Raw genomic sequence first — 57,671 nt, 5'->3', positions numbered from 1 at the left:
GTACTGAGGAGGCCATTCTTCAATTGAGAGCTTCGATTTCTTTGCCAGTTCAATGAAGGTTTGCATCAGCTCTTTTGACGCACCACCCTCGTAGACCATGCGAATAGTTCCGGCAAGAAAATCTGCGAGCTGTACTAGTACATTGCTGTCGCTTTTAACGTGTTCAACCGTGCATGACTTGAAAAGGTCTGGAATGTGATTTTTTGAAATGTACTCTCGAAAGCCCCGCATGAACTCCTCTCGGCCGTATTCATCTGCGCTTATAGCAATGTCCTGATAAGAAGCTACCAACCCCTTGTAGAGTATTCCGTGTAGAAACTTCACGAAGCTTTTCTTGTGAGGGAACCCACCGGTCTTTTGGAGTTCGTCCTTATTTACAGCGAGCGCTATGAACTTGAAATCAATCGCTCGAAGCTCTTCGATTACTCGGATTCGGCGTTCAGCTTTCGTCCTACTTGATTTTATTTCGCCCTCCCCGTAGTGTTTCTTTCTTAGTGTTTCCACAAAATTAGTCAGGCGTTGTAACTGATGTTCTTTGCAAATGATCGCGTTGACGACGTAGTACTTAGACACGCCTTCTTTTGAAGTATCTAGGTCGTGATTTCCGGACTCATCGATAAATCCTAAATATTTTGGCATGCTGCTACCTTTCCAGATATAAAACTCGGCTTTTCGACGGTCTGAGACTTAAGTAAAAGCAAGTTCACTAGGCTTGCTCATTGCTCTAGTATCTCTCATGAATAGCTGCGGTGTATGCATCTTTATTCTCTCAGATGAGAGATTCTCTGGCTGCTCAGAACGTTATCATGATGAAAAGGTTTATATATTTTGGCAATAAAGACGTGCATCTTAAACAGTTGCGTTATCGTGGAAAATGAATTTGTTTCCTATGTTCGTTTCCTTTGTTTAAGAAGATTAAGCGTCTATATTTTGGCCAAGATTGAACTCTAAGTAAAGCATCAGAGGTATCATCCAGGGCGCAACTCCGAGCCAGCCAACAACGGGGAATGCGGAGAGGAGAAGTGCGGTAATCCTCAAGATATTCCGTTGTCTACTAGTTTTAGAATTATACCAACTTGCTAATGTTTTCAATTGTTTCATGCTAACTCCTGTTTTTGATTTATCTTTCACGCCTCAATTCATCGGCGTTTGGGGCGGTGCCTATTTTGCGGCAGCAAAATAGGGTGGCAGGATAAACGTCCGGTGCAATGATTTGTTAGCTCTCAACGCTCTCCAGTAACATCTTTCGGATCGTCAGATTTTCCAACTTCGCCACAATTGGGCTGCTGTTATCTACATGCTCCCTGATGTGCATGCCCTCGTTGTAAATAACCCCCAAGAGATAGATGACATCGTCAAGTGACAAGCCACTAGACTCGGCCAGCTTCAGCTTTTTTCTTGTACCGTTTTCAGCTAAGAAAGCTGACTGAGTAGCAGGATCAGGCAGCTTGTTATAGACCCGCTCTTCTATTTTTACTCTTACATAGCAGCAAATCGCAAAAGGATCATAATCATCTTGATTTGCGAGATACTTATTCCATTCGAACTTAAGGTGCTTGTGAAATATGGTTGAGTCTCCCCACGTTTCCTTGAGACCTAGGGCCTTAAATTCATTTCGCAGATTAACAGAGGAAGGCTCGAAGTGCAGGTGGTGATGGTCTACACTCAGCTTGATAGACGGGTCAGAGCGCTCTACAATTAACTTTTTGAAATGAGGGTTTATCGAAGGTTGATACTTCTTGAGAAAGTATACTTTTTGGTCCTTAAACGTGAAGTTTCTGAAGTAGAGTGGGTTCAAGTGCGTCAGGATTAGGGGGTAAACGCGACCGGATGTTGCCTTTTTTTCTTTAATTAAATTAGAAATGTAGTATTGAACTGCCACCAAATTCGCGTCGTCTAAATAATCAAAAACCTCATCAATAATTATTATGCAGTCGCGGGATGCAGTAGAAGCTGCTACTTTTTGAAGCCAGGCGGCAAAGCTCAATGAGTCGCGCTGACCGTTGGAAATATCTATTGCCAATGGAAAGTCGACCACAAGTTTTCCTTTGTACTCCTTCGGCTTGATGCCTTTCCATGTCGTGTCAAATGATCTGATGATTGATTCGTGACTATATTTTTCCGCGAGATAGCTGCTGTACTTGCATGAGTTTATAAACTGAGTTCTATCTTTTGCGTGCAGTTGAAATAATTGAAATGCGCCTAATAGTTTGTCTAAGCGCGTCGGCAGGCTTTCATTAAACTTGGCCAGCGCGTCAGCGACAAGTGCGATTGGCTGAATTGACTCCAAATCGGCTTCTGCGTGAGCGGCAGACCAATGTAAAATCTGTTCCGTGTTGCCGATTTGCGCATTAATCTTGCCTACCGCATCCGACAGCGCTTTATGGTTGCGAACGCCGGAAAGTTTTTTGATTTCTGGTTCGAGCTTCAAAAGGTTGTCAGCAATGCTGTGCTCGACTAAAACTGCTTGGATACTCTTTAGAATCTTCCCATTCTTTCCGAATTCTTTTCGGCACTCTGCAAGGCTATACCCAAACTGAACCTTTTGAGGAATCCGATCGACTAAGATAACCTGATCGATTTCCAGCGATGCCGACACCGAAGTGAATCCACCCATATTTCGTTTTGTGGCTTTAGCTCTTAGACGGCTACTCAGAACCCCCCTCTGTCAGGATTGATGTCGCGTCCCTTGTTACACTCTCTTAAACATTCAGGGGCGTTTGGAGATCTGTATGCCTCGCTATTCCGATGAGCGACGTCAGGCCGCTGTGGCCAAGCTGTTACCGCCTTATAACCAAAGCGTAGAAGAGGTCGCCCGGCAGGAGGGTATCTCGCCAGCCACTGTTTACAAGTGGCGCAAAGAAGCTCGTGCTGAGGGACGCTGCTTGCCCGATGCAAGTGACCAGGGTACGTCCGGCTGGTCGTCCCGAGACAAGTTTGCAGCGGTGGTTGAGACCGCAGCGATGAACACCGAAGACGTTGCTGCCTATTGTCGTCAACGGGGACTGTATCCCGAGCAGCTGCAACGCTGGCGTCATGACTGCGAACAAGCCGCCAGCCTGTCCTATGAGGACCGCCGTCGAGAAGCGGATGAAGCCAAGCAGCAGCGCAAGCGGATCAAAGAGCTGGAACGAGAGCTACATCGCAAGAACACAGCACTCGCGGAGACAGCAGCACTGCTGACGCTGTCAAAAAAAGCACGGGCGATCTGGGGGGACGAGGAGTCATGATCAGCATCGAGGATCGCCAACGTGCCGTAGAGCTGATTGCTGTCGCCTGCAACGAGGGCGCCACCTTGACGGCTGCCTGTGAAGTCGTCGGGATTTCTATCCGGACTCACCAACGCTGGATGCAGGCGGGAAAGCTAACAGGCGATAAACGCCCTGTAGCCGAACGCCCAGCCCCTGCTAATGCGCTGACCCCAGAAGAAGAGGCTGAGATCTTGAGGCAATGCCACCGTGACGAGTTTGCTGCTTTACCGCCGGATCAGATTGTTATTCGGCTGATGGATGAAGAGCAGCGTTACATTGCCTCCGTATCGAGCTTTTATCGAGTACTGCGTAAACATGGCCAGCTGGCACACCGGGGACGCGCCAAAGCCCGCAAATCACAGCCAGCGCCGACTACACATACAGCAATCGCCCCCAACCAGGTATGGTCCTGGGACTGCACCTGGCTTCCTGGGCCAGCCAAGGGTACCTACTACTATCTGGTGATGATCCTCGACATCTTCAGCCGTAAAGTCGTGGGCTGGGAAGCCTTTCTGGGGGAGTCTGCAGCTAACTCACGCCGTGTCATTGAACGAGCCGTGCTGGCCGAAAACATGGTAGGCCAGCCTCTGGTGCTGCACGCTGATAACGGCAGCCCCTTCAAAGGCGTCACCTTGCTTGAGAAGCTGAGAGATCTGCAGATCCAGCCTTCGTTCAGTCGACCGCGTGTGAGCAACGATAACGCCTTCTCCGAGGCTCTGTTCCGCACCTGCAAGTATGTGCCGAACTACCCCGTCAGTGGCTTCGCTGACCTATCAGCTGCCCAGCGTTGGGTGCACGGCTTCGTCCAGTGGTACAACTATGAGCACCGCCACAGTGCTATCCGCTTCGTGACGCCGATGCAGCGCCACACAGGAGAAGACAAAGCCATATTAGCCAAGAGACATGCGCTCAACCTTGCAGCCAGAGCTGCGCATCCTGAGCGCTGGAGTGGTGACACCCGCAACTGGCATCCTGTGACATTAGTATCGCTAAACCCAGAGCGCCGAGTAGTTAGGGAGGTAGAGAAAATAGCTGCATAAAAATCAAACAGGGCGACAGATACCTTGACAGTTACCGGAACGTGGATATCAAATTTTGCCGAAATCTCATTTATGTTCTCATCAGCAACTAGTTCTATCGCTATTCCGGCTGTTTCTACCGACATAGTTAACTTCGGCTTGTTGTCCTCCATTTTTCGATGGAGATTCTCTGCGGGTAACTTGAGTCGTGCTGCATTAAGGGAGGCGAACGCGGTAGCGAACGAGCTTTTTCCAAAGCCATTGGGAGCAACCAAGAGAGATGGCTTATTGGGAATGATATCGAGATCAAACCGCTGATGAGCAATTCCCTTAACGTTCTCGATTGTTATTGTTTTTAGTGTCAAGGCAATCCCCCAATATTTCTTTGATGGCAAATAGCGATTAGACCGAATGCGTTATCGACATGCAGTTTAATATCCTGGTTTCGAGCTTGAACGTATTTATGAAGTTCAGCCTATTGGGTGCCCGTTTAAGACTGTTCAGCACATTAAACCGAACGCGGTATATCGCTGTTATGACCGACCTAGTCGAGCACACCACACAGCAAGCCATCATGCGGAGGAGAGGAGCCTGAAAAAGAAAAGCAGGGCATCCATGCCAGCAAAGAGGGGACTGCGTGTGAGCAGTTACTGGCATAGTGCTACGGTTTGCTAGGAAGTTGCAACGATCTTGTTTGCGACTTTATGGGAAGGGCAAAGCAACCGGGGCAGGGCGCCCCGGCTTTAGTACGATATAGCTTAGGCCCGCCGACGAAACAACGGCAACGGCTGATCAGTAGCCGCCTGATAAACCTCGGAGAAGTCCTTGAGGCTTTCCAGCGCTTCCTCAGCATTGCGGTCTTCGCGGATCACGAAGGCATCAAAGCCACAACGCTTCATCAGAAACAGCTGGTCGCGCAGCACATCGCCAATGGCGCGGACTTCACCCTTGTAGCCGTAGCGGTCACGCAGCAGGCGGGCGTTGGAGTAGCTGCGGCCGTCGCTGAATACCGGGAAGTTCAGGGCAATGACCTGAAAGTGTTCCAGGTCATCGGCGATGGCTTCCACTTCTTCGTCGCTGTTCAGCCATACACCCAGGCCGCCGTCGCGTGCTTTCAGGGCGTGGGAATGATCCAGCCAGAGGTTGAGCGGAACGATCAGGTCGTCGCTGTTGCTCAGGCCTTCGAGCGTGGTCTCGGCTGGCAGCACGTGCCAGGTTTCCTTGATCAGCGCGTCGCCTTTAATGAGTTGCTGCATATACACGCTCCTTGAAGGGGTCCATGCCGATACGCTCGAAGGTGTCGATAAAATCTTCTTCTGGTGTGCGGCGTTCCAGGTAGACGTCGACCACCTTGGTCACTACCGCGGGCATCTCTTCGGCGGCGAAGGACGGGCCGAGGATCTTGCCAATAGCGGCGTTACGGCCACTGTTGCCACCCAGGGAAACCTGGTAGAACTCGGCGCCTTTCTTGTCTACACCCAGTACGCCGATATGGCCGACGTGGTGGTGACCACAGGCGTTCATGCAGCCGGAGATGTTCAGGTCCAGGTTGCCGATATCGTGCAGGTAATCCAGATCATCGAAGGTGCGCTGCAGGGCTTCGGCAATCGGGATGGATTTGGCGTTGGCCAGAGAGCAGAAATCGCCACCGGGGCAGCAGATTATGTCGGTCAGCAGGCCGATGTTCGGCGTGGCAAAACCTTGCTCCTTGGCTGCTTCCCACAGGGCGTACAGGTCGGCCTGGCGCACATCGGCCAGCACCAGGTTCTGCTGGTGGGTCACGCGCAGTTCACCGAAGCTGAAACGGTCGGCCAGTTCGGCGGCGGCGTCCATCTGTTTGTCAGTCGCATCGCCGGGGGCAACGGCAGTCGGCTTCAGTGACAGGGTGACGGCAGCGTAGCCGGGTACCTTGTGCGCCTGGATATTGCGCATGGCCCAGTTGTTGAAGCCTTTCTCGGCTTCACGCTTGGCCAGGTAGTCAGCATCATCACCGCTGAACTGCTGGTAGGCAGGGGCGCTGAAGTGTTTGGCTACGCGGTGCAGCTCTTCTTCAGTCAGGGTAGCGGGACCATCTTTGGTGTGCGCCCATTCAGCGTTGACCTTTTCGGCGAACACTTCAGGCGTCAGCGCCTTGACCAGAATCTTGATCCGCGCCTTGTACTTGTTGTCCCGGCGGCCATAGCGGTTATATACACGCAGAATGGCGTCCAGATAGGTCAGCAGGTGCTCCCAGGGCAGGAAGGCGTTGATCTCGCTGCCGACCATGGGCGTGCGGCCCAGGCCGCCGCCGACCAATACACGGAAGCCAACTTCGCCGGCGTCGTTCTTGACCACGTTCAGGCCGATGTCGTGCACGCCGATGGCTGCACGGTCTTCGGTCGCGCCGTTGACGGCGATCTTGAACTTGCGTGGCAGGAAGGCGAATTCCGGGTGGAAGGTCGACCACTGGCGGATGATTTCACACCAGGGACGCGGATCGACCAGCTCGTCTGCGGCGACGCCAGCGAATTGGTCGGTCGTGGTGTTACGGATGCAGTTGCCGCTGGTCTGGATGGCGTGCATCTGCACTTCAGCCAGGTGAGCGAGAATGTCCGGCACATCTTCCAGCGCGGGCCAGTTGAACTGTACGTTCTGACGGGTGCTGAAGTGTGCATAGCCCTTGTCGTATTCACGGGCAATAAACGCCAGCTTGCGCATCTGCTTGGACGATACCAGGCCATAGGGAATGGCCACGCGCAACATGGGCGCATAGCGCTGAACGTAGAGACCGTTCTGCAGACGCAGGGGCAGGAATTCGGGATCGCTCAGTTCGCCAGCCAGGTAGCGGCGGGTCTGGTCGCGGAACTGCTTGACGCGTTCCTCGACGATCCGTTGATCATACTCGTCATAAATATACATTCAGACAACCTGTTGAATGGTGATCAGGCGGCGCGCGTTGAATTCAGCGTCGGCCAGCCGATTGGGCAAGTAGGTAAGGGCGGAAAGATAGCAAATTTTCAATATGCACAAAAGGAATGTTTATCTATATGTTTATATTCAAATTACACATTACCGGCTGTGCATATCACTCATTCCTATAAAAGCGCATTTCGGGGTTTGACAGGCGGGCACAGGCAGGCTTAACGTTAGTGTGTCTGTGCCCATAACAATTAAAAGGATCGCCATGATGAACGAACACGACCTGCAGGAAACGTCCAACACTGACAGTCACCTTGATGCCTTTGCTGCCGTCGCCCTGATTTTGATCGCGGTGATTACTGCGGTGATCTGGGTCAGCAATAGCTGATAGTCACGTTCGATATCACGTTTTACTGATGTAGCGTTTCAACACCGTTCAAAACCCAAGTTTTCACCTTCCGGCCAGCCTGTCTTTGCGCTGGCCGGATGCGTTTCAGATACCCGCCAGATGCAGCACGCCTTTCACCACGCCAAAAATGATCAGTATGAACAGCAGCGTGAAAAGCACGCCGGCAATGATGAAGTGCGAGGGCTTACCCTTGGTAAAATCCCGCTCGCGTGCCTTGTTACTATGCACCCCCAGAGCTGCCCAGAGCACACTGGAAAGGGTTTCCCTTAGAGTCATGCCTTCCGGCTTTTCTTGCTTGTGCGGGTCGCTCATCATTGCCTCTTTGTTAAGCCAGCCTATGCGCATCATGGCACAGGCTAGCGGTCGGTCAAGTCAGCGGATCAATTGTCGTAGGACAGGTTCGGCGACAACCAGCGCTCGGTGATACTCAGTTCCTGCCCTTTGCGCTCGTTATACGACTCGACCTGATCCTTGGTGATCTTACCCACGGCAAAATATTTCGACTCCGGGTGCGAGAAGTACCAGCCGCTGACGGCTGCGGTCGGGAACATGGCGAAACTTTCGGTCAGGGTCACGCCGCAGTTCTGCTCGGGATCCAGCAGGCTGAACAGCGTGGCCTTCTCGGTATGATCCGGGCAGGCCGGGTAGCCTGGGGCAGGGCGGATGCCCTGGTATTTTTCCTTGATCAGTTGGTCGTTATCCAACTGCTCGTCACCAGCATACCCCCAATAACGGGTGCGTACCTCACGGTGCAACCATTCGGCGCAGGCTTCGGCCAGACGGTCGGCCAGAGCCTTGACCATGATCGCGTTGTAATCGTCGTTCTTGGCTTCGTATTCCTTGGCCAACTCTTCGGCACCGATACCGGCGGTAGTAATAAAGCCGCCGACGTAATCGGTTTTGCCCGAGGCCTTGGGCGCGACGTAATCGGCCAGCGACTGGCTGGGCTTGTTGTCCGGCTTGATGCCCTGTTGGCGCAGGTGGTGCAGGGTGGCAATGTCTTTACCCTGTTCATCGAACAGGGCGATATCATCGTCATCGACCTGATTAGCCGGCCAGAAACCGAGCACCGCCTTGGCGCGGATCAGCTTCTCGTCGATCATCCGCTTGAGCATCGCCTGGGCGTCGGAGAAGAGGCTGCGCGCGGCTTCGCCGACTACTTCATCCTCAAGGATGCGCGGGTATTTGCCGGCCAGATCCCAGGAGATGAAGAACGGAGTCCAGTCGATAAATTCAACCAGTTGCGCCAGGTCGATATCGTCCAGTGTCTTGATGCCGGTAAAGGTCGGCACCGGTGGCTGGTAGTTATCCCAGTCCAGTTGCAGTTTGTTGGCCTTGGCCTGCTCGTAGCTCAGGTACTGGGTGCGGGCGCTACGGTTAGCGGTGCGTTCACGTACCACTTCGTAATCCGCACGGATCTTGGCGATATAGTCCGGCTTGATTTCCTTGGACAGCAGGCTGGTGGCTACACCCACAGCGCGCGAGGCGTCGGTGACGTAGATCACTGCATCATTCTTGTAGTGCGGCTCGATCTTCACCGCTGTGTGCGCCTTGGAAGTAGTCGCGCCGCCAATCATCAGCGGCAGAGTAAAGCCCTGGCGCTGCATTTCCTTGGCGACGTGGACCATCTCATCCAGCGACGGAGTGATCAGACCGGACAGGCCGATGATGTCGCACTTTTCTTCAATCGCGGTTTTCAGGATCTTGTCCGCTGGCACCATCACGCCCATATCGACCACGTCGTAGCCGTTACAGCCGAGGACCACGCCGACAATGTTCTTGCCGATGTCGTGCACGTCGCCCTTGACCGTGGCCATGAGGATCTTGCCCTTGGCTTCGGGCTTGTCGCCCTTTTCCAGTTCGATAAAGGGAATCAGGTGCGCGACTGCCTGCTTCATCACGCGGGCAGATTTGACCACCTGCGGCAGGAACATCTTGCCGGCACCGAACAGGTCGCCCACGATATTCATGCCGGCCATCAGCGGGCCTTCGATCACTTCAATCGGGCGCGCGCATTGCTGACGGGCTTCTTCGGTATCGTCGATGATGAACGCGGTGATGCCCTTGACCAGCGAATGCTCCAGACGCTTGTTCACGTCCCAGCCGCGCCACTCTTCGCTTTCCGCTTCCTTGACGCTGCCGTCGCCCTTGTATTCATCGGCTACGGCCAGCAACGCATCGGTGCCGCCGGGTGAGCGGTTGAGCACCACGTCTTCAACGATATCGCGCAGCTTCTTCGGGATCTCGTCGTAGATTTCCAACTGGCCGGCGTTAACGATACCCATAGTCAGGCCGTTGCGAATCGCATGCAGCAGGAACACCGAGTGGATCGCCTCACGCACCGGGTTGTTGCCACGGAACGAGAAGGACACGTTGGACACGCCGCCGGAGGTCAGCGCGTAGGGCAGTTCGTCACGGATATAGGCACAGGCCTCGATAAAGTCGACGGCGTAGTTGTTGTGCTCTTCGATACCGGTGGCGATGGCGAAGATGTTCGGGTCAAAGATGATGTCTTCCGGCGGAAAGCCGACTTCATTGACCAGAATGTCGTAAGAGCGCTTGCAGATCTCGCGCTTGCGCGCGGCAGTATCGGCCTGGCCCTGTTCGTCAAAGGCCATGACCACCACGGCCGCGCCGTAGCGCTTGCACAGGCGCGCCTGCTGCTTGAACTGCTCGACGCCTTCCTTCATGGAGATCGAGTTGACGATGCCCTTGCCCTGGATGCATTTCAGGCCGGCTTCGATCACTTCCCATTTGGACGAGTCGATCATGATCGGCACGCGGGAGATATCCGGCTCGCCGGCAATCAGATTCAGGAAGGTGACCATCGCCTTCTTCGAATCCAGCATGCCCTCATCCATGTTGATGTCGATTATCTGCGCGCCGGCTTCAACCTGCTGCAGGGCGACTTCCAGGGCTTCGGTGTAGTTGTCCTCACGGATCAGCCGGGCGAAGCGGGCAGAGCCGGTAATGTTGGTACGCTCGCCAACGTTGACGAACAGCGAGCTGCGGTCAATCGTGAATGGCTCAAGGCCGGACAGGCGGCAGGCCTTGGGAATGTCCGGGATGGCGCGTGGCGGATACTTGGCGACGGCTTTGGCGATCGCTTCGATATGTGCCGGCGTCGTACCACAGCAGCCGCCAACAATATTCAGGAAGCCTGCCTGAGCAAACTCTTCAATGATCGCCGCGGTTTGCTCGGACATTTCGTCGTATTCACCGAACTCGTTCGGCAGGCCGGCATTCGGGTGAGCGGAGATATGCGTGGCGGCCTTGTCGGACAGCTCTTCCAGATAGGGGCGCAGTTCCTTGGCACCCAGCGCGCAGTTCAGGCCGACGGAAATGGGTTTGGCATGGCAGACCGAGTTCCAGAAGGCTTCGGTAGTCTGCCCTGACAGGGTACGGCCGGAGGCGTCGGTGATGGTGCCGGAGATCATGATCGGCAGTTCCACGCCCAACTGGTCGAAGGTTTCCTGCACAGCGAAGATCGCTGCCTTGGCATTCAGCGTATCGAAAATGGTTTCTATCAGAATCAGGTCGGCGCCACCTTCGATCAGACCCTTGGTCGAATTGATGTAGTCCTCAACCAGTTGGTCGAAAGTGATATTGCGGTAACCGGGGTTGTTGACGTCGGGCGACAGCGAACAGGTGCGGCTGGTCGGCCCCAGTACACCGGCGACAAAGCGCGGGCGCTCCGGCGTTTCAGCGGTTTTCTCGTCGCATACGCGACGAGCCAGGCGCGCGCCTTCCAGGTTCAGCTCATAGGCCAGGTCCTGCATGCCGTAGTCGGCCTGGGAGACGCTGGTGGAGTTGAAGGTATTGGTCTCGATGATGTCTGCGCCGGCATCCAGGTAGGCCTTTTCCATAGCCGCAATCGCGTCTGGCTGGGTAATCACCAGCAGATCATTGTTGCCTTTCAAGTCCGACGGCCAGTCGGCAAAACGCTCTCCACGGAAGTCGTTTTCTTCGAACTTGTAGCTCTGGATCATCGTGCCCATACCGCCATCAAGTATCAGAATGCGCTCACGCAGGGCAGCATTCAGGGCGTTCAGGCGGGCGTTGCGATCAGACTGTTGCGCAGACATTGATACTCCGGACTCTGTTACACACGGGTAAGACACACGGAAAAGCCCGCCATTCTAACAGATGCGCAGCGCACACTGAACGCCAAGCGCTTGGCTATCTGTAAGCAGAGGAAATAACCTAGTGGAAAGGTAGGACTTTATTCGCCGAGTGCAATCCCGTACACTAGCGGCATTAAAGTCATTGAGTACGAGGCAATTCATGGCAGGCATTTTGTTGACAACCGCGGCGCAGGAATACCTGGGCGATCTGCTTTCCAAGCAGGATACTGACGGTATAGGCATCCGCGTTTTCATTACTCAGCCGGGTACGCCCTATGCTGAAACCTGTATCGCCTACTGCAAACCCGGTGAAGAAAAGCCGGAAGACCGCATGATTCCGCTGGAGCCTTTCAATGTCTGGCTGGATTCGGTCAGCGAGCCCTTTCTGGAAGATGCGGTAGTGGATTACGCGGTCGACCGCATGGGCGGCCAACTGACCATCAAGGCGCCCAACGCCAAGGTGCCGATGGTTAACGCCGACAGCCCGCTGAATGAACGCATCAACTACCTGCTGCAGACCGAGATCAACCCCGGGCTGGCCAGCCACGGTGGTGAGGTCAAGCTGATCGACGTGGTTGAGGATGGCGTCGCCATTCTGCAATTCGGCGGTGGCTGCCAGGGTTGTGGCATGGTCGATGTGACCTTGAAAGAGGGCATCGAAAAAACCATGGTCGAGCGCATTCCGGAAATTACCGCCGTGCGTGACGTGACTGACCACACCGTGAAAGAAAACGCTTACTACTAAGCCATTTTCATCTCCGGCTATTAAATGCGGTGCAGCCCTTCAGAATCTACTGAAATGGCAGATAACCTTGGACTGGGCTGAAAGCCTGAGTTAGAAGTTAATCTGTCATTTCAACTGCGAGGCTTTCCATGGCTGGAGTTCTGGATACCGTCAACCAACGAACGCGTCTGGTCGGTGAAAACCGGCTGGAGATTCTGTTGTTCCGGTTGGCTGGCCATCAGCTATTTGCACTGAACGTATTCAAGATCCGCGAAGTCTTGCAGTTGCCCCGGCTGACGCAAATGCCTCAGCGTGCCCCGCACGTGGCCGGTGTGATTCATCTGCGTGGCCAGACCTTACCGGTTATCGATCTGTCCGGTGCTATCGGCATGCGCCCGCAGCAGGCGTTGCCGGACAGTACCATCATCATCACTGAATACAATCGCTCGGTGCAGGCGTTTCTGGTCGGTGGCGTTGATCGCATCATGAATCTTAACTGGGACTCTGTGCAGCCGCCGCCACGCGGGGCAGGGCGCACGCATTACCTGACTGCCATTACCCGTCTGGATGATCAGCGTCTGGTAGAAATTATCGACGTGGAGAAAGTGCTGGCGGAAATCGTGCCGTTCAATGCCAAGGTCAGCGAAGGTTTGCTGGATGACGAGCTATTGAGCAAGGCTCGCGGCCGTGAAGTGCTGCTGGTGGACGATTCGCCAACGGGTATCAATCAGCTGCGCGAGACCCTGTCACAGCTGGATCTGAAGATGCACGTGGCGACTGATGGCTTGCGTGCGTTACGTCAGCTGCAGGCCTGGGCAGACGAAGATGAAAACATCTCACAGCGGCTGCTCATGGTGATTACCGATGCGGAAATGCCGGAGATGGATGGCTACCGCCTGACCTCGGAAATCCGCAAGGATCCACGCCTGAAGGATCTGTACGTGGTACTGCATACCTCACTGTCCGGTAACTTCAACAAGGCCATGGTCGAGAAGGTCGGCTGTGATGGCTTTCTCTCCAAGTTCCAGCCCGACCAGCTGGTTGAGGTGGTTCGCGAGCGTCTGAGGCTACTCGAGGAGTAGCCCCGGAAACTACTGGACTCAGGCGCGTTTCAGCGCCGGTCCAGGTAGCGCTCGTGTTGTTCCATCACCGGCTGCTGAATGCCCAACTTGTTCCCATAGATGACCGCGTAGCTAAGCACGCTCTGTACATAGGTGCGGGTCTCGTCGAAGGGAATGGTCTCGATCCAGATATCCGATGGCAGCGGCTGCATATCCCGCGTCCACTGGCGTACGCGGCCAGGGCCGGCGTTGTAAGCGGCCGAAGCTAGCACCCGATTACCCTGAAACTGATTGTGCAACTGGGATAGATAGGCCGTGCCCAGGGCGATATTGCGCTCGGGAATCAGCACGTCGTTCGGGTTGCTCAGGTTGATACCATAGCGCTGCGCTGTCTCCCGGGCAGTGGCTGGCATCAGCTGCATCAGGCCCATAGCGCCGGCGTGGGAGCGCGCATCGGCCATAAAGGCGCTTTCCTGGCGAGTAATGGCGTAGACCCAGGGAGAACCAAGCCGGCGCGCCTGTGCCTGTGCACGGATCGAGTCTTCATAGGCCATCGGGAAGCGGATATCCAGGTCATCCCAATACTGCGCTTGGCTGATGCCGCGAATCGCCGGGAAGTACCATTCCATATCCTTGGCCATGACTGCCTGAGCGATCATTTCCTCGCGGCTGAAAAAGCGAGCGACGTGGTACCACTCGCGGCGCGCGTCGACAATCTGCCCGCGGGCGAAAAATTCACGTGCGCGGCGGATACCGCCAGTATTGCTGACCTTGCTAAAGACCTTGGGATCCACATGTGCGGGGGTGTGATTCAGTGCATAGGGCTTGTTGCTGCGCTCGGCGGCTAAAAAGCCGTAGAAATCCCGTTGCTCAGCCAGGCTGGCGTATTCAGTCACCAGTTCACCGACCTCTGGTTGCGCCAGTTGCTGGCTGCGTAGCTTCCAATAACGCCAGCGATTTTGCTCCTGCATGCTTTCGGGCATGCTGCTGGTCAGCGTGCGTGCGGTGTCATATTCACCGCTGCGCAGCGCCAAGCGGATACGCCATTCGCTGATCTGATCGTCTTTCATTGCCGGATCGTTGGCTGCCATAAACGGCAGTGCCGCAGGGTTGTGTCGGCGGGCCATGCGCGTACCGATGTCGCGGGTGATCGCCAGGCGGTCAGCTTCTTTATAGGGCAAGTCACGATAATTCGGCCAGAGCGCCATCGCGGTGGCCGGATCGTCACGGCTCATGCGGCGCAGCGATACGGTGGCAATGTCTGCCAGCTTGTCGGCAGGTTTGCCCGCTCCAGGGCGGAAGTTACCAAACTGGTTGAGACCTTGCGGCTTGGTGGCGGTGTCGACAAAGAGTTCCGCCAGCGCTTTCTGGCTGGGCAGGTAGCGAGTCAGATAGCGGGCGAGGGCGTCTTGCCGGTACAGCAGCGCTTCGCGAATACGGGCCCAGGCGACATCTTCGGTCAGGCCGCCGGCAGCACGCCAGCGGTCAAATAGCGGATCGCAGTCCTTGGGCTGCGAACGGCCTACGGTCCACAGCTCCTGCGCGCGCTGCATGGCCTCAACCTGATTGCCCTCACGCCAGCGCTGGAAGGCGATCTGGCAGTCGATGCCAGCGTTCTGGCTGTGGGTGTCGTAGTTCTCATTCAATTGACGCCATTCACCGTCGCGGGCGAGGCGGCGCAGCCAGTCGTTCTTCAGGCGCTGGGCGGTGGGCAAATCGCCATGCGCGACAAAAAAGTTCTGCATTTCCTGGTGGCTGACCGCATTGCCACGTTGTTGCAGTGCTTCGAGCAGCAGATAAGGGTAGAGCGGGTAGTCGCGCAATTGATTTTTAAGTGTTTCATAGCGCTGCATCTGGCCGCCCTTGAGCGCGGCCATGGCTTGATCATATTGCTGGCGTTGCTGCAGCGTGTCGGCTTGCAGGCTTTGACTGGCCAGCAGCGAAGTAAGAATAAGGCCGGCGGCTAACTTTATTTTTTTCAATTGCTTGAAGGGCATTGTTCATCCTGACCCGAGGGCCATTAATAGAATGGTGAAGGCGTGGGATCGGCACCGCACTGCTGCGATTCGGCACATCCAGATGGCCCGAGTTTAGCGGTTTGTCTGCTAGGGGCATAGGGGCGTCATGCAAAGTACGGGCAGCGCTGCGCCGCAACAGGTAGAATGCCGCCCTGATTAATTAAAAGGTGTGTTATGGCGCTGCTTTCATTTACCGATGTTTCCCTGGCCTATGGCCTGAATCCACTGTTAACCAAGGTCGGCTTTCAGCTTGATCGTGGTGAGCGCGTCTGTCTGATCGGCCGTAACGGTGCTGGCAAGTCGAGCCTGTTCAAGCTGCTCAACGGCGAGCAAAACAGTGATGAGGGAGAGATCTGGTACGCGCCCGGCTTGAAGATCGGGCAACTGCCGCAGGAATTGCCCAAGGCCGACGACAGCCTGGTGTACGACGTGGTCGCAGCTGGTCTGGCTGGCGTGGGTGATCTGCTTGCCGAATACCACCACCTGATCCACGGCGAAATGGGCGAGGCCGAGCTGGAGCGTCTGGAGAAAGTCCAGGAGCGTCTCGAGGCGAAAGACGGTTGGCGTTTGAACCAGTTGGTTGAAACCACGCTGACGCGGCTGGGTTTGCCGGCTGAGAAGAAGATGTCCGAGCTCTCCGGTGGTTGGCGTCGACGCGTATTGTTGGCCCAGGCGCTGGTTTCAGAGCCCGATGTGCTGCTGCTCGACGAGCCCACCAACCACCTGGATATTCACACCATCGCCTGGCTGGAACAGGTGCTGCTGGATTTCCGCGGCGCCGTACTGTTCATCACCCACGATCGTCAATTCCTGCAGGCATTGGCGACGCGCATCATGGAGCTGGACCGTGGTCAGTTGATTGACTGGCAGGGCGGCTACCTGAGCTTTCTTGAGCATAAAGAGCAACAACTGGCCGCAGAAGCCACGGCTAACGCGTTGTTTGACAAGCGTTTGGCCCAGGAAGAGGTCTGGATTCGCCAGGGCATCAAGGCCCGCCGCACCCGTAACGAAGGCCGCGTGCGGGCGTTGAAGGAAATGCGCAACGAGCGTGCTCAGCGTCTTGAGCGTCAGGGCAAGGCCAGTTTCCAGCTGGAAACCGCAGACTCTTCCGGCAAGCGCGTGATCGAGCTCGACAAGGTCAGCTTCGCCTGGCCGGGCCACGTGCCCTTGGTACGTAACCTGAACTTGAACGTGCTGCGCGGCGACCGTATCGGTCTGATCGGCAACAACGGTTCGGGCAAGACCACGCTGCTCAAGCTGCTGCTCGGCAAGCTCGAGCCCACCAGCGGTAGCGTCAAGCACGGTACCAAGCTGGAAGTGGCCTATTTTGACCAGTTGCGCGCCCAGCTTGATCTGGAAGCCACGGTGATCGACAACATCTCCGAAGGTCGCGATTTTATCGAGATCAACGGCGAGCGCCGCCATGTAATCAGCTACCTGGGCGATTTCCTGTTTTCACCTGAGCGTGCACGCACGCCGGTCAAGGCTTTGTCTGGCGGTGAACGTGCGCGCTTGCTGCTGGCACGCCTGTTCAGCAAGCCAGCCAACATGCTGGTACTGGATGAGCCAACCAACGACCTGGATGTGGAAACCCTGGAACTGCTGGAAGAAGTGCTGGCCGGCTTTGACGGTACCGTGCTGATCGTCAGCCACGACCGGGCCTTCCTCGACAACGTGGTTACCAGCAGCCTGGTCTTTGAGGGCCATGGCAATGTGCGTGAGTACGTGGGCGGCTACGCCGACTGGCTGCGCCAGGGCGGCAAGATCGAGATGCTGGCCGAGTGGGATTCCAAGGCCATGGCAACGGATACGCCTGCCGAAGCGGCACCCGCAGTTGCGCCGACATCTGCAGCAGAGCCAGCCGCCCCAGCACCAGCCAAAGTCAAACTGAGCTATAAAATCCAGCGAGAGCTGGACGGATTGCCTGCAGTGATGGAGAAGCTGGAAGCTGAACTGGCGGCCCTTCAGGCCAAGGTCAATGATCCAACGTTCTATCAGCAATCCATGGAAAAAACGACCTCGGTACTGGATGCCATGGCCGCAAAACAGGCTGAACTGGACAAGGCGATGGAGCGCTGGGCGGAATTGGAGGATATGGCGGGCGGTTAGGCGGCGTTGCCTAGTTCATCCTAGCCAACTTCCGGATTCATTGGGGGGAGGGTAAATCGAGACTGTACTTTGTGTGCGTGGGGAGCGGTGCAGCCGACCTCCGCCTGGATTCCCGCCTTCGCGGGAATGACGAGGTTTTGGGTGGCGGTGACGGTTTGAGCGATGGTTTGAGCAATAAGATGGTTTGAGCAAAAAATCGTGCTGCGTCAGCAACGTCATCCCCGCGAAGGCGGGGATCCATTTTGACTTTGGGTTTAAATATTCAAAGAAAAGGTGGAGACGTGGCGGCGGCCCCCAGACTTGCAGCTTCGCTTCAGCGCTCAGCCTTTCTTCTTCTTGGCCAACCGCACCGCAATAACATCACAAGGCGCGCCGTGCAGTACGTCGTTCGCGGTAGAGCCGAGGAGCAGGGCGAGGCCATGACGGCCGTGGCTGCCGACGACGATCAAATCGCACTGCTGGTCAGTAGCGACACGATGGATCTCCTGACGCGGATGGCCAAAGGCGATCTGCATCTGCTCTTCCGGCAGTGAATAATCGTTGGCAAACAGCGTCATCCGTTCGCGGGCTTGCTCGAACTGCTGCTGTTGCAGCATGGACAGGTCCATGGGTACATCGCCGCCGTAGGCCATAGCCAGGGGTTCGACAACATGCAGCAGGGTCAGTCGGGCATCCAGTGCCTTGGCCAGAGCCATGGCATGGTCGGCAACCGCTCGGCATTCATCTATAAGATCTACGGCGACCAACACGTGAGAGTAGAGCATGCAGGTTTCTCCTGTTTTTCCGTTCGATAGTAACAGTCTTTGCGCGTCAGTCCAGCATCCAGAGCACGCGGCCTGGTACCGCTGCGTGCCCTCATGAGCTGGATCATCGTTGGTGTGGTGGCGGCCATACTGGTAGCCAACCTGTTCAAGCTCATGCCCCGCGGGCGCATCATGCATATCCAGCGGTTACGAGAGGAGGCGCGCAAGCTTGGCTTCCGGGTAGAGAGGCAGTTGCAGGCCGACCACAATCCGCTTCTGGAGCATTGCGTGGGTTACCGCAAATCGCTCACCCGCTGCCCCATGAGCCAGGAGTTCAGTTGCCAGCGAACCGAGTCCGGCTGGACCTGGTTGCTGGGCAGCCCGGAGAGTTCGGGTGCTCAGCCAGTGCTGGATGCGCTTCCCGAGGGCATTCGCCGGATTGATCGGCAGTCGTTCTCGGTGTTGGTGTTCTGGATAGAGCCGCAGACGCTGGAGCCTTTGATGGAGCTGGATCGAGCGTTAGCATTGTTGCCCGAAGCGACCCAGTCATAGCGGCAAATGGCTATCTCGTTCGGATGTTATGTTGTTTATTGATTTCGTTTTTATCCTCTTGTTTTAGAAAGGAAATGAATCAGAAAACCGCATGCTTGAATGCCGCTGACAGCCCCGCCTGATTGACAACAGCGGCGATTTGCACGAAGGTGTGCGCACCCGAATCAAACAAGCGTATGAATTTTTCTGGCCTGGCCAGAACAAACTATCGCCGGGAACCATCATGGCATCCTCCGGGTTGTCAGGCTGCATCATCGATTCAGCCTGTTCCGGGAAGGTGTTTCTCAAGTGCTTTCATAGCGTGGAGATCAGTTGATGATTTACGAAGGTAAAGCCATCACGGTTCAAGCCCTTGAAGACGGCATCGTCGAGCTCAAGTTCGATCTGCAGGGCGAGTCTGTCAACAAGTTCAATCGTGCCACCCTGGCGGAGCTGCAAGCTGCCGTCGAGGCCATTCAGTCCAATAGCAGCGTCAAGGGCGTTATCGTCAGCAGCGGCAAAGACGTGTTCATCGTCGGTGCTGACATCAACGAGTTCGTTGAGACGTTCCAACTGCCCGAAGCTGACCTGGTTGCTGGCAACCTGGAGGCCAATCAGATCTTCAATGCCTTTGAAGACCTCAACGTCCCCACTGTGGCTGCCATCAATGGCATGGCGCTGGGCGGCGGTTTTGAAATGTGCCTGGCCTGTGATTATCGCGTTATGGCCGCCAGCGCCAAGGTCGGCCTGCCGGAAGTCAAACTGGGTATCTACCCGGGCTTTGGCGGTACCGTACGTACCCCACGTCTGATCGGCGTTGATAACGCTATCGAGTGGATCTGTGGCGGTTCCGAGAACCGTGCAGACAAGGCCCTGAAAATGGGTGCCGTTGATGCGGTTGTTGAAGACGCCAAGCTGCATGCTGCTGCTCTGGACCTGGTCAAGCGCGCCATCAGTGGCGAGCTGGACTTCAAGGCCAAGCGTCAGCCCAAGCTGGAAAAGATCAAGCTCAACACCATCGAACAGATGATGGCGTTCGAAACCGCTAAAGGTTTCGTTGCTGGCCAGGCTGGCCCGAACTATCCAGCCCCGGTTGAAGCGATCAAGACTATCCAGAAAGCCGCAGCCCATGGCCGCGAAAAAGCGCTGGAAATCGAAGCCGCTGGTTTTGCCAAGTTGGCCAAGACTTCCGTTGCTCAGGCGCTGGTTGGTCTGTTCCTGAATGATCAAGCGCTGAAAGGCAAAGCCAAGCAGTACGACAAGCAAGCCGCTGACGTTAAGCTGGCTGCGGTACTGGGTGCGGGCATCATGGGTGGCGGTATCGCTTTCCAGTCTGCTTCCAAAGGCACGCCGATCCTGATGAAGGATATTCGCGAAGAAGGCATCCAGATGGGTCTGGACGAGGCTGCCAAGCTGCTCGGCAGCCGTGTCGCCAAGGGCCGCATGAAGCCTGACCAGATGGCCGTTGCGCTGAACGCGATTCGCCCGACCATGTCCTACGGTGATTTCGGCAATGTCGATATCGTGGTAGAAGCGGTCGTCGAGAACCCCAAGATCAAGCAATCTGTGCTGGCTGAGGTGGAAGGTCACGTGCGTGAAGATGCGATCATCGCTTCCAACACTTCGACCATCTCCATCACTTACCTGGCCCAGGCGCTCAAGCGTCCGGAAAACTTCTGCGGCATGCACTTCTTCAACCCCGTGCACATGCTGCCCCTGGTTGAAGTTATCCGCGGCGAGAAGTCCAGCGAGAAGGCGATTGCCACTACCGTTGCCTACGCCAAGAAAATGGGCAAGACCCCAGTTGTTGTTAACGACTGCCCGGGCTTCCTGGTTAACCGCGTATTGTTCCCTTACTTCGGCGGCTTTGCTCGCCTGGTGAACATGGGTGCAGACTTCCAGCGCGTCGACAAGGTCATGGAGAAGTTTGGCTGGCCCATGGGCCCGGCTTACCTGCTGGACGTAGTAGGCCTGGATACCGGTCACCACGGTCGTGATGTCATGGCTGAAGGTTACCCGGATCGCATGGCTGATAACGTGCGTACCGCCGCTGACGTCATGTATGACGAAGGCCGTCTGGGTCAGAAGACCGGCAAGGGCTTCTACGCGTACGAGACTGACAAGAAGGGCAAGCCGAAGAAAGTTGTCGATCCGCAAGCCTATGAGCTGATCAAGCCAGTCGTGCAGGAGAACCGCGAGTTCACTGACGAAGAAATCATCGAGATCATGATGGTTCCGCTGTGCCTTGAGACCGTTCGCTGCCTGGAAGACGGCATTGTTGAAAGTGCTGCCGACGCCGACATGGGTCTGATCTACGGTATCGGCTTCCCGCCCTTCCGTGGTGGTGCGCTGCGCTATATCGACACCCTGGGTGTGGCTGAGTTTGTGGCCATTGCAGACAAGTACGCCGAATTTGGTCCCATGTATGCGCCGACTGAAAAGTTGCGTGAAATGGCCAAGAACGGCCAGAAATTCTTCGGTTAACCGCGGAACGCACAGAGCGAGAGTGAATCTATGAGCCTGAATCCGAGAGACGTCGTTATTGTCGACTTCGGCCGCACCCCGATGGGCCGTTCCAAGGGTGGCATGTACCGTAACGTACGTGCCGAGAGCCTGTCTGCCGACCTGATCACCGGTCTGCTGGCACGTAACCCGAAAGTAGATCCCGCAGAAGTGGAAGATGTTATCTGGGGCTGTGTAAACCAGACCCTGGAGCAGGGCTGGAACGTTGCCCGCATGATCTCTCTGCTGACGCCGATCCCGCACACCAGCTCGGCGCAAACCGTGAGCCGCCTGTGTGGTTCGTCCATGAGCGCGCTGCACACTGCCGCCCAGGCGATCCAGACCGGTAACGGTGATGTGTTCGTCGTCGGTGGTGTTGAGCACATGGGCCACGTCGGCATGATGCACGGCGTTGATCCAAACCCGAGCCTGTCTCTGTACGCTGCCAAGGCGTCCGGCATGATGGGTCTGACTGCGGAAATGCTGGGCAAGATGCACGGCATTACCCGTGAGCAGCAGGACCAGTTTGCCCTGCGTTCGCACCAGCTGGCGCACAAGGCGACCATCAATGGCGGCTTCAAGGATGAAATCATCCCGATGCACGGCCACGATGCTGACGGTTTCCTGAAAGTCTTCACTGAAGACGAAACCATCCGTCCCGAGACTACCCTGGAAAGCCTGGCGGCCCTTCGGCCGGCATTCAATCCCAAGGGCGGTACCGTGACAGCCGGTTCTTCTTCACAGATCACTGACGGTGCTTCCTGCATGATCGTGATGTCTGCCGAGCGCGCCAAGGCCCTGGGTCTTGAGCCGATGGCGGTTATCCGTTCCATGGCAGTTGCTGGTGTTGATCCGGCGATCATGGGCTACGGTCCGGTCCCGGCTACGCACAAGGCGCTCAAGCGCGCTGGCATGACCATGGATAACGTCGATTTTGTCGAGCTGAACGAAGCCTTTGCTGCCCAGGCCCTGCCTGTGCTGAAAGACCTCAAACTGCTGGACAAGATGGAAGCCAAGGTCAACCTGCACGGCGGCGCTATCGCCCTGGGTCACCCCTTCGGTTGCTCCGGCGCCCGCATCTCCGGCACGCTGCTGAACGTGATGAAGCAGAATGGCGGCACTGTTGGTGTCTCGACCATGTGTATTGGTCTGGGGCAGGGCATCACTACCGTATTCGAACGTGTCTGATACGGTTTTGGTGTGACCAGAAACCGGGGCCTTGTGCCCCGGTTTTTGTTTGTGCTTTTTATTTTAGTGCGTTCATTGTTTGAGATAGGTGTCTGGCGTCGGCGGCCATGGGCCTGTGTTCGGCACGCTACAAGCCGTCCATGGGGCTCGGCGATGGCCATCCCTGGCCATCGACGGCACTCACACAGGCCCATGGCCGCCGGCGCTGCTGTGCAGCGGAGCTACTGGGCGAAGGTCAAGATCAAGGTCAATGACGGTGTTGTGTGCAGGATGCACCTTGTCGTTAGCAAAGGGTTCCGAGCGCCGTTGTGTGACCGTCGGTGCACAAGGACGTGCACCGACGAGCCCCAGGGACGGCCAGGAGCGTGTCACGCAACGGCGCTCGGAACCCTGCAGCCCACACAGATGCATCAGAATCACAACGTACCCAGCTGAACTGAGTCATCAAAAAACTACGCTAACCTGTTGAGCAGGCACGATAACAAAACGAGGAGCACAGCATGTCATTACGCCCCGGTCGCTACCGCCACTATAAAGGAAAGGATTACGAAGTCGTGGGAGTAGCAACACATTCCGAAACCGAGGAATCCCTGGTGGTCTATCGCACGCTTTACGGCGATTTTGACCTCTGGGTGCGTCCGTTGGAGATGTTTATGGGGACCGTGGAGCTTGACGGCGAGCCAACGCCACGCTTTACCTTTGTCAGCGAAGACGTGTAGGCTCTGGCTCCTCCGGCAGTCTGAACATGGCATCTATTGCCGCTGCACCTATTATTGCCCCGCGTCATTGCACATGTGGGCAGTCCAGAATTGATAGCGCTAGGAATACAGTTACCCATGGGAAAAGCACTGGTCATTGTTGAGTCTCCAGCCAAGGCCAAGACAATCAACAAGTATCTTGGTAACGATTTCATTGTGAAGTCGAGCATCGGACATATTCGCGATTTGCCCACCAGCGGCAGTGGCAAGACCGAGAGCAAGCCCAAGGGTAGCCGTAAAGCTGCCTCCGCTCCTGAAGTGGACAAGAAGACCAAAGCACGTATGCAGCTGGTCAAGCGCATGGGCGTAGACCCGGACAATGGCTGGAAAGCGCATTACGAAATTCTGCCGGGCAAGGAAAAGGTCATCGATGAATTGCGTCGGCTGGCCAAAGACGCTGACACCATCTATCTCGCGACGGATTTGGACCGCGAAGGGGAGGCCATTGCCTGGCACCTGCGGGAATCCATTGGTGGTGACGAAGGCCGCTACAAGCGTGTGGTCTTCAACGAAATTACCAAGAAAGCCATTCAGGAAGCATTCGCCAAACCCGGCGAGTTGGATCTGAATCGCGTCAACGCCCAGCAGGCCCGCCGCTTCCTCGACCGGGTTGTGGGTTACATGGTCTCGTCACTGCTGTGGCAGAAGATCGCCCGTGGGCTCTCTGCCGGCCGCGTGCAATCGGTTGCAGTGAAGCTGATTGTTGATCGCGAGCGTGAGATCCGCGCGTTTATCCCCGAGGAATTCTGGGAAGTTCACGCGCTGCTGAACACGCCGCAAAGCCAGTCCATGCGCTTTGAAGTGGCCAAGCAGAACGGTGAAACCTTCCGCCCGGTGAACAAGGCGCAGACGGACAAAGCGCTGGCTTTGCTCAAGGGCGCTGATTACAGCGTTACCAAGCGCGAAGACAAGCCAACCAGCTCCAAGCCTAATGCCCCTTTTATTACCTCCACGCTGCAGCAGGCCGCCAGTACGCGCCTGGGCTTTGGCGTGAAGAAGACCATGATGATGGCCCAGCGTTTGTATGAGGCGGGTTACATCACCTACATGCGTACCGACTCGACCAATCTGTCTGCTGATGCGATTGGCATGGCGCGTGGTTATATCGAAAAGAACTTCGGCGCCAAGTATTTGCCCGAGAAGCCCAACGTCTACAGCAGCAAGGATGGCGCCCAGGAGGCCCACGAAGCGATCAGGCCGTCGGACGTCAAGCTGAAGACCGGTGATCTCAAAGGCATGGAGAAAGACGCTGAGCGGCTCTATGAGCTGATCTGGCGCCAGTTCCTTGCCTGCCAGATGACGCCTGCCCAGTATTTGTCTACCTTGATCACGGTTACGGCGGGCGACTTCGAGCTGCGCGCCAAAGGCCGCATCCTCAAGTTTGATGGTTATACCAAGGTCATGCCGCAGCAGGGCAAGGGCGGCGAAGATGAAGTGCTGCCTGACGTGAAAGTCAAAGACGTCATGGCGCTGGAAAAGCTGGATCCCAAACAGCATTTTACCAAGCCGCCGGCGCGTTATTCCGAAGCCAGCCTGGTCAAGGAGCTGGAGAAGCGCGGCATCGGCCGGCCCTCTACCTACGCCTCGATCATTTCCACGATCCAGGATCGCGGTTATGTCTCCCAAAATAACCGGCGCTTCTACGCCGAGAAGATGGGCGACATCGTTACCGAGCGTCTGGCGGAAAGCTTTCCGAATCTGATGGACTACAGCTTTACTGCGACCATGGAAGAGTCTCTGGACGAAGTGGCGCAGGGCGGCGTGATCTGGAAGAAGGTACTGGATGATTTCTACAAGGATTTCAGCCTCAAGCTGAGCGTCGCCGAGACGGCTGAAGACGGCAAGGGCATGCGCTCCAACGAGCCGACCCTGACCGATATCGCCTGCAAGGAATGTGGCCGGCCGATGATGATCCGCACCGCTTCCACCGGCGTGTTCCTGGGTTGCTCCGGCTATGCATTGCCGCCAAAAGAGCGCTGCAAGTCGACCGTGAATCTGGTGCCGGGCAACGAAGTGGCGGCCGATGATGATGAAGGCGAATCACGCGTTCTGCGCAACAAGCATCGTTGCCCGATCTGCAGCACCGCCATGGACAGTTATCTGGTGGATGAGAAGCGCAAGCTTCACGTCTGCGGTAACAACCCGGACTGCAACGGCTTCGAAGTCGAGGAAGGGCAGTTCAAGATCAAGGGTTACGACGGCCCGATAATTGAGTGCGACAAGTGCGGCAGCGAGATGCAGCTCAAGACTGGCCGCTTCGGCAAGTATTTTGGGTGCACCAACAGCGAATGCAAGAATACCCGCAAGCTGCTCAAGAGCGGTGAAGCGGCGCCGCCGAAGATGGACCCGGTGAAGATGCCGGAGCTAAAGTGCGAAAAGGTCGATGACGTTTACGTGCTGCGCGATGGCGCCTCGGGGATGTTCCTGGCCGCTAGCCAGTTCCCGAAGAACCGCGAAACACGCGCGCCTCTGGTCAAGGAATTGCTGCCGCACCGCGAGGAAATTGATCCCAAGTATCATTTCCTGCTCGATGCACCGGTCAAGGATCCTGATGGCCTGCCAACGGTAATACGTTACAGCCGCAAGACTAAAGAGCAATATGTACAGAGTGAAGTAGAGGGCAAGCCGAGCGGATGGCGCGCCTTTTATGATGGCAAGCGCTGGACCGCGGATGATGGTCGGCCAAAAGCCAAGGCTAAGGCCAAAGGTTGAGGTGATACGTCATGGCCAATGAAGTCTATACCCGTAGCAACCAGGCATTGTTCTTTGCCCGCATGGCGATTGATGCCTGGGTCGATGCGAGCGAGTCAGGTGCAGTCAACGCTGTCAGCCTGGTCCGTTACCATCGTGAACATGCGCTCTTTCACCTTTACCGTGGTGTGCTCGCCATGGCGCATGAGGTGGCTGACCGTTACCGCTGGCCGCTGATGGATGTGCGCACGGTGGAGCAGGTGTTGACGACCCAGGTGGCTGAACGTTTTCCAGGTCCTGAGCTGGCTGAGTTGACAGAGTTGGCCCAGGCTGGCGATAGCTGGCTGGGACGTCTGTTGGCAGGCTGGCAGCAGCTACATATGCCGCCGAAACCCGAAGAGAGCAAGCCGCAAGACAGCAGCCTGATCGCCAGCAGCGCAGTCAAGAGTGATCGTCAATGGGATCTGGAGGATGCGCGCGAAGCGCATGCAGCATTGGCTGAGCGGTTGAGTTGTTACCGGGAGGGTATGCTGGAGTGGTAGCTCGAACTGTGACAGTTCATCGTCTGTGATAAACTGCGCGGCCATTTAACAGGAGACCCTAAATGCCATCACCTTTTCTCGAAATCGTGGAATTGGCTAACGGCAAGGTAGCCTTGCGCCGCTCGGATGAAGATGCCGAACCACTGGTGATCATCGAGTTTTCTGCCGACGCCCGCGAATATCTGCAGGGCCATCATATAGACGTGGCCAAAGCCATGATCAGTGCCGGCATGCAGGTCGCTGGCCAAGTGATGGAAGATGGCGAGCCGCACGATGAAAATCGCATTCTGCACTGAGCTAGTCAGCTGGCCTAGCAACTAAGCCGGGTATGGCCTAAGCATCTAGCTGGTCATGCCTGGGCAATGCCTGGGTTCTGCATGGCCAGCAGCCGCTGTCCATGTTTCTACCTATTCTTCTACTTCTCAAGCCGCCAAACACATGCCCAGGCGAATGTTCAGGCTACGGCACTGGCCATCGCGCGCGGCACGGGTGAGTCTGTTGTTGGTCACAACCTGCTGACCCTCATCCGACATCCAGCTGACTACGGTATGGCTACAGCCCAGACGCAGTAGTTCGCAGCACAACTCCAGGCTATCCATGCCGCGCTTCGCCCGGACAATCAAAATGCGCTCAGGATCCAGACCGGCATTGCGCAGCCAGTGATGGCTGACTGCTTCTGGCGGATCAAGCAGTGTCAGCCAGCCAGGAGCTTGCGCCTGACTCAGATCACGCAGTACAGGTGCCAGCCATTGCAGGCATTGCCCAGGGGCGCCATTGAGGGCTATTTCGCTGAAGCCAGTCTCCACTGCGGCACTTTCTACCGTCGCCGCTTCGGCAGGTTTTTTCGCAGAAACCACCTTGGCTGGCCCGGCGTAACGCGATGCCATCAGGGCGTTGTGAAACAGTTCTGCCTGAACCAGCGGGCCGGGATGATGAGGATGACGGGAATATTGCATGATTAACCCCTTTAGCGGCGTATGACGCCGACACTCAAGCCTTCGATAGTAAGTTCCTGTTCGCCCAGATCGACTTCAATCGGGGCGAAATCCGGATTTTCGGCAAACAGCGAGACCTTGCGGCCCTGCTTGTGAAAGCGTTTTACCGTGACCTCATCACCAATACGGGCGACAACGATCTGGCCATTGCGCGCGACGGCGGTGCGGTGTACCGCGAGCAGATCGCCATCCAGAATGCCGATGTCGCGCATACTCATGCCCTGTACGCGGAGCAAGTAGTCTGCGCGGGGCTGAAAGAAGCCGGGATCGATCTGGCAGTGATCTTCGATATTTTCCAGCGCCAGGACAGGGGCACCGGCCGCCACACGACCTATAACCGGAAGGCGGCCCTCAGGGGCTTCGTCATCCTGATCGGGCAGGCGGATGCCGCGTGATGCGCCGGGAATCATTTCAATCGCACCCTTGCGCGCCAAGGCGCGCAAGTGATCCTCTGCCGCATTGGGCGATTTGAAACCCAGCACCTTGGCGATATCGACACGGGTAGGTGGATAGCCGTTGGCATCCATATACTCTTTGATGAAGGCCAATATCTGCTGTTGACGTGCGGTCAGTTTTTGCATCCGTCCCTACCTGTGTTTTTATACAGTAGCTGTGATTATATACAGTTGTTTTGGTTGAGCAAGACCTTGCGCACAATTTGCTGTTGTTTTAGTGAAACGGGAAGGTTATACAAAGAAGCGGTTGCGTGAAGATGATCACTGGTAGCTCATGCCGCTGGCCCCGAGTCACCGTGATGCTTGACACTCAATGCGTTTGAAACGTATGTTTCAAACAATTGTTTATTCGTGGATGTCAGCACATGGCCCAATCTGAAACTGTTGAACGTATTCTGGACGCCGCCGAGCAGTTGTTCGCCGAGAAGGGTTTTGCGGAAACTTCACTGAGGCTAATTACCAGCAAGGCCGGCGTTAACCTGGCGGCGGTGAATTATCACTTCGGCTCCAAGAAAGCGTTGATTCAGGCGGTATTCGTGCGTTTCCTCAACCCCTTCGTCGGCAGTCTGGAGCAGCAACTGGACCGGCATCAGCGCGAAGGTGACCTGGCCGAGCTCAGTCTTGAGCAGCTGTTGGAAATGCTGGTGCGCCAGGCGTTGACAGTCAAACCACGTAGCGGCAACGATCTGTCGATTTTCATGCGCCTGCTGGGCCTGGCGTTCAGCCAGAGCCAGGGGCATCTGCGTAAATACCTGAGTGAGGTGTACGGCAAGGTATTTCAGCGTTACATGCAGCTGGTGTTGGCCGCTGCTCCGCAGTTGCCGCCCCGTGAGCTGTTCTGGCGAGTGCATTTCATGCTGGGTAGTGCGGCCTTTACCATGTCGAGCATGAAAGCCTTGCGGGCCATTGCCGAAGCCGAATTCGATGTGCATACCGGCATTGATGACGTTCTCAAGTTGATGGTGCCTTTCCTGGCTGCCGGCATGCGCGCTGATAGCGGTATGGCGGGTCTTGCCAGTGCAGCCCCGCGTGGCACCGAACTGGAGCGCGCCTGAGTTATTTCCCACCCTAGCGTGTCGATGCCCTGCTGATTGCATGTTCCTTCCAAATCGCTGATCCGTTATCGTGTGCACTCTTTGAGCGGAGTTGCTTATGATGCTGGACCTCATCGACATCTCACTTGCCGCGCAGCGGCTGACCGGGTACGCAGGTGGCCGCGTCCTGTGTGAATTTCCTGTGTCCACAGCGCTTAACGGCGCTGGCGAGTTGAATGGCTCTGGCTGCACCCCGCGTGGCCGCCATAGGGTGCGTGCGCGCATAGGGGCAGGGCAGCCTGAGGGTTCTGTGTTTATTGGCCGCCGTCCTACCGGTGAGGTCTGGACCCCGGCACTGACCAAGCAGCATCCGCAGCGCGACTGGATACTGAGTCGTATCCTCTGGTTGTGCGGCGAGCAGCCTGGCTTCAATCGCGGCGGCAATTGCGACTCGCAACGACGTTATATCTATATTCACGGTACGCCTGACGACCAACCTATGGGCGTGCCGCTGTCACACGGGTGTGTACGCATGCGTAATGCCGATGTGTTGAAACTTTTCGATCTGACTCCCGCGGGATGTCAGGTAATGATTACCGGGTAGTGCGGTTAGTACTGCCTGAGCCCCCTTTGAATCGCTGGAGAAACCCCTGTTGAACATTGGCACCCTGATGCTTGATTTCGCCGGTACCACACTGGATTCCACTGATCGTCAGCTGCTGCGCCAGCCGGAAGTGGGGGGCATGATTCTGTTTGCCCGCAATACCGAATCGCCTGGCCAGGTACGCGAGTTGATCAAGTCTGTAAGGGCGGTGCGACCAGACATGCTGATGGCGATCGACCAGGAGGGCGGGCGTGTTCAGCGCTTGCGTCGCGATGTGCTCAAGCTGCCGGCGCTGGGCCGTATCGCCGCGCTCGATGCTGAGCATGCCGAACGTGCAGCCTACAGCGCCGCCTGGCTGATGGCCTGGGAGATGCTCTCATGTGGTCTGGACATCAGTTTCGCGCCGGTACTCGATCTGGACTACGGCCGCAGTCAGGTTATCGGCGACCGCTCGCTGGGCGGCAATCCGCAACAGGTCATTCGCCTGGGGCGTGCCTATATTGCCGGCCTGCATGCTGCCGGCATGGCCGCCACGGGAAAGCACTTTCCCGGTCATGGCTGGGCAGAAGCCGATTCGCACTTTGCCTTGCCGGTGGATGAGCGCAGCGAAGAGGCCATTCGCAGTACCGACCTGGTGCCATTCGCTGGGCTGGCGGCTGAGCTGGACGGTATCATGCCGGCGCATGTGGTTTATCCGGCGATTGACCAGTTGCCAGCCGGTTTCTCCAGACGCTGGCTGCAGGATATTCTGCGCAAGGAGCTGGGTTTCAACGGCGTAATTTTCAGCGATGACCTGACCATGGCCGGCGCGCATGCTGTGGGCGGAATGCCGCAGCGAGTAGACGCGGCACTGGCATCGGGCTGCGATATGTTGCTGGTTTGCAATGATCGCGCTGCCGCCGAAGAAGCCTTGGTACACACCCAGAAGCTGGGGATGAAACGGCCACCGCAAATCACGGGTATGCTCGCCCGGCAAAAGCCCGGCGTTGATTACAAGGCCAACCCTGACTGGGCAGCCCACCTGAACATGATGAAGGAGTTAGAGCTGGTTTGAGTGCCATGATAAACGAACTTGTTGAACGCTTGCCGTTGGAGTATTTACCAATGAGCAGCGAAATGTGGATATACCAGGTCTTCGCGATCATTTTTGCATCGCTGGTCGTGGCCTATATCGGCAAGCTGCTGCTTGATCGCCTCGAAGCCCGAGCGGAGAAAACGCGTAGCGTCTGGGACGATGCGCTGGTGATCTCCGCGCGAAGGCCGTTATGGGTCCTGATCTGGAGTATGGGCCTGCTCTGGGCCGCGCAAATCACCGCCGCCGAGATGGATGAGGATTTTGCCAGTGCGCTAAACAAGCTTCAGGATGTGCTGTTGATCGTGCTGTTGGGCTGGTTTCTGGTGCGTTTGGCCCAGCGTATTGAAGATCGTCTGGTAGATCCGCGCTACCGCGAAAAGCCGATGGATCAGACCACGGTCAGTGCCATCGGCAAGTTGCTGCGCATTTCCATTTTCATCACCGCCGGCCTGGTGATTCTGCAGACCCTTGGCTATAGCGTGTCCGGTGTGCTTGCCTTTGGCGGTATTGGTGGCATCGCGGTCGGCTTTGCCGCCAAGGACCTGTTGGCCAATTTTTTCGGTGGGCTGATGGTCTATCTGGATCGTCCTTTCTCGGTAGGTGAGTGGGTGCGGTCGCCGGATAAAGACATTGAAGGCACGGTCGAGCACATCGGCTGGCGGCTGACGCGGATTCGCACCTTCGACAAACGCCCGATCTATGTCCCGAACGCGATCTTCACCAACGTTGTGCTGGAAAATCCATCACGCATGAGTCATCGGCGCATTTTCGAGCATATCGGTATGCGCTACGACGACATCGCGCAGATGGAGCCAGTGGTCAAGGCGGTCCGCGAGATGCTCAAGGAGCATCCGGACATTGCTCAGGATCAGACGCAGATGGTGTATTTCGATCGCTGTGCAGCGTCGTCGGTAGACTTTTTCGTGTATTGCTTTACCAGCCCGATATGGGCCGAATTCCATCGGGTCAAGGAAGATGTGCTATTGAAAATTCTGGCTATAGTTGATGAGCATGGCGCGCAAGTGGCCTTTCCTACATCGACATTGCATGTTCCGGATGGGCTTTCATTACGGGCGCCTGCGCAAGCATCCGCCGGGCAGTCACCAAAACCCTCGGCAGATAGCTCAAAAGAGCAAGCGACGCCGGGATCCGAGGCGGAATTCAAGCGTCAGCAGGGGAGTAATCTATGAACGCACTGGCGATCATCGGCGGTAGCGGTTTGACCCGGTTGCCCGGTTTCCAGGTCACCGGCGAGTCGAGTGCGGACACGCCCTATGGGCCCGCGTCTACACCAGTTGTAAAGGGCTTGATGTCAGGCCGTGAATTGCTGTTTCTCGCACGTCATGGCGATCCGCATCGCATTCCGCCGCACCGGGTCAATTACCGGGCTAATCTCTGGGCGCTGAAACAGGCTGGTGCAGATGCGGTGCTGGCGGTCAACGCCGTGGGCGGCATCCATCCGGCCATGGGTGTCGGTCACTTTTGCGTGCCGCATCAGTTGGTGGATTACACCTGGGGCCGTTCCAGCACTTTCTTCGAGGATGATTTGCAGCAGGTCACGCACATCGATTTCAGCCATCCTTATGACGAAGGCTTGCGTCAGCGTGTTATCGGGGTTCTGGCGCGGCTGGGCATGGCGCACAGCGCTTATGGCGTCTACGCCGCGACGCAGGGCCCGCGCCTGGAAACGGCGGCTGAAATAAGCCTGTTGGAGCGTGATGGTTGCGATATCGTCGGCATGACCGGGATGCCTGAAGCTGCGCTGGCCCGTGAACTGGATCTGGCTTACGCGAGTTTGTCTCTGGTAGTTAATCCAGCGGCGGGGAAGGGGCAAGGCTTGATCACCATGGAGGCGATCGAGCAGGTCATGCAGCAGGGTATGGCGCAGGCGCGAACGGTCATCAGTCAACTGGTGGCCGCTGGCGCCTGAAGCCGCGCCGCTTAGCTGCGGCTGATACGTACCAGCATGCCCATGCTCTGGTGATCCAGATAATGGGTTTCATCCAGACGCAGGCGGCGGATCTGCTTGATGCGCTCGCTGACTATCTCGCCGTCCTGGGTCTGGTTATTGATCCAGGCGGTGATATCGACTTCCAGAAGCCGCTCCTGGCCAAGGCTGACCAGCGCCTGAACCGGATAGATCCCGCCCATTTCCTGACCCTCATGTACGGCGACCTCCAGGCTACTGTCGTCTGGTTGAGTCCAGGCCTTGTGCAGTACAACCTTGTACCCCTGTGCGCTCAACTTGCCCGCATCACTGCTGAGCTTGAGGCGGCTGCTGTCCAGATTACGCACGTCGCTGCGAGTGGTGACGGTCAGGTCGGTGGCCTGATCAGCCCACCCATAACTGGGGGCGGTGCCGGGCGTCAGCTGCGCAGAAGGCTGGGAGAAGATCACTACCTCCACCTGGTAGGTATTTTGGCTCTGGGCTTGAGCCAGCCCCATCCAGCCGCTGAGAGCGAGGATTGCCAGCAGTTGCAGTGAGCGAAGAGATGTCATGGGCGTTTTCCTTTGCCTTGAGTAGGTAATTGGGGTGTTTCCAGCCGTTCTATCAGTGCTTCAACGGTATTCAGACGCAGTTCAGCGGCACCCATGGGTGCATTGAATCGGAATAGAGTGGCGCCTTCAAGCTTGTAACGGTTGGGTTGATCCTGGATCAGTCTGACCAGTGTCATCGGATCCACACTGGTGTGTGCGGTAAATTCCACCCGGCCGTGCTCCGGCCCTACATCCACCTTGCTGATCCCTAACGGTTCGCAGCGCAGTTTCAAGGCCGTCACCCGGAACAGGATCTTGGCTGCATCGGGCAGCAGACCGAAGCGGTCGATCATTTCAACTTGCAGGTCTTTCAAGGCTTCGTCATCGGCAGCATTGGCGATGCGTTTGTAGAGAATCAGTCTGCTGTGAACATCCGGCAGATAATCGTCCGGAATCAATGCTGGCAGGCGCAGGTTGATGTCCGGTCCGCCGCCCAGCGGTGTATCCAGTTCGGGTTGCTTGCCTTGTTTGATCGCCTTGATTGCGCGCTCAAGCATATCCATATACAGCGTGAAGCCAATCGCCTGGATCTGGCCGCTCTGGCCTTCGCCGAGCAGTTCGCCGGCACCGCGAATTTCCAGGTCGTGGGTGGCCAGGGTAAAGCCGGCGCCCAGGTCCTGAGCCGCGGCGATGGCTTCCAGGCGTTTTTCCGCATCGCTGGTGAGCTTCTTGCCGTGCGGCGTCAGCAGGTAGGCATAGGCCTGGTGGTGACTACGGCCGACGCGACCGCGCAACTGGTGCAGTTGGGCCAGACCGAATTTGTCGGCGCGCTCCAGGATAATGGTGTTGGCATTGGGCACATCGATACCGGTTTCGATGATGGTGGTAGTCACCAGTACATTGAAACGACGGTGATAGAAGTCGCCCATGACCTGTTCAAGCGCGCGTTCCGGCATTTGCCCATGGCTGATGCCGATGCGCGCTTCAGGTACCAGTTCGGCAAGATCAGCAGCGCATTTCTCGATGCTTGAGACTTCGTTGTGCAGGTAGTAGACCTGCCCGCCGCGCAGCAGCTCACGCAGGATCGCTTCCTTGATCACTGGAGCCTGTTGCTGCATGACGAAAGTTCGCACCGACAGACGGCGCGCCGGCGGTGTGGCGATAATCGACAGTTCACGCATGCCGGACATGGCCATGTTCAGTGTGCGGGGGATGGGCGTTGCGGTCAGGGTCAGTACATCGACCTCGCTGCGCAGGGCCTTGAGCTGTTCCTTCTGGCGTACGCCGAAACGGTGCTCCTCGTCGATGATCATCAGGCCCAGGTCCTTGAACTGAATATCACCCTGTAGCAGCTTGTGCGTGCCGATCATGATGTCGACCTTGCCTTCGGCCAGATCTTCCGCGGCGGCCTTGATCTCCTTGGTCGATTTGAAGCGCGACATCACCTCAACCTTGACCGGCCAATCGGCAAAACGGTCACGGAAGCTGTTGTAGTGCTGCTGGGCGAGCAGGGTGGTGGGCACCAGTACCGCAACCTGTTTGCCGCCGTGCACGGCGAGGAAGGCCGCGCGCATGGCCACTTCAGTCTTGCCGAAGCCAACGTCACCGCAGACCAGACGATCCATCGGCTGGGATTTGACCATGTCTTCGATCACGGCCAGGATCGCCGCTTCCTGATCGGCGGTTTCCTCGAACGGGAAGGCCTCGGAGAACAGCTGGTAGTCGCGTTCCGGGGCGCTGAAGCTGAAACCCTTACGTGCGCCGCGGCGGGCATAGACATCCAGCAGCTCGGCGGCGACGTCCCGGACTTTTTCCGCGGCCTTGCGCTTGGCTTTCTGCCATTGCTCGGAGCCGAGGCGATGCAGCGGTGCGCTATCGTCTTCGCCACCGGTATAGCGGGCGATCAGATGCAGGTTGGATACGGGTACATAGAGCTTGGCATCGTCGGCGTAGGCCAGGGTAAGAAACTCGGCCTGCTGGTCTTCGACGGTCAGATTGACCAGGCCAAGGAACCGACCGACACCGTGGTCGATGTGCACGACCGGCGCGCCTTCGCGCAGTTCGGTCAGGTTGCGGATGACCGCATCGCCCAGATCAGTCGCTTTACCGCGCCGCCGACGTTGCATCACCCGCTGACCGAACAACTGGTTTTCGGTGATCAGCGCTACCGGCGGATGACCACAGAGCATGCTCTGGTCGATTCCGGCGATGATCACTCCGATGGCGGCCTTGCCGGCAACAAACTCGGGCCAGCTCTCAACGGTCTCGGGCTTGATCTCGATACGCGCCAACAGTTCCAGCAGCGCTTCGCGGCGGCCGGCACTTTCGACTACGAACAGCACTTTGCCTTCAAAGCCTTTAATAAAGGTCTGGAGCGCGGTCAGCGGTTGATCAAGCCGGTTGTCGATGGCCAGTTCCGGGCTCGCCTGACCATTGAAATTGGTTGTCCCTGCTTTGGCCGGCAGCGCTTCCTGATGGCAGATAATGCGTGGGAAGCGCTTGATCTGGGCAAAACAATCTTCGACGCTGAGAAACAGGCTGGCGGGAGCGAGCAGGGGGCGCGTCTTGTCTACTCGCTGTTCTTCGTAACGGTGGCGTACATCCTGCCAGAAGTGCTCGGCGCTGCCCTCAATATCCGGCAGGCTGAACAGCAGCGTGTTGTCCGGCAGGTAATCAAACAGGCTGCTCAGCTCATCAAAAAACAGCGGCAGGTAATATTCGATGCCGGGGGGCACCATGCCTTCGCTCAGATCCTGATAGACCGGGCAACGGCGGTAGTCGACGTCGAAGTGTTCACGAAAGCGCGCGCGGAAACCGGTCAGCGCCGATTTATCCAGCGGGAATTCCTTGGCCGGCAGCAGTTGGATGCTGTCGACTTTGTCGACCGAGCGCTGGGTGTCCGGATCAAAGGTACGCAGGGTTTCGATTTCGTCATCAAACAGGTCGATACGGATCGGTTCCGGGCTGCCCATCGGGAACAGATCCAGCAGCGCGCCGCGTACCGCGTAGTCACCGTGCTCGTAAACGGTGTCCACGCAGCGATAACCGGCCGCATCCAGGTTCAGGCGCATGCGCTCGATGTCGAGCTTCTGGCCAAGCTCCAGCATCAGTACCGAGCCGCCGAGAAAGCTGCGTGGCGCGATCCGATGCAGCAGGGTGGTCATGGGCACCACGAGAATGCCCTGGGTTACCTGTGGCAGCAGATGCAGGCTTTTCAGGCGCTGAGAGATGATGTCCTGGTGCGGTGAAAAGCGATCGTAGGGCAGCGTCTCCCAGTCGGGAAAGCTCAGAACCGGCAGTGCCGGGGCGAAAAACCGCAGTTCCTGCTCCAGCTGATCTGCGGCAGCCGTATCGCGGGTAATCACCAGGCTCAGGCCAGCATGTTCGGCGGCGGCCTCGGCAATCGCCAGGGCCCGCGCGGCGCCGGCCAGATTGCCCCAGGTGCTTCTAGCCTGGTCGCGGGCGACCGGGGGCACGGAAAGAAGGCGCGTATTTGCGGGCATGGAACGGGGGTCCTTCTGCAAAAAGCCGATAGTGTACCCCTGTCTGCCGGACTGTGCCGCAGTCATGTGGTTTTCGCGCAGTGATTGCCTCTGCGGCCCAACGGCCGCATAATATTGGCCCTTTTGATCCCAAGACCTGGAAGGAACAGCCGTGACCCAAGACCAATATGAGCAATGTCTGGAAAACTGGACGGATCGTGAATCAACCGCCGAGGCGATGATTCCGCTGATCGGGCGTCTGTACCGTGAGCATAACGTCGTGACCTCCATTTATGGTCGGGGTCTGGTCAATCGTTCGGTCATCAGCATTTTGAAGTCGCACCGTTTCGCGCGGCAGATTGATGACACCGAATTGTCTGTACATGACACTTTCCCGCTGATCAACGCGTTGCTTGAACTGAACCTGGGGCCGGCCTCTATTGATCTGGCCCGTCTGGTCGACAAGTTCCGCAAGTCTGACGGCGATGATCTGGATGCGTTCCTGCGCGAAGAACTGGCCAGTGTAATTGGCCACAAGGGCGAGCGCCGCCAGGGCCGCGATGTGGTGCTCTACGGTTTCGGTCGGATTGGCCGCTTGCTGGCCCGCATCATGGTCGAGAAAGCCGGTGCCGGTGACGGCCTGCGACTGCGCGCCATCGTGGTACGCAAGGGTGCGACCAACGATCTGTCCAAGCGTGCCAGCCTGCTGCGTCGCGATTCGGTGCATGGCTCCTTCCAGGGCACCATCAAGATCGACGAAGAAAACAACACCCTGACCGCCAATGGCACCGTCATCCAGGTGATTTACGCCAGCGACCCCTCCAGCGTCGACTACACCCAATACGGTATCAAGGACGCATTGATCGTCGACAACACCGGTGTATGGCGTGACGCTGAAGGTCTGTCCCAGCACCTGAAGTGCCCTGGTGCTTCCCAGGTGGTGCTGACCGCGCCAGGCAAGGGCGATATCAAGAATATCGTGCATGGCATCAATCACGCAGCGATCACGCCTGAAGACAAGATCGTCTCGGCTGCCTCCTGTACCACCAACGCCATCGTGCCGGTGCTCAAGGCGATCAATGACAAGTTCGGGATTGCCAACGGTCACGTCGAGACTGTTCACTCCTACACCAACGACCAGAACCTGATCGATAACTTCCACAAGGGTAATCGCCGGGGTCGTAGTGCCGCCCTGAACATGGTGATCACCGAAACAGGCGCGGCCAAGGCAGTGGCCAAGGCGTTGCCGGAGCTGGAAGGCAAGCTCAGTGGTAACGCGATTCGTGTACCCACGCCAAACGTGTCCATGGCGATCCTGAACCTGAATCTGAATACCGCCACCAACCGTGATGAAGTCAATGAGTACCTGCGTTATATGGCGCTGCACTCGGATCTGCACAAGCAGATCGACTTCACCAACTCGCTGGAAGTGGTTTCCACTGACTTTGTCGGCTCGCGTCACGCCGGTGTGGTCGATGCGGAAGCAACCATCTGTAACGATAGTCGTCTGATCCTCTATGTGTGGTACGACAACGAGTTCGGTTACAGCTGCCAGGTGGTGCGTATCCTCGAAGATATGGCCCACGTCAATCCTCCGGCTTTCCCGGAATTTTGATCTGGACATGAAAAAAGGCGCTTCGGCGCCTTTTTTTGTGGGTGAAGTTTGCGTTCAGGGCAGGCGGGGGGGGGGGCTTACTTAGCGCTCGGCGAGCAGGCGCTTGCGCAATTTGTCTGACAAGCCGTCTTCTCTCAACCAGATACCCACATAGGCACGTGCCAGCTCGGCGTCGTCAGATTGAAATATCTCTTTACCGTTATATTTCAGGCTCAGCGCCTGATTGCGGTCGAGTGTGAGGCTGTAGCGGTCCTGCGGCTGGATATCGGTAAAGGTTGCATGCAGTTGGTCGATGCCAGGCCGCAAGCTGTCCAGCTGGGCCTGATCATATTGGCGTTCCAGTGCTACCCATGCCGCCTTGATGACGTCACTGCGGTCTATTTCGCGATAGTAGAATAGCTCCAGATGCAGCGGCCGACGCGATTCGACGATGTCAGCCAGCGGTTCGTCGACGGGCGCGAGCAAAGCAGCGCTGTAGACGTCCACAAACAGGTAGTTCAACACGCTGGCATTACGCAGCACCAGTTGCTCACCGTCGACCGTTAGCTGGACGGGGAAGCTGGCTTGCTCCAGCCGTTTCTCGTCTGCATTGCCGATAAGCGGGAGGGCGCACAACAGGGTAATGATAGCGACTCTCAACATGACCTTCACCATTGCTGAAAAAGCCTATTACCGCTGCTTCGCGGCGCCGGGTCAATTGACCGTAGCGGCCAATGTGTAACAGCAAAAAACCTGAAAAAACCAAGTGCTTGAGTAGCATTGGCAGGCCATGGTCTTTATACTTAGCGGGATTTTTGATGAGGGTTTGTGGCCCTTTCCCAACGTTTCCGCGTCTGTTGCCCAGAGCTGTTTCTTGGGATTTCCGTTTGCCGGATGCCGGCTCGCCCTTGACGATTCCAACCAGTGATTAGGCTATACGTATGATAAAAATCAAACGGGGCTTGGATCTGCCAATCACCGGCTCCCCCGAGCAGACGATCGAAGATGCACGCCCCGCGCGTAGCGTTGCGATTGTCGGCTTCGACTACCATGGTATGAAACCGACCATGGAAGTGCAGGAGGGGGACCGGGTCAAACTTGGCCAGATCCTGTTCAGCGACAAAAAAACACCTGGCGTGATTTATACCGCCCCGGCGGCTGGCGTAGTCAGTGCGGTCAATCGTGGTGAAAAGCGCGTTCTGCAATCAGTGGTTATTGATGTGGATGGTGACGAGTTTGTCAGCTTCGACACCCATGACGCCGCTTCTCTAGGATCTCTGGAACCGCAAAAGGTTCGCGAGCAGTTGATTCAGTCCGGGCTCTGGACCGCGTTGCGGACTCGTCCTTACAGCAAGACGCCCGCGGTAGACAGCGAGCCGCATTCGATCTTCGTTACTGCCATCGATACCAATCCTCTGGCTGCGGATCCGGCGGTCGTGCTCAAGGAGTACGCGACTGATTTCGAGAATGGTCTGAAGGTGTTGGCGCGGCTGGGCAATATCTGGTTGTGCAAGGCTGACGGCGTCAGCATCCCTGGCGAGAACCTGGATGGCGTGCGCAGCGAGAGCTTCGCTGGCCCGCATCCTGCTGGTTTGCCAGGCACGCACATCCACTTGCTCGACCCGGTCAATGAAACCAAGACGGTCTGGCAAATCAACTACCAGGACGTGGTTGCGATCGGCAAGCTGTTTACCGATGGCAAGCTGTGGACCGAGCGCGTTGTTGCGCTGGGCGGCCCGCAGGTTGAGCGGCCGCGTCTGCTCAGAACTCGACTGGGTGCGAGCCTGGATGAATTGACCGCAGGCGAGCTGAAGCAGGGCACCAATCGCGTCATTTCCGGCTCGGTATTTGGTGGTCGTAACGCTCAGGGCCCGGTCGGCTACCTGGGTCGCTTCCATTCGCAGATTTCTGTACTGGCTGAAGGTAGCGAGCGGCAGATGCTGCACTACCTGCGCGCCGGTGTAGACAAGCATTCGGTACTGAACATATTTGTCTCCAAGCTCAAATCGAGCAAGTTGTTCAACTTCACTACAACAACCAATGGCAGCCCGCGGGCAATGGTTCCCCTGGGGAACTACGAAATGGTCATGCCGCTGGATATTTTGCCCACGCAACTCTTGCGCTACCTGATCGTTGGCGACACCGAGATGGCTCAGAAACTGGGTTGTCTGGAGCTGGACGAAGAAGATCTGGCTTTGTGCAGCTACGTGTGTGCTGGCAAATACGAGTATGGCCCGATTCTGCGCGATAACCTCGCCCGAATCGAGAAGGAGGGTTAAGCCATGGGTTTGCGTACATTTTTGGACAAGATCGAACATAACTTCGAGAAGGGCGGCAAGCACGAAAAGTTCTACGCCCTGTACGAAGCGGTCGATACTTTCTTCTACCGTCCAGGTAGCGTGACCAGAACCACCGCACACGTGCGCGATGGCCTCGACCTGAAGCGGATGATGATTACTGTGTGGCTGTGTACCTTCCCGGTGATTTTTTACGGGATGTACAACATCGGCTTCCAGGCCAACAGCATCTATGCGGCCAACCCTGAGCTGCTGGATGCCCAGGAAAGCTGGCGCATTGGTCTGATCGCGATGTTTGCCGGGTTTGATGCAGGGAGCCTGTGGGACAACTTTGTTCACGGCGCTGCCTACTTCCTGCCGGTCTATGCGGTGACCTTTATTGTGGGTGGTTTCTGGGAAGTGCTGTTCGCTTCCATCCGCAAGCACGAAGTCAACGAAGGCTTCTTTGTTACTTCGATCCTGTTTGCGCTGATTCTACCGCCGGATATCCCCTTGTGGCAGGTTGCCTTGGGTATCAGCTTCGGTATCGTGATCGGCAAGGAAGTGTTTGGTGGTACCGGCAAGAACTTCCTTAATCCGGCGCTGACCGGTCGTGCCTTCCTGTTCTTTGCCTATCCGGCGGAGATTTCGGGTGATGCGGTCTGGACTGCGGTTGACGGTTATGCCGGCGCTACGGCTCTGAGCCTGGCGGCTTCCGGTGGTGTCGATGCAATCATCAACGGCGGCATTACCTGGATGGATGCCTTCATCGGCAATATCCACGGTTCCATGGGTGAAGTCTCTACCCTGGCGATTTTCCTGGGTGGCGCGGTATTGCTGACTACCAAGATTGCCAACTGGCGGATTGTCGCCGGTGTCATGCTTGGCATGATTGCGATGAGCCTGCTGTTCAACGCCATAGGTTCGGACACCAATCCGATGTTCGCCATGCCGTGGTACTGGCACATGGTGGTCGGTGGTTTTGCCTTCGGCATGATCTATATGGCGACGGATCCTGTATCAGCGTCGATGACCAACCAGGGCAAATGGATATTCGGGGCGCTGATCGGTGTGATGGTATTGCTGATTCGCGTGGTCAACCCGGCGTTCCCAGAGGGCATGATGCTGGCTATTCTGTTCGCCAACCTCTTTGCTCCCCTGATCGACCATTTTGTCGTCCAGGCCAATATCAAGCGGAGGCTCGCACGTCATGTCCAGTAAAAAAGAAACAGTCAGCCGCACGATTATCGTTGCGCTGCTGGTCTGCCTGGTGTGCTCGGTGGTGGTATCCGCTGCCGCTGTCGCGCTCAAGCCGGTGCAGATCACCAACCAACTGCTCGACAAAAAACGCAACATTCTGTCCATCGCTGGTTTGCTGGAAGAAGGTGGCGATGTAGAAGCCCAGTTCGAGCAGGTGACCGCACGTCTGGTTGATCTGCGGACCGGTGAGTTCAGTGACGAAATGGACCCGCTGACCTATGACCAGCAACAGGCGGCGAAGAATCCGGAGATGTCGAAACGCCTGGAGCCTTCTGAAGATATCGCCAGCATCCGTCGACGTGAAGATTTCGCCACTGTTTATATGGTCGAAAATGAAGGCGGGATTGAAACCATGATCCTGCCAATTCATGGCTATGGCTTGTGGTCTACCTTGTACGGCTTTATCGCGCTGGAAGGTGATCTGAAGACGGTAGTCGGTCTGGGCTTCTATCAGCACGCTGAGACCCCCGGTCTCGGTGGTGAAGTGGATAACCCCAACTGGCGTCAGCAATGGTCCGGCAAAGTCGTTTATGACGACGATGGCGAAGTCGCCGTGACTGTCGTCAAAGGCAGCGTGGACAGCAGCAACCCCGACGCAGAACACCAGGTTGACGGGTTGGCCGGTGCGACGCTGACCAGCCGTGGTGTGCAGGCGCTGGTGCGTTTCTGGCTAGGTGAGAATGGCTTTGGTCCATTCCTCGAGAACATTGATGCAGGGGAGGCTTAATCATGGCTAAAGCAAGCGCCAAACAGGTGCTGTTCGATCCTATCTTCAGTAACAACCCGATCGCTTTGCAGATTCTGGGTATCTGTTCTGCATTGGCAGTGACCACCAGCCTGAATGTCACCATGGTGATGTGTCTGGCACTGACCTCGGTAACGGCACTGTCGAACCTGTTCATTTCGGTGATTCGCAATCAGATCCCCAGTTCGATCCGTATGATCGTACAAATGGTGATCATTGCCTCGCTGGTCATCGTGGTTGACCAGGTGCTCAAGGCTTATGCCTATGACATCAGCAAGCAGCTGTCTGTATTCGTTGGCTTGATCATTACCAACTGTATCGTGATGGGTCGTGCAGAAGCCTTTGCCATGCAGAACCCGCCGCATATGAGCTTTCTGGATGGCATCGGTAACGGTCTGGGTTACAGCTTCATCCTGATCGTCGTAGCTACTGTTCGGGAGTTGCTCGGTGCCGGCAAGCTGTTTGGTATCGAGATCCTGCCGGTAGTGAATGAAGGTGGTTGGTATCAACCCAATGGTTTGTTGCTACTGCCGCCCTCGGCATTCTTCATTATCGGTCTGATCATCTGGGGCCTGCGCTCCTGGAAAACCGAGCAGGTTGAAGAGCCCGATTTCAAGATGGCTCCGCAAAGCCGCGCATTGAAGGAGGCTATGTAAGCCATGATTGAACATTATATCAGCCTGCTGGTTCGGGCTATTTTCGTTGAAAACATGGCATTGGCCTTCTTCCTGGGCATGTGTACCTTTATCGCCATTTCGAAAAAGGTACAGACGGCTATCGGTCTGGGTATTGCTGTCATCGTGGTGCTGACCATCACGGTGCCGGCGAACAACCTGATCTATACCTACCTGCTCAAGGACGGTGCTCTGGCCTGGGCTGGCTTGCCCAATGTCGATCTGAGCTTCCTCGGTCTGCTCAGCTATATCGGTGTGATTGCCGCTATCGTGCAGATCTTGGAGATGCTGCTCGACAAGTTCGTGCCGGCACTTTACAACGCTCTGGGTGTATTTTTGCCGCTGATCACTGTGAACTGCGCCATCATGGGCGCGGCCTTGTTCATGGTCGAGCGCGATTACAACCTGGGTGAAAGTGTGGCTTACGGGTTTGGCGCCGGTACTGGCTGGGCACTGGCTATCGTTGCCCTGGCGGGTATCCGCGAGAAGCTCAAATACAGTGATGTTCCAGATGGCTTACGCGGTCTGGGTATCACGTTCATCACCGTGGGTCTGATGTCCCTCGGTTTCATGTCGTTTTCCGGCGTGCAACTGTAAAGGAGCTTTCTCAGATGAACATGGAAATTTATTTGGGCGTAGGCATGTTTACCGCGATCGTTCTGACGCTGGTATCCGTGATCCTGATCGCCCGTGCAAAGCTCGTCAGCAGTGGCGATGTAGCTATCGAAATCAATGGTGAACGCACCGTTAACGTGGCTGCCGGCAGTAAACTGCTGAATACGCTGTCTGCCAACGGTATCTTCCTGTCTTCCGCCTGCGGTGGCGGCGGTACCTGCGCGCAGTGCAAGTGCATCGTCGAAGAGGGCGGCGGTGAAATGCTGCCCACCGAGGAGAGTCACTTCACCAAGCGTGAAGCGAAGGAAGGCTGGCGCCTGTCTTGCCAGGTTCCGGTCAAGCAGGATATGAAGATCGAAGTGCCAGAAGAAGTGTTCGGCGTGAAGAAGTGGGAATGCACCGTAGAGGCCAACCCCAACGTCGCAACCTTTATCAAGGAGCTGACGCTGAAGTTGCCGGAAGGCGAGAACGTCGATTTCCGCGCTGGGGGTTATGTGCAGCTGGAATGCCCACCGCATACCGTGAACTACAAGGATTTCGACATTCAGCCGGAATTCCGTGGTGACTGGGACAAGTTCGACATGTGGCGTTTTGTCTCCAAGGTGGATGAGACTGTCATTCGCGCCTATTCGATGGCCAACTATCCGGAAGAGCGCGGCGTGGTCAAGTTCAACCTGCGTGTGGCTTCACCGCCTCCAGGCCGTGACGACCTGCCACCGGGCAAGATGTCCTCCTGGTGTTTTGCGCTCAAGCCCGGTGACAAGGTCACGGTGTACGGTCCCTTTGGTGAGTTCTTTGCCAAGGATACCGATGCCGAGATGGTCTTCGTTGGCGGCGGTGCCGGTATGGCGCCGATGCGCTCGCACATCTTCGACCAGTTGGGCCGGATCAAGACCAAGCGCAAGATCAGCTTCTGGTACGGCGCTCGCTCGCTGCGTGAAGCTTTCTATGTCGAGGAATTCGACAAGCTGGCGGAAGAGAACGAGAACTTCGAGTGGCATCTGGCGCTGTCCGATCCGCTGCCGGAAGACAACTGGGAAGGCCCAACGGGCTTTATCCACAACGTGCTACTGGAGAATTACCTCAAGGACCATCCTGCGCCAGAGGATTGCGAGTACTACATGTGTGGGCCGCCGATGATGAACGCCTCGGTGATCAAGATGCTGCAGGACATGGGTGTAGAGCCAGAAAATATCATGCTTGATGATTTTGGCGGCTAGAGTGTTTCTGCGTATCGTCCAGCCCGTTATCGCTGTTGCCTTGGCAGCAGCCCTAACGGGCTGTTTCAATTCTATGGAGTCGGTTTCGGAAGTGACCGGCTCCACTATGGGCAGTACCTACTCGATCAAGTGGGTGAGTGCCGAAGGCACGCCGGCAACAGAGACCTTGCACGAAGAAATCGAAACCTTGCTCAGCAATTTTGACAGCGAGGTATCGACCTGGCGCGAGGACTCTGATCTGGCACAGTTCAATGCCATGCCTGCTGACAGCTGCAGAGAGATGCCTGCATCGGTGCTGGAGTTGGTCGGCCTGGGGCATATACTGGCTGAAGAGAGCTCGGGTGACTTTGACCTGACGCTCGGGCCGCTGCTGCAGCTCTGGGGTTTTCATGGCGGTGACGGTGGGCAGGTTGTTCCTGATGCCGAGGAATTGCAGGCGGTTTTGCTGACAGTCGGGCAGCAGAATTTACGCGTTGAGGGCAAGCAGTTATGCAAGTCTGCCAACGTGCAGGTCGATGTCAGCGCCATTGCTGCAGGGTATATGGTCGATAAGGTGGTTGATCATCTGCTGGCACGTGGTATCAATAGCTATATGGTGGAAATTACCGGCGAGCTGAAGGCGGCCGGCATGAAACCTGGACAGACACACTGGAAAATTGCCATTGAAGAGCCGCGGGATGACGAAAGGATGGCACATCTGATCGTCAAGCTGGACGGTCAGGCGGTATCCACTTCAGGCGATTACCGGAATTATTTCGAATATGAGGGTAAGCGTTACTCGCATACCTTCGATCCGCGTAGCGGCAGGCCGGTGATGCATGAGCTGGCGGCGGTGACCGTTTTGCACAACTCGGCGGCCAAAGCCGATGGGTTGTCGACAGTTTTGTTGGTTAAAGGCCCGGAAAAGGGTTGGGAGTTCGCACTGGAACATGACGTAGCCGCGCTGTTCGTGCTGCGCGATGGTACGCAGTTTGTGTCCAGGCCCACTCCCTCATTCACAGCTCTGACGCAGAGCGAGGAGTAGAGTCATGGTTTGGGTTCTGGCATTTTCATTGATGGTGCTGGTGGTTGTCGGCATGTCGGTTGGGGTCATGATGGGCCGTAAACCTATCGCAGGCTCCTGTGGCGGTATCGGTGCTACAGGTGTAGAGAAGTCCTGCGGTATTTGCGGCGGTGATGTCACCAAGTGCGAGGAAGCCAGCACCAATGCTGGTGTGGAGCCGCGCAAGGCTAAAGATCTGAGCTACGACGCGACCAAGGTCGACTAGTTGTAATCGGGTGCCTGTGACAGTATCCCGTCGAAATTTATAAGGAAATCGCTGAATGGCTGTATATAACTATGATGTTGTGGTGCTGGGCTCTGGTCCGGCGGGTGAGGGCGCTGCAATGAACGCGGCGAAGCATGGCCGCAAGGTCGCCGTGGTGGAAGAACGGACCATGGTTGGCGGTAATTGCACTCACCTGGGTACCATTCCCTCCAAGGCATTGCGTTATTCGGTCAAGCAGATCATCCACTTCAATACCAACAAGATGTTCCGCTCAATTGGCGAGCCGCGCTGGTTTTCCTTTCCGGACGTGTTGAAAAGCGCCGAAAAGGTCATGGGCAAGCAGGTTTCCTCGCGCACCAGCTATTACGCGCGCAACCGGGTCGACGTATTTTTTGGCAAGGGTAGTTTTGCCGATGAAAATACTATCGAGCTGGTCAATCAGTCCGGTGTGGTTGAAAAGCTGATAGCCAAGGAAATCATCATTGCTACCGGGTCGCGGCCTTATCGCCCAGCCGATGTGAATTTCAGCCATCCGCGCATTTATGACAGCGACACCATTCTCAAACTCAATCACACCCCGCGCACATTGATCATCTATGGTGCGGGTGTTATCGGCTGCGAATACGCATCGATTTTCTGTGGGCTTGGGGTCAAGGTAGATCTGATCGATAACCGCGATCGTCTGCTGAGCTTTCTTGATAACGAGATTTCTGATGCCCTGAGCTATCACCTGCGCAACAACAGCGTGTTGATTCGGCATAACGAGGAATACGAAAGCATCGAGGGGCTGGACAAGCACGGCGTCGTTCTCAACCTCAAATCCGGCAAAAAGCTCAAGGCCGATGCACTGCTCTGGTGTAACGGCCGGTCTGGCAATACCGATGGCATGGGGTTGGAGAATGTCGGTCTGCGCCCTAATGGCCGCGGCCAGTTGGATGTGGATGAGAACTATCGTACCCAGGTGCCGAATATCTATGCGGTAGGTGATGTGATTGGCTGGCCCAGTCTGGCCAGCGCGGCTTTTGACCAGGGGCGTTCAGCCGCAGGCAACATCGTCAGCAACGATGCCTGGCGCTTTGTCGATGACGTGCCTACCGGTATCTATACCATCCCGGAAATCAGCTCGCTGGGTAAAACCGAGCGGGAATTGACCGACGCTCATGTGCCTTATGAAATCGGCCAGGCGTTTTTCAAGAGCATGGCGCGGGCACAGATTACCGATGAGCCAGTCGGCATGTTGAAGATTCTGTTCCACCGCGACACCTTGCAGGTGCTAGGGATTCACTGTTTCGGCGACCAGGCATCGGAGATTGTGCACATTGGTCAGGCAATCATGAACCAGAAAGGGGAGGCGAATACCATCAAGTACTTCGTCAACACCACTTTCAATTACCCGACCATGGCGGAGGCTTATCGTGTGGCCGCGTTGGATGGTTTGAACCGCTTGTTCTAAGCGTTGGTAGCCCGTGCGACCTGAAGCCCTGCCATGCAGGGCTTTTTAATGACTGCAGATCAACCGCTTGAGTCGGCCAGGGTATCCACCGCCAGGTGCGGAAAGTCAGTGATGATGCTGTCTACGCCCATATCGACCAGGCGTTGCATCAGTGCCGGCTCGTTTACGGTCCAGACCGACACGTGCAGGCCGCGAGCTTGGGCGCTGGCCACACGCTGGGCCGAGCAGAGTTTCCAGTTCAGAATCAGATAGTCGCAGCCGTAGCGCTTGCAGCTTTTTATCCAGTCGATCAAACCATACTCTTCCACCAGGCCGGTAGGCAGGCTGAAACCGCTGTCGCGTGCGGTTTTCAGTAGTGTGCGACTGCTGGAGGTCAACACCACTTTGTCCTGCAGGCCAAAGCGCTCGACCAGTTCAGTGACGGCGTCCAGCACGATGCGCGACTGCCCAGCAGAGCCGCTTTTGACCTCAAGCTGATAATGCTCGAATTCCGGACAGGCAGTGAACAACTGCTCCAGGCTGGGAATAGGGCAGAGCTCCGGCCAATCGGGCCCGCCACGCCGTGCATCAATGCGCATCAGGTCGGCAGCGCTATGGTGCGCTACCTTGCCACCCAGGCCGGTGGTCCTGCGCAGAGTCGGGTCGTGAATCACCATTAATTGCCGGTCCGAGGACAGGTGCAGATCGAGCTCTACACGTTTAACACCGGCATCCAGAGCCCGGTGAAAGCTGGGCAGGGTATTTTCCGGGGCTTCACCCCGGGCGCCGCGATGGCCGTAAATCAGCGTCATGGGCAATCAGTTACCCTGTCGACGGTGCTGGCGAACGCTGTGTATGACTTTGCCATGTTCGAAGTAAACACTGAAATCCGCATAATCCCAACGGCTGATCGGCGGATCCCCTACGGCGCCATGGCGGCGGAATGGTTCGCCGTGACGTTGAGTCACGTTGGTGGTAGACATGCCGCGCTGGGGTAGTGTGACTGCGGCTTGCCCGGTCTGCTGGCCCAACGGAATAACCAGCGTGTCTGCCTGTGCAGGCAAGGTGACTAGTATCAGACTGCCTATCAGTGCAGTTGAAGAGGCGAATGAGGCAATGGTCCGCAGTACTGTCATGTAGGCATCCTTTCTGATGTTTTGGCGGCACGGATTTCCTGTGCCTGTTTTTGCAGAATATGGCGGGCCAGCAACTGGCGTTGCGCATCGCTGAGATTGTCGAAGCTGACGCCGAGAGCCCACTGGCCGGCCACTTCTCCGGTGTCGCAATGCGTTACCCGAGCGGGCAGTACCAGCCCCAGAGGCGAGGGCATCAACACCATGCGCAGCATCAACCAGGAACCAATCGGGTAAGGCTGGGTAGAGCGGAAAGACATGCCGCCTTCGCTCAGCGTGACCTCCTGCGGTTCGCTCAAGTCGCCAGCCAGTTGCATGGCCAGCGCCTTGCCGACCAGGTCGACGCGCTTGTTGATTATCTTCAGATACTGGGCGAGCGCTCGATCGCGTTCGGCGATCTGTCTGAGCAGATGTTGGGATTCGTAGTCGAGCATATGCAGATCACTGAGCAGACTGAATAGCGGTGATTCATCATCTGCAACGACATTCTCGAGGTCTGGCCCGTCGATCGGTTTGACCTCCAGCGCCAGTTGGTCGCGGATACGAAAAAAATCGCGTTTGTCTTCCGTGTCGCCATCATCTGTTTGCATGAGATTACTCGTATATGCCGGTCTGAAGCGCTGAACAATCGTCTGGAATCAGTGTACCATGCAGTCCAAACCGTCACTCAACCGGGCATTGCCCATCAGGTAATCGGTATTCCATGTTCAGACCTTTGCCCTTTTTTATTGGCTTGCGTTATACGCGGGCCAAACGTCGCAATCACTTCATTTCATTTATATCACTGATCTCCATGCTTGGCCTCACTCTGGGCGTGATGGTCATGATTCTGGTGTTGTCAGTGATGAATGGGTTTGACCGCGAGTTGCGTACCCGGATTCTCGGTATGGTGCCGCATGCGACCATCAGTTCCGAGCAGCCCATGGACGATTGGCAAACACTGGCGACCCGGCTGGAGGAGCATCCGCAGGTGGTCGCGGCCGCCCCCTTTATCCAGTTGCAGGGCATGTTGACGCATAACGGCAGTGTTGCCCCGGTTCTCGTCAGCGGCGTGATACCGGAGGCCGAGAAGCACGTATCGATCATTGAGCAACACATGACTCAAGGTGCCCTGACCGATCTGCAGGACGGTGAGTTCGGTATCATTATCGGCGAATTGATTGCCAAGCGGTTTGGCGTTCAGGTCGGTGACAAGCTGACCTTTGTGCTGCCTGAAGCCTCGGTCACGCCTGCCGGGGTGTTTCCCCGGCTGAAACGCTTCACCGTGGCTGGCGTGTTCAAGGTCGGGGCTGAGCTCGACAGCTCGCTGGCAATGATCCACGCCGGTGATGCCGCTCGACTGTCGCGCTGGCAGCCTGGCCAGATGCAGGGTTTGCGCGTCAAGCTGGACGATCTGTTCCAGGCGCCGAAAGTCGCCTGGGATCTGGCGTTGACGCTGCCGGGCAATTATTACGCTCAGGATTGGACGCGCACCCATGGCAACCTGTTTGCCGCCATCCGGATGGAAAAAACCATGATTGGCTTGCTGCTGCTGCTGATCGTGGCTGTGGCTGCGTTCAATATCATCTCCACGCTGGTCATGGTGGTCACCGACAAGAAAGCTGATATCGCCATTTTGCGCACGCTGGGCGCATCGCCGGGTACCATCATGGGCATCTTCATGGTCCAGGGCTCGGTGATCGGCGTGATAGGCACCCTGGCCGGTGGTGTGCTCGGCGTGCTGGCAGCATGGAATGTGTCGGCGATGGTTGCTGGGCTGGAAAGCTTGTTCGGTATTCAGTTTCTCAGTTCCGATGTGTATTTCATCAGCTACCTTCCTTCGCAGCTGATCTGGAGCGATGTCGCTCTGATCTGCCTGACAGCGCTGGGAATGAGCTTTGCAGCGACTCTTTATCCCGCCTGGCGGGCATCGCGAACCGAGCCGGCGGAGGCTTTGCGTTATGACTGAAGTGGTGCTGGAATGTCGCCAGCTGAGTATGGAATATGCGATAGGTCCACAGCGCCTGCGGGTGCTGGACTCGATCAATTTTCATCTGGTTGCCGGTGAGCGGATCGCGATTGTCGGCAGTTCGGGCTCGGGCAAGACCACCCTGCTGAATTTGCTCGGGGGGCTGGATACGCCGACAGAGGGTGAAGTCTGGCTGGCCGGGCGTCAGATGTCCGCACTCAAGGAGTCCGAGCGGGGCGAGTTGAGAAACAGCGGGCTGGGCTTCGTCTACCAGTTTCACCATCTGCTGGCAGAATTCACTGCGCTGGAAAACGTGTGCATGCCCTTGCTGATTGGCAGGATGCCGATTGCTCAGGCGCGTGAGCGTGGCGTGGAGATGCTGCGGCGGGTCGGGTTGACCGAGCGTGCCGGGCACAAGCCCGCCGAGCTTTCCGGCGGTGAGCGGCAACGGGTGGCTATCGCCCGTGCGCTGATCAATCAGCCAGCCTGTGTGCTGCTCGATGAGCCGACCGGTAACCTGGATCAGACCACTGCCAAAAGCATCCAGCAACTGATGCTGGAGCTAAGCCAGAGCCTGAATACCGCCTTTATGGTGGTGACTCACGATCTGGTCCTGGCATCGCAGATGGATCGCGTGCTGACCCTGCAACAAGGCCATCTCGCCGCATTGGAACACTAAGCTTAACGGGGTCGGATTATCGGCAGTTCCGGTTTCCCGGGGCGCTGATAGTCTGCACCCGGGTTCACCCCCTCGATTCAAATTCCCCTGATGTTTGCTCAGATGTGCCGACGACGTCGCAGTTTGCGCTTTTGCCAGTTGCGCCCCACCCATATCCGCCAATACAACATGGTCGCAGCGTAGCCCACTATCGCCAGGACGGTGCCGGTCAGTAGCGCGCCGAGCAATAGCGGCTGCCAGATGTGATGAATTTCCGACATCAGCCAGGTCAGTGACAGCTCCATGGGGATGCTGCGCTCGGGTGCACCCAGCAGCAAGGTGCCGATTTTATATTGGGTGAAGAACACGGCGGGCATGGTGACCGGGTTGGTCAGCCACACCAGCCCGATCGAAATCGGCAGGTTCGCCCGCAGCGGCATCGCAATGGCGGCGGACAGCAGCATCTGCATGGGAATGGGCAGCATCGCAACAAACAGACCCACCGCCATGGCTCGGGCCACACTATGGCGGTTGAGGTGCCATAGATTCGGATCGTGCAGCATGGTGCCCATAAAGCGCAGCGACTTGCTCTGCTTTATCCGTTCAGGGCTGGGCATGTAGCGTTTCAGGAGCCTACGCGGCATCGCGAATATTCGATCTGGGAAATGTGAACCAATTATGCATGGAATGTCAGGGCGACACTACTGCCTGGCGGCAATGGAGGTGCACAGGAAGTGGGTTTTTTCTCCTCGCTAGTAAGCCGGTTGCTGGTCCTGTGGCTGGGGCTGCTGCTGCCACTGACTCTGGAATCCTTGCCGTCTCTGCCATGGCTATTTTGCCTGACGTGCCTGATACCCCTCGTTGGTTTATGGCGACCCGCGGGCCGGCATATCGGCTTGCTCTTGGCCGGTGTGGTATGGGCCTGCCTGTTTCATCATCAACAAATGGAGCAACGGTTGGATTCTGCACTGGATATGCAGCGGGTCGTGTTGGAGGGGCGCGTCCAGGGTCTGCCGGAGGCGACCGATACAGGCTGGCGGTTCAGGATTGCCGATGCCCGGTTGCAGGACAGCCCACAGGGCGTGGGCCAGGCTTTGCCATCTATTCGTGCTCATTGGTACGCGGGTGAGCAGGTATTCCCCGGCGAGCATTGGCGCTTCGAGGCGCGTTTGCGCCGCCCCAGGGGCATGTCCAATCCCGGACGGTTCGACTACGAAGCCTGGCTATACGCCAATGGTGTGGGCGCGGTCGCCAGTATCAGCTCGGGCGAGCGTATGCAGCGCCCGAAGACGTCCGGGTTGGGGCCGGTGCGCGATTATATTCGTCAGCGCTTGCAAAGGGTGCTGGTGGAGAGCCCCGGACATTCCCGCTTGACAGCTTTGGTGGTCGGCGACCGCAGTGTGCTGGACAAGTCTGATTGGGATGTCTTGCAGGCCACTGGTACCAGTCACTTAATGGTCATATCAGGTTTGCACGTGGGCATGTTCGCCGCGGCCATATTTGGTCTGGCTGCCCTGGCCGGCCGGATGGGGTTGCTGCCCTTTACCTGGCCGCGACTATGGTTGGCTGCGCCCCTGGCGGTACTGGCGGCGGCCCTGTATGCAGGGCTTGCCGGTTTTGCAGTGCCTACCCAGCGGGCGTTGCTGATGGTGGCACTGGTGTTGCTCGCCAAGCTGATTTATCGCCAGCCGGGCCCCTGGCTCTTCTGGTCTGCCGCCCTTTGCTCAGTGACGCTATTTAACCCGGCAGCCCCGTTGTTGGCGGGCTTCTGGTTGTCCTTCATGGCGGTCGGGTTGTTGATTCTGGGCATGCATGGGCGTTTGCAAACCAAGGGTTTATGGTGGCGCTGGGGACGTGCGCAGTGGGTGGTGTTCATCGGTCTCTGGCCCTGGCTGCTGCTATGGGGCATGCCCGGCAGTATTATTTCGCCTCTGGTCAATGTGCTGGCGATCCCCTGGGTGAGCCTGATTGTAGTGCCGGCTGCGTTGCTCGGTACGGTGTTGGAGCTGGTGTTTGGTGCGACCTGGTTACTGATCGGTGCGGGCAAGGCGTTGGCCGCTCTTTTCGCCATGCTGAGTTGGGCTGCGCAGTGGCATTTGCCCAGCTATCTGCCTTTTCCCGGGTGGTTCAACTGGTCGCTGGGTACGTTGGCGGCGTTGGCGTTGCTGAGCCCGTTAGCAAGATTGTTATGTGTGCCCGCTCTGGTGTGTCTGCCGGTTCTGCTGAGCAACCCCCAGGCGCGGCCGCAGGAGCGACAGCTGTGGGTGACGGTGCTGGATGTGGGCCAGGGCCTGGCGGTGTTGTTGCAAACCCGCGAGCACAACCTGCTGTATGACGCCGGGGCACGGCTGTCCAGCGGCTTCGATCTGGGTGAGGCGGTTGTGCACCCGGCGCTGGTGGAACTGGGTGTTGAGCGGCTGGAGCGAATGTTGATCAGTCATGCGGACAACGATCACGCGGGCGGCGCCATGGCCATGGTCACACGGATGCCGGTAACCGAGGTGCTGGCCGGGCAGCACGAGGCGTTACCACCGGCGTTGCCGGTCAGGCCCTGTAAGCCCGGCGAGTCATGGCAGTGGAATGGTATAAGCTTTGCGGTGATTTACAGCGCGCCACCACCCGCGCCAGCGAACGAACGCTCTTGCGTCTTGCGCGCCGGAATCGGTGCTGCGAGCGTGTTGCTACCCGGTGACCTGGGCATTCGCGGCGAATACCAGATGTTGCGTGAGACACTGACAGCGCAACTGTTGCTGGCCCCGCATCATGGCAGCCGTACCTCATCGTCCTATGCCTTTATACGTGCGGTCGATCCCCGATGGGCCGTGTTCAGCGCCGGCGCAGGTAACGCATTCAATCATCCGCATCCCAAGGTTGTGGATCGCTACCGGGAATTGGGCGTGGAACCTGTTTATACTAGCGCCTCGGGTGCCATCCGCTTTGTGCTGGATGAGGCGGGAGGCAGCTACCGGAAATGGTCGTGGCGCGATAAGGCTCGGCGATTCTGGCATGAATAACAAGATTGCGCGGGCAAGGGTTTTGCCTGTGCTAGAGTTAGCCAACATTTGGGGGAGGGAACGCGTGTGTGGGAATTGATCAGTGCGGGCGGCTGGCTAATGCTGCCAATAGTGTTGTTTTCGGTCATTGCTGTGGCCATCGTCATCGAACGGTTATGGACCTTGCGGACCAGCCGGATTGCTCCCCCCAGTTTGCTTGGCCAGGTCTGGCGCTGGGTCAAGGATGGCGAGCTGGACGCCGCCAAACTGAAGAGCCTGCGGGCTGATTCGCCACTGGGAGAAATCCTGGCTGCAGGTCTGGCCAACTCCCGCCACGGCCGCGAAATCATGAAGGAGTGCATTCAAGAAGCCGCCGGCAAGGTCATCCACGAGTTGGAGCGTTACCTGAATACACTAGGCACCATCGCTGCTATTACGCCGCTATTGGGCCTGTTGGGTACGGTGATCGGCATGATCGACGTGTTCAGCGCCATCATGGCACAGGGCACTGGCAATACCGGCGTTCTCGCGGGGGGTATCTCCAAAGCGTTGATCACCACGGCTGCTGGCTTGACTGTGGCTATCCCTGCACTGTTTTTCCACCGCTTCTTTGTCCGCCGTGTGGAAGAGTTGGTCATCGCCATGGAGCAGGAAGCCACCAAACTGGTGGAGGTCATGCAAGGCAATCGTGAAGTGGAAGGCGCCGAGCAGCAAGTCAAAGTCTCCCATGTCGGCAGCACGCGCAAGGGAGCCTGACCGTGAACTTCAGACGCAAGAAGCCTGATGAGGCCAGCGTAAACCTGACGCCGCTGATTGATGTGGTGTTTCTGTTGCTGATCTTCTTTATGGTTTCGACCACCTTTACCCGGGAAACACAGCTGAAGCTTGATCTACCGCAAGCCGCTTCTGGTCAGCAGGTAGATAGTGCGGAGACCCAGCAGATCGAACTGGTCATTTCCGCCACGGGTGACATTGCCATCAATCAGAAGGCCTTGGCCGCGCCCTCCATGGATACGCTAAAGACTGCATTGCAGCGCGAATCTGCGGGTGATAACAGCCTGCCGTTGATCATCACCGCAGACGCGCAAACTCCGCACCAGGCGGTCATCATGGCGATGGACGCCGCGGGTCAGTTGGGTTTCACCCGGCTGCGGCTGACCACCAGTGAGATGGGGGCGGACGACAGCCAGTGAAGGGCTTTTCGCTGGAACAGTTCATGCTGCGGGCCTGGTACCAATCAAGCCCGTGGTTGAAGCTGCTCAGGCCCTTGTCGGCTGTATATGCCTCTGCCATGGTGCGCCGACGGCATCGCTACCTGAATGACCCTGAGCGTGTATGGTTGGCGCCGGTACCGGTCATCGTGGTGGGGAATATCACTCTGGGCGGCACCGGCAAGACGCCGATGTGTATCTGGCTGATCTCCTATCTGCAATCCATCGGTCTGAAACCTGGCGTCATCAGTCGTGGCTATGGCGCTGAAGGTACGGAGTTTCCGCACCTGGTTGATCCGCAAGTGGATACGCCGGAGCAGACGGGTGACGAGCCATTGTTAATAGCGCGTCGTTGCGCGGTGCCGGTGGTGATTGACCCCGACCGGCCGCGCGCTGCCGAGTATCTGCTTGCTAGCGCTCAGGTAGACGTGATCATCAGTGATGATGGTCTGCAACACTATGCCTTGGGCCGCGATCTGGAAATTCTCATCCTTGATGCAGCGCGCGGGCTGGGTAATGCCCGCTGTCTACCTGAAGGCCCTCTGCGCGAGCCCGCAGCACGTTTGCGCTCGGTTGATATGGTGGTGAGCAACGGTCAGGCCGCTGACGACGCCAACGCCTTCGCCATGACCCTGGCTCCTGTAGCGCTGGTCAACATGCGCACCGGCGACCGGATTCCTGCGGCACAGTGGCAGGGTGGGCGAGAGGTAGAAGCGGTCGCAGGTATTGGTAATCCGCAGCGTTTTTTTAACACCTTGAAAGGGTTATCCTTGCAGCCGAACGGTCACGCCTTTGCTGATCATGCGCAATATACACCCGCGAGTTTTATCCGTTGTGATCCCGGCAAGCCGCTGATCATGACCGAAAAAGATGCCGTCAAGTGCACCGGGTTTGCCCGTGACAACTGGTGGTATCTGAGTATTGATGCCTCGCTCAGCGACGCTTTCGCCTCGCGCCTGCAGCAGTGCCTGGAGACAGCATTGCGGCAGCGCTGAGGTTCCCATTCGTTTTCAGGAGTCATCCGATGGATCCCAAACTGCTTGATATTCTTGCATGCCCTCTGTGCAAAGGACCTCTGGTCCAAAATGCCGACAAGACCGAGCTCTGGTGCCGGGCTGATGGCCTGGCTTTTCCCGTGCGCGACGGTATTCCGGTGATGCTGGAAAATGAAACGCGAGCGCTGGACGCTGACGAGCGGTTGGACCGCTGAAGATGTTCCACGTCATTATTCCCGCCCGTTTTGCATCTACACGCTTGCCCGGCAAGCCGCTGTTGGACATCGCTGGCAAGCCGATGATTCAGCATGTCTGGGAGCAGGCGTGCAAGAGCGACGCCGCCAGCGTCACTATTGCAACTGACGACCAGCGTATTGCCGATGCCTGCGCGACGTTCGATGCCAAGGTGGTGCTGACCCGCGCTGACCACCCCTCGGGGACTGATCGTCTGCAGGAGGTGGTCACGCACCTGGGCCTGGAGCCCGGCGCCTGCGTGGTCAACGTCCAGGGTGACGAGCCGCTGATCCCGCCTGCACTGATCAATCAGGTGGCGGCAAACCTGCTGACCCACCCTGAGGCCAGTATGGCGACCCTGGCCGAGCCGCTTGAGGATCTGCAGAGTCTGTTCAATCCGAATGTGGTCAAGCTGGTGACCGATCACCAGGGCTACGCCTTGTATTTCAGCCGTGCGCCCATGCCCTGGTGCCGGGACGCCTTTGCCAAGGAGCCGAAACAACTGCCTGCGGATCTGCCATTCCGTCGGCACATTGGCCTCTACGCCTATAAAGTCAGCTTTCTACATGATTATGTCACCTGGCCGTGCAGCCCGCTGGAGCAGGCCGAGTCCCTGGAGCAGTTGCGCGCGCTGTGGTTCGGCTGCCGCATTCAGGTAGCCGATGCCTGCGAAGTGCCCCCGGCGGGAGTGGATACCCAGGCGGATCTGGATCGCGTTCGGGCG

Annotated in this window: 50 protein-coding genes and 1 pseudogene (2 of these 51 only partly in view); 34 read left to right on the top strand and 17 right to left on the bottom strand. The window is 57.0% G+C overall.

Annotated features, from left to right (window positions below):
• A protein-coding gene (locus EAO82_RS14190) for a DUF3800 domain-containing protein (RefSeq protein ID WP_096347436.1) crosses the window boundary here: on the bottom strand, window positions 1-639 show its 5' portion. 507 nt of this gene lie to the left of the window's left edge; only the first 639 of its 1,146 coding nucleotides appear in the window; its start codon is at window positions 637-639; the stop codon falls past the left edge of the window.
• Window positions 640-1,216: 577 nt separating this feature from the next.
• Window positions 1,217-2,599 (bottom strand): hypothetical protein, encoded by a 1,383-nt coding sequence (locus EAO82_RS14185; RefSeq protein WP_143520347.1) that lies wholly within the window; start codon window positions 2,597-2,599, stop codon window positions 1,217-1,219.
• 133 nt (window positions 2,600-2,732) lie between these two features.
• Here EAO82_RS14185 and EAO82_RS14180 point away from each other — a divergent pair.
• Window positions 2,733-4,291: pseudogene (locus EAO82_RS14180) on the top strand (IS3 family transposase).
• Between the two features lie 737 nt (window positions 4,292-5,028).
• Here the strand turns inward: EAO82_RS14180 and EAO82_RS14175 are convergent.
• The 4 genes from EAO82_RS14175 to metH form a co-directional block, all read right to left on the bottom strand.
• A complete protein-coding gene (locus EAO82_RS14175; protein ID WP_096347306.1) occupies window positions 5,029-5,526 on the bottom strand; it encodes a DUF934 domain-containing protein in 498 nt (165 codons plus the stop codon).
• Entirely contained in the window at window positions 5,510-7,168 is a 1,659-nt protein-coding gene (locus EAO82_RS14170) for a nitrite/sulfite reductase (protein WP_096347305.1), read from the bottom strand. The genes EAO82_RS14175 and EAO82_RS14170 overlap by 17 nt, the downstream gene beginning before the upstream one ends.
• Window positions 7,169-7,661: 493 nt before the next feature.
• Window positions 7,662-7,889, bottom strand: coding sequence for a DUF2970 domain-containing protein (locus tag EAO82_RS14165; RefSeq protein WP_096347304.1), 228 nt, complete (start codon window positions 7,887-7,889; stop codon window positions 7,662-7,664).
• A gap of 68 nt (window positions 7,890-7,957) precedes the next feature.
• On the bottom strand, window positions 7,958-11,662 hold the full coding sequence (gene metH / locus EAO82_RS14160; protein WP_096347303.1) for a methionine synthase: 3,705 nt from the start codon (window positions 11,660-11,662) through the stop codon (window positions 7,958-7,960).
• A gap of 199 nt (window positions 11,663-11,861) precedes the next feature.
• Between metH and nfuA the strand changes: the two genes are divergently transcribed.
• Together nfuA and EAO82_RS14150 are read left to right on the top strand one after the other, a co-directional pair.
• Complete coding sequence (gene nfuA, locus EAO82_RS14155; protein WP_096347302.1) at window positions 11,862-12,446, top strand: Fe-S biogenesis protein NfuA; 585 nt, start codon at window positions 11,862-11,864, stop codon at window positions 12,444-12,446.
• Window positions 12,447-12,574: 128 nt separating this feature from the next.
• Entirely contained in the window at window positions 12,575-13,507 is a 933-nt protein-coding gene (locus tag EAO82_RS14150; protein WP_096347301.1) for a chemotaxis protein CheV, read from the top strand.
• Window positions 13,508-13,536: 29 nt separating this feature from the next.
• Here the strand turns inward: EAO82_RS14150 and EAO82_RS14145 are convergent, their stop codons facing one another.
• Window positions 13,537-15,483 carry a transglycosylase SLT domain-containing protein gene (locus tag EAO82_RS14145; RefSeq protein ID WP_096347300.1) on the bottom strand — a complete coding sequence of 649 codons (1,947 nt, stop codon included), beginning with the start codon at window positions 15,481-15,483 and terminating at the stop codon, window positions 13,537-13,539.
• 195 nt (window positions 15,484-15,678) lie between these two features.
• Here EAO82_RS14145 and EAO82_RS14140 point away from each other — a divergent pair, with 195 nt between their 5' ends.
• A complete protein-coding gene (locus EAO82_RS14140; protein WP_096347299.1) occupies window positions 15,679-17,613 on the top strand; it encodes an ATP-binding cassette domain-containing protein in 1,935 nt (644 codons plus the stop codon).
• A gap of 320 nt (window positions 17,614-17,933) precedes the next feature.
• On the opposite strand, the gene EAO82_RS14135 is transcribed toward EAO82_RS14140, so the two are convergent.
• Window positions 17,934-18,377, bottom strand: coding sequence for a universal stress protein (locus EAO82_RS14135; protein ID WP_096347298.1), 444 nt, complete (start codon window positions 18,375-18,377; stop codon window positions 17,934-17,936).
• Window positions 18,378-18,470: 93 nt separating this feature from the next.
• Here EAO82_RS14135 and EAO82_RS14130 point away from each other — a divergent pair, with 93 nt between their 5' ends.
• The 7 genes from EAO82_RS14130 to EAO82_RS14100 all read left to right on the top strand — a co-directional run bounded on the left by EAO82_RS14130 (window position 18,471) and on the right by EAO82_RS14100 (window position 26,864).
• Window positions 18,471-18,908, top strand: a complete 438-nt coding sequence (locus tag EAO82_RS14130) for a hypothetical protein (protein ID WP_096347297.1) — start codon at window positions 18,471-18,473, stop codon at window positions 18,906-18,908.
• Between the two features lie 315 nt (window positions 18,909-19,223).
• On the top strand, window positions 19,224-21,371 hold the full coding sequence (gene fadB / locus EAO82_RS14125; protein ID WP_153274295.1) for a fatty acid oxidation complex subunit alpha FadB: 2,148 nt from the start codon (window positions 19,224-19,226) through the stop codon (window positions 21,369-21,371).
• Window positions 21,372-21,401: 30 nt separating this feature from the next.
• Window positions 21,402-22,577: an acetyl-CoA C-acyltransferase FadA gene (gene fadA / locus EAO82_RS14120; protein ID WP_096347295.1), complete on the top strand. Its 1,176-nt coding sequence runs from the start codon at window positions 21,402-21,404 to the stop codon at window positions 22,575-22,577.
• Window positions 22,578-23,077: 500 nt separating this feature from the next.
• Complete coding sequence (locus tag EAO82_RS14115; protein WP_096347294.1) at window positions 23,078-23,296, top strand: DUF1653 domain-containing protein; 219 nt, start codon at window positions 23,078-23,080, stop codon at window positions 23,294-23,296.
• Between the two features lie 117 nt (window positions 23,297-23,413).
• The gene (topA, locus tag EAO82_RS14110) at window positions 23,414-26,047 is read left to right on the top strand and encodes a type I DNA topoisomerase (protein WP_096347293.1); all 2,634 of its coding nucleotides are present in this window, start codon (window positions 23,414-23,416) and stop codon (window positions 26,045-26,047) included.
• A gap of 11 nt (window positions 26,048-26,058) precedes the next feature.
• A complete protein-coding gene (locus EAO82_RS14105) occupies window positions 26,059-26,568 on the top strand; it encodes a DUF6586 family protein (protein WP_096347292.1) in 510 nt (169 codons plus the stop codon).
• A 62-nt stretch (window positions 26,569-26,630) separates the two neighbouring features.
• Entirely contained in the window at window positions 26,631-26,864 is a 234-nt protein-coding gene (locus tag EAO82_RS14100; RefSeq protein WP_096347291.1) for a hypothetical protein, read from the top strand.
• A 126-nt stretch (window positions 26,865-26,990) separates the two neighbouring features.
• Here the strand turns inward: EAO82_RS14100 and sulA are convergent, their stop codons facing one another.
• Together sulA and lexA are read right to left on the bottom strand one after the other, a co-directional pair.
• Entirely contained in the window at window positions 26,991-27,524 is a 534-nt protein-coding gene (gene sulA / locus EAO82_RS14095) for an SOS-induced cell division inhibitor SulA (RefSeq protein ID WP_096347290.1), read from the bottom strand.
• Window positions 27,525-27,535: 11 nt separating this feature from the next.
• On the bottom strand, window positions 27,536-28,144 hold the full coding sequence (gene lexA, locus EAO82_RS14090) for a transcriptional repressor LexA (RefSeq protein WP_096347289.1): 609 nt from the start codon (window positions 28,142-28,144) through the stop codon (window positions 27,536-27,538).
• A 239-nt stretch (window positions 28,145-28,383) separates the two neighbouring features.
• Between lexA and EAO82_RS14085 the strand changes: the two genes are divergently transcribed.
• The 5 genes from EAO82_RS14085 (at window position 28,384) to EAO82_RS14065 (ending at window position 32,661) form a co-directional block, all read left to right on the top strand.
• Window positions 28,384-29,073 (top strand): TetR/AcrR family transcriptional regulator, encoded by a 690-nt coding sequence (locus tag EAO82_RS14085; RefSeq protein ID WP_096347288.1) that lies wholly within the window; start codon window positions 28,384-28,386, stop codon window positions 29,071-29,073.
• 97 nt (window positions 29,074-29,170) lie between these two features.
• Window positions 29,171-29,656 (top strand): L,D-transpeptidase family protein, encoded by a 486-nt coding sequence (locus EAO82_RS14080; RefSeq protein ID WP_218838643.1) that lies wholly within the window; start codon window positions 29,171-29,173, stop codon window positions 29,654-29,656.
• 67 nt (window positions 29,657-29,723) lie between these two features.
• Complete coding sequence (gene nagZ / locus EAO82_RS14075; protein ID WP_096347307.1) at window positions 29,724-30,710, top strand: beta-N-acetylhexosaminidase; 987 nt, start codon at window positions 29,724-29,726, stop codon at window positions 30,708-30,710.
• 5 nt (window positions 30,711-30,715) lie between these two features.
• On the top strand, window positions 30,716-31,921 hold the full coding sequence (locus EAO82_RS14070) for a mechanosensitive ion channel family protein (RefSeq protein WP_096347287.1): 1,206 nt from the start codon (window positions 30,716-30,718) through the stop codon (window positions 31,919-31,921).
• Entirely contained in the window at window positions 31,918-32,661 is a 744-nt protein-coding gene (locus tag EAO82_RS14065) for an S-methyl-5'-thioinosine phosphorylase (RefSeq protein WP_096347286.1), read from the top strand. The genes EAO82_RS14070 and EAO82_RS14065 overlap by 4 nt, the downstream gene beginning before the upstream one ends.
• Before the next feature lie 11 nt (window positions 32,662-32,672).
• Here EAO82_RS14065 and EAO82_RS14060 read toward each other — a convergent pair whose 3' ends face one another.
• Together EAO82_RS14060 and mfd are read right to left on the bottom strand one after the other, a co-directional pair.
• Window positions 32,673-33,230 (bottom strand): CsiV family protein, encoded by a 558-nt coding sequence (locus EAO82_RS14060; RefSeq protein WP_096347285.1) that lies wholly within the window; start codon window positions 33,228-33,230, stop codon window positions 32,673-32,675.
• On the bottom strand, window positions 33,227-36,712 hold the full coding sequence (gene mfd, locus EAO82_RS14055) for a transcription-repair coupling factor (protein ID WP_096347284.1): 3,486 nt from the start codon (window positions 36,710-36,712) through the stop codon (window positions 33,227-33,229). Before mfd ends, EAO82_RS14060 begins: the two co-directional genes overlap by 4 nt.
• 151 nt (window positions 36,713-36,863) lie before the next feature.
• Between mfd and EAO82_RS14050 the strand changes: the two genes are divergently transcribed.
• On the top strand, window positions 36,864-38,306 hold the full coding sequence (locus EAO82_RS14050) for a glyceraldehyde-3-phosphate dehydrogenase (RefSeq protein ID WP_096347283.1): 1,443 nt from the start codon (window positions 36,864-36,866) through the stop codon (window positions 38,304-38,306).
• Between the two features lie 81 nt (window positions 38,307-38,387).
• On the opposite strand, the gene EAO82_RS14045 is transcribed toward EAO82_RS14050, so the two are convergent.
• Window positions 38,388-38,948 carry a chalcone isomerase family protein gene (locus EAO82_RS14045; RefSeq protein ID WP_096348069.1) on the bottom strand — a complete coding sequence of 187 codons (561 nt, stop codon included), beginning with the start codon at window positions 38,946-38,948 and terminating at the stop codon, window positions 38,388-38,390.
• Between the two features lie 278 nt (window positions 38,949-39,226).
• On the opposite strand from EAO82_RS14045, the gene EAO82_RS14040 reads away from it, so the two are divergent.
• From EAO82_RS14040 to sthA, 9 genes are all read left to right on the top strand, one after another.
• Window positions 39,227-40,564: a Na(+)-translocating NADH-quinone reductase subunit A gene (locus tag EAO82_RS14040; RefSeq protein WP_096348070.1), complete on the top strand. Its 1,338-nt coding sequence runs from the start codon at window positions 39,227-39,229 to the stop codon at window positions 40,562-40,564.
• A gap of 3 nt (window positions 40,565-40,567) precedes the next feature.
• Window positions 40,568-41,782 (top strand): NADH:ubiquinone reductase (Na(+)-transporting) subunit B, encoded by a 1,215-nt coding sequence (locus EAO82_RS14035; protein WP_096348071.1) that lies wholly within the window; start codon window positions 40,568-40,570, stop codon window positions 41,780-41,782.
• A complete protein-coding gene (locus EAO82_RS14030) occupies window positions 41,772-42,548 on the top strand; it encodes a Na(+)-translocating NADH-quinone reductase subunit C (RefSeq protein WP_096348072.1) in 777 nt (258 codons plus the stop codon). The genes EAO82_RS14035 and EAO82_RS14030 overlap by 11 nt, the downstream gene beginning before the upstream one ends.
• Window positions 42,549-42,550: 2 nt before the next feature.
• The gene (locus EAO82_RS14025) at window positions 42,551-43,222 is read left to right on the top strand and encodes an NADH:ubiquinone reductase (Na(+)-transporting) subunit D (protein WP_096348073.1); all 672 of its coding nucleotides are present in this window, start codon (window positions 42,551-42,553) and stop codon (window positions 43,220-43,222) included.
• A gap of 6 nt (window positions 43,223-43,228) precedes the next feature.
• Window positions 43,229-43,837: an NADH:ubiquinone reductase (Na(+)-transporting) subunit E gene (gene nqrE, locus EAO82_RS14020; protein WP_096348138.1), complete on the top strand. Its 609-nt coding sequence runs from the start codon at window positions 43,229-43,231 to the stop codon at window positions 43,835-43,837.
• A gap of 14 nt (window positions 43,838-43,851) precedes the next feature.
• A complete protein-coding gene (gene nqrF / locus EAO82_RS14015) occupies window positions 43,852-45,075 on the top strand; it encodes an NADH:ubiquinone reductase (Na(+)-transporting) subunit F (protein WP_096348074.1) in 1,224 nt (407 codons plus the stop codon).
• A gap of 91 nt (window positions 45,076-45,166) precedes the next feature.
• The gene (locus EAO82_RS14010; protein ID WP_321540946.1) at window positions 45,167-46,099 is read left to right on the top strand and encodes an FAD:protein FMN transferase; all 933 of its coding nucleotides are present in this window, start codon (window positions 45,167-45,169) and stop codon (window positions 46,097-46,099) included.
• A 4-nt stretch (window positions 46,100-46,103) separates the two neighbouring features.
• Window positions 46,104-46,343: a (Na+)-NQR maturation NqrM gene (gene nqrM, locus EAO82_RS14005; protein ID WP_096348075.1), complete on the top strand. Its 240-nt coding sequence runs from the start codon at window positions 46,104-46,106 to the stop codon at window positions 46,341-46,343.
• Window positions 46,344-46,398: 55 nt separating this feature from the next.
• Window positions 46,399-47,796 (top strand): Si-specific NAD(P)(+) transhydrogenase, encoded by a 1,398-nt coding sequence (gene sthA, locus EAO82_RS14000; RefSeq protein ID WP_096348076.1) that lies wholly within the window; start codon window positions 46,399-46,401, stop codon window positions 47,794-47,796.
• Between the two features lie 59 nt (window positions 47,797-47,855).
• Here the strand turns inward: sthA and EAO82_RS13995 are convergent, their stop codons facing one another.
• Genes EAO82_RS13995 through EAO82_RS13985 form a run of 3 tightly spaced genes read right to left on the bottom strand, consistent with a single transcriptional unit; the run spans window position 47,856 to window position 49,498 of the window.
• Window positions 47,856-48,587 (bottom strand): glycerophosphodiester phosphodiesterase, encoded by a 732-nt coding sequence (locus tag EAO82_RS13995; protein ID WP_096348077.1) that lies wholly within the window; start codon window positions 48,585-48,587, stop codon window positions 47,856-47,858.
• A gap of 6 nt (window positions 48,588-48,593) precedes the next feature.
• Window positions 48,594-48,911 carry a phosphodiesterase gene (locus tag EAO82_RS13990; RefSeq protein ID WP_096348078.1) on the bottom strand — a complete coding sequence of 106 codons (318 nt, stop codon included), beginning with the start codon at window positions 48,909-48,911 and terminating at the stop codon, window positions 48,594-48,596.
• Window positions 48,908-49,498, bottom strand: a complete 591-nt coding sequence (locus tag EAO82_RS13985; RefSeq protein ID WP_096348079.1) for a PilZ domain-containing protein — start codon at window positions 49,496-49,498, stop codon at window positions 48,908-48,910. Before EAO82_RS13985 ends, EAO82_RS13990 begins: the two co-directional genes overlap by 4 nt.
• 113 nt (window positions 49,499-49,611) lie before the next feature.
• Here EAO82_RS13985 and EAO82_RS13980 point away from each other — a divergent pair, with 113 nt between their 5' ends.
• Both EAO82_RS13980 and lolD read left to right on the top strand, forming a co-directional pair.
• Entirely contained in the window at window positions 49,612-50,856 is a 1,245-nt protein-coding gene (locus tag EAO82_RS13980; protein WP_096348080.1) for a lipoprotein-releasing ABC transporter permease subunit, read from the top strand.
• Window positions 50,849-51,535 carry a lipoprotein-releasing ABC transporter ATP-binding protein LolD gene (gene lolD, locus EAO82_RS13975; protein WP_096348081.1) on the top strand — a complete coding sequence of 229 codons (687 nt, stop codon included), beginning with the start codon at window positions 50,849-50,851 and terminating at the stop codon, window positions 51,533-51,535. The genes EAO82_RS13980 and lolD overlap by 8 nt, the downstream gene beginning before the upstream one ends.
• A 98-nt stretch (window positions 51,536-51,633) precedes the next feature.
• Here lolD and EAO82_RS13970 read toward each other — a convergent pair whose 3' ends face one another.
• Window positions 51,634-52,158, bottom strand: coding sequence for a DUF2062 domain-containing protein (locus EAO82_RS13970; RefSeq protein WP_096348082.1), 525 nt, complete (start codon window positions 52,156-52,158; stop codon window positions 51,634-51,636).
• 90 nt (window positions 52,159-52,248) lie between these two features.
• Between EAO82_RS13970 and EAO82_RS13965 the strand changes: the two genes are divergently transcribed.
• From EAO82_RS13965 to kdsB, 6 genes are all read left to right on the top strand, one after another.
• A complete protein-coding gene (locus tag EAO82_RS13965; protein WP_174958885.1) occupies window positions 52,249-54,528 on the top strand; it encodes a DNA internalization-related competence protein ComEC/Rec2 in 2,280 nt (759 codons plus the stop codon).
• Between the two features lie 66 nt (window positions 54,529-54,594).
• On the top strand, window positions 54,595-55,263 hold the full coding sequence (locus EAO82_RS13960) for a MotA/TolQ/ExbB proton channel family protein (RefSeq protein ID WP_096348084.1): 669 nt from the start codon (window positions 54,595-54,597) through the stop codon (window positions 55,261-55,263).
• 2 nt (window positions 55,264-55,265) lie between these two features.
• On the top strand, window positions 55,266-55,700 hold the full coding sequence (locus EAO82_RS13955) for an ExbD/TolR family protein (RefSeq protein ID WP_096348085.1): 435 nt from the start codon (window positions 55,266-55,268) through the stop codon (window positions 55,698-55,700).
• Window positions 55,701-55,723: 23 nt separating this feature from the next.
• On the top strand, window positions 55,724-56,713 hold the full coding sequence (gene lpxK / locus EAO82_RS13950; RefSeq protein WP_096348140.1) for a tetraacyldisaccharide 4'-kinase: 990 nt from the start codon (window positions 55,724-55,726) through the stop codon (window positions 56,711-56,713).
• A 29-nt stretch (window positions 56,714-56,742) separates the two neighbouring features.
• Window positions 56,743-56,928 carry a Trm112 family protein gene (locus EAO82_RS13945; RefSeq protein ID WP_096348086.1) on the top strand — a complete coding sequence of 62 codons (186 nt, stop codon included), beginning with the start codon at window positions 56,743-56,745 and terminating at the stop codon, window positions 56,926-56,928.
• Between the two features lie 2 nt (window positions 56,929-56,930).
• Window positions 56,931-57,671 carry the 5' portion of a 3-deoxy-manno-octulosonate cytidylyltransferase gene (gene kdsB / locus EAO82_RS13940; protein WP_096348087.1) on the top strand. It continues 18 nt past the right edge of the window, so the window shows 741 of its 759 coding nt (coding positions 1-741); its start codon is at window positions 56,931-56,933; its stop codon lies off the right edge, out of view.

Source organism: Halopseudomonas pelagia, from assembly GCF_009497895.1.
In the GTDB taxonomy this organism is placed as follows: domain Bacteria; phylum Pseudomonadota; class Gammaproteobacteria; order Pseudomonadales; family Pseudomonadaceae; genus Halopseudomonas; species Halopseudomonas pelagia_A.
Note: the sequence above shows the minus strand (reverse complement) of the source record. Positions and strands in the feature narration are given on the sequence as shown.

Bases quoted from the DNA above. Each gene is read 5' to 3' on its own strand.
- EAO82_RS14175 (WP_096347306.1), bottom strand. From the start codon at position 5,526: ATGCAGCAACTCATTAAAGGCGACGCGCTGATCAAGGAAACCTGGCAC.
- EAO82_RS14170 (WP_096347305.1), bottom strand. From the start codon at position 7,168: ATGTATATTTATGACGAGTATGATCAACGGATCGTCGAGGAACGCGTC.
- EAO82_RS14165 (WP_096347304.1), bottom strand. From the start codon at position 7,889: ATGAGCGACCCGCACAAGCAAGAAAAGCCGGAAGGCATGACTCTAAGG.
- metH (WP_096347303.1), bottom strand. From the start codon at position 11,662: ATGTCTGCGCAACAGTCTGATCGCAACGCCCGCCTGAACGCCCTGAAT.
- nfuA (WP_096347302.1), top strand. From the start codon at position 11,862: ATGGCAGGCATTTTGTTGACAACCGCGGCGCAGGAATACCTGGGCGAT.
- EAO82_RS14150 (WP_096347301.1), top strand. From the start codon at position 12,575: ATGGCTGGAGTTCTGGATACCGTCAACCAACGAACGCGTCTGGTCGGT.
- EAO82_RS14145 (WP_096347300.1), bottom strand. From the start codon at position 15,483: ATGCCCTTCAAGCAATTGAAAAAAATAAAGTTAGCCGCCGGCCTTATT.
- EAO82_RS14140 (WP_096347299.1), top strand. From the start codon at position 15,679: ATGGCGCTGCTTTCATTTACCGATGTTTCCCTGGCCTATGGCCTGAAT.
- EAO82_RS14135 (WP_096347298.1), bottom strand. From the start codon at position 18,377: ATGCTCTACTCTCACGTGTTGGTCGCCGTAGATCTTATAGATGAATGC.
- EAO82_RS14130 (WP_096347297.1), top strand. From the start codon at position 18,471: ATGAGCTGGATCATCGTTGGTGTGGTGGCGGCCATACTGGTAGCCAAC.
- fadB (WP_153274295.1), top strand. From the start codon at position 19,224: ATGATTTACGAAGGTAAAGCCATCACGGTTCAAGCCCTTGAAGACGGC.
- fadA (WP_096347295.1), top strand. From the start codon at position 21,402: ATGAGCCTGAATCCGAGAGACGTCGTTATTGTCGACTTCGGCCGCACC.
- EAO82_RS14115 (WP_096347294.1), top strand. From the start codon at position 23,078: ATGTCATTACGCCCCGGTCGCTACCGCCACTATAAAGGAAAGGATTAC.
- topA (WP_096347293.1), top strand. From the start codon at position 23,414: ATGGGAAAAGCACTGGTCATTGTTGAGTCTCCAGCCAAGGCCAAGACA.
- EAO82_RS14105 (WP_096347292.1), top strand. From the start codon at position 26,059: ATGGCCAATGAAGTCTATACCCGTAGCAACCAGGCATTGTTCTTTGCC.
- EAO82_RS14100 (WP_096347291.1), top strand. From the start codon at position 26,631: ATGCCATCACCTTTTCTCGAAATCGTGGAATTGGCTAACGGCAAGGTA.
- sulA (WP_096347290.1), bottom strand. From the start codon at position 27,524: ATGCAATATTCCCGTCATCCTCATCATCCCGGCCCGCTGGTTCAGGCA.
- lexA (WP_096347289.1), bottom strand. From the start codon at position 28,144: ATGCAAAAACTGACCGCACGTCAACAGCAGATATTGGCCTTCATCAAA.
- EAO82_RS14085 (WP_096347288.1), top strand. From the start codon at position 28,384: ATGGCCCAATCTGAAACTGTTGAACGTATTCTGGACGCCGCCGAGCAG.
- EAO82_RS14080 (WP_218838643.1), top strand. From the start codon at position 29,171: ATGATGCTGGACCTCATCGACATCTCACTTGCCGCGCAGCGGCTGACC.
- nagZ (WP_096347307.1), top strand. From the start codon at position 29,724: ATGCTTGATTTCGCCGGTACCACACTGGATTCCACTGATCGTCAGCTG.
- EAO82_RS14070 (WP_096347287.1), top strand. From the start codon at position 30,716: ATGATAAACGAACTTGTTGAACGCTTGCCGTTGGAGTATTTACCAATG.
- EAO82_RS14065 (WP_096347286.1), top strand. From the start codon at position 31,918: ATGAACGCACTGGCGATCATCGGCGGTAGCGGTTTGACCCGGTTGCCC.
- EAO82_RS14060 (WP_096347285.1), bottom strand. From the start codon at position 33,230: ATGACATCTCTTCGCTCACTGCAACTGCTGGCAATCCTCGCTCTCAGC.
- mfd (WP_096347284.1), bottom strand. From the start codon at position 36,712: ATGCCCGCAAATACGCGCCTTCTTTCCGTGCCCCCGGTCGCCCGCGAC.
- EAO82_RS14045 (WP_096348069.1), bottom strand. From the start codon at position 38,948: ATGTTGAGAGTCGCTATCATTACCCTGTTGTGCGCCCTCCCGCTTATC.
- EAO82_RS14040 (WP_096348070.1), top strand. From the start codon at position 39,227: ATGATAAAAATCAAACGGGGCTTGGATCTGCCAATCACCGGCTCCCCC.
- EAO82_RS14035 (WP_096348071.1), top strand. From the start codon at position 40,568: ATGGGTTTGCGTACATTTTTGGACAAGATCGAACATAACTTCGAGAAG.
- EAO82_RS14030 (WP_096348072.1), top strand. From the start codon at position 41,772: ATGTCCAGTAAAAAAGAAACAGTCAGCCGCACGATTATCGTTGCGCTG.
- EAO82_RS14025 (WP_096348073.1), top strand. From the start codon at position 42,551: ATGGCTAAAGCAAGCGCCAAACAGGTGCTGTTCGATCCTATCTTCAGT.
- nqrF (WP_096348074.1), top strand. From the start codon at position 43,852: ATGAACATGGAAATTTATTTGGGCGTAGGCATGTTTACCGCGATCGTT.
- nqrM (WP_096348075.1), top strand. From the start codon at position 46,104: ATGGTTTGGGTTCTGGCATTTTCATTGATGGTGCTGGTGGTTGTCGGC.
- sthA (WP_096348076.1), top strand. From the start codon at position 46,399: ATGGCTGTATATAACTATGATGTTGTGGTGCTGGGCTCTGGTCCGGCG.
- EAO82_RS13995 (WP_096348077.1), bottom strand. From the start codon at position 48,587: ATGACGCTGATTTACGGCCATCGCGGCGCCCGGGGTGAAGCCCCGGAA.
- EAO82_RS13990 (WP_096348078.1), bottom strand. From the start codon at position 48,911: ATGACAGTACTGCGGACCATTGCCTCATTCGCCTCTTCAACTGCACTG.
- EAO82_RS13985 (WP_096348079.1), bottom strand. From the start codon at position 49,498: ATGCAAACAGATGATGGCGACACGGAAGACAAACGCGATTTTTTTCGT.
- EAO82_RS13980 (WP_096348080.1), top strand. From the start codon at position 49,612: ATGTTCAGACCTTTGCCCTTTTTTATTGGCTTGCGTTATACGCGGGCC.
- lolD (WP_096348081.1), top strand. From the start codon at position 50,849: ATGACTGAAGTGGTGCTGGAATGTCGCCAGCTGAGTATGGAATATGCG.
- EAO82_RS13970 (WP_096348082.1), bottom strand. From the start codon at position 52,158: ATGCCGCGTAGGCTCCTGAAACGCTACATGCCCAGCCCTGAACGGATA.
- lpxK (WP_096348140.1), top strand. From the start codon at position 55,724: ATGCTGCGGGCCTGGTACCAATCAAGCCCGTGGTTGAAGCTGCTCAGG.
- EAO82_RS13945 (WP_096348086.1), top strand. From the start codon at position 56,743: ATGGATCCCAAACTGCTTGATATTCTTGCATGCCCTCTGTGCAAAGGA.